This window comes from Hydrotalea sp. AMD, assembly GCF_004100315.1.
Lineage (GTDB): Bacteria > Bacteroidota > Bacteroidia > Chitinophagales > Chitinophagaceae > Hydrotalea > Hydrotalea flava.
In genome coordinates, this window is sequence record NZ_SCKY01000004.1 from 1 (window position 1) to 57,671 (window position 57,671).

At 36.9% G+C, this 57,671-nt stretch carries 52 protein-coding genes, 1 tRNA gene and 1 other RNA gene (1 of these 54 running past the window's edge); 25 read left to right on the forward strand and 29 right to left on the reverse strand.

Features of this window, described 5'->3' with window-relative positions; all coding sequences use genetic code 11:
* Positions 1-64 precede the first annotated feature (64 nt).
* A protein-coding gene (locus EO766_RS02970) for an IS5 family transposase (RefSeq protein WP_143439552.1) occupies positions 65-837 on the forward strand; the annotation gives its coding sequence in 2 pieces (ribosomal slippage) (positions 65-401 and positions 401-837; 774 coding nt in all).
* Here EO766_RS02970 and EO766_RS02975 read toward each other — a convergent pair.
* On the reverse strand, positions 812-2,851 hold the full coding sequence (locus tag EO766_RS02975) for a SusC/RagA family TonB-linked outer membrane protein (protein WP_081301299.1): 2,040 nt from the start codon (positions 2,849-2,851) through the stop codon (positions 812-814). The two genes, EO766_RS02970 and EO766_RS02975, sit on opposite strands and share 26 nt — an antisense overlap.
* A 552-nt stretch (positions 2,852-3,403) precedes the next feature.
* On the opposite strand from EO766_RS02975, the gene EO766_RS02980 reads away from it, so the two are divergent.
* The 3 genes from EO766_RS02980 to aat all read left to right on the forward strand — a co-directional run bounded on the left by EO766_RS02980 (position 3,404) and on the right by aat (position 5,362).
* A complete protein-coding gene (locus tag EO766_RS02980) occupies positions 3,404-4,282 on the forward strand; it encodes an AraC family transcriptional regulator (RefSeq protein ID WP_074420197.1) in 879 nt (292 codons plus the stop codon).
* Between the two features lie 89 nt (positions 4,283-4,371).
* Entirely contained in the window at positions 4,372-4,686 is a 315-nt protein-coding gene (locus tag EO766_RS02985; RefSeq protein ID WP_074420198.1) for an ATP-dependent Clp protease adaptor ClpS, read from the forward strand.
* Positions 4,676-5,362 carry a leucyl/phenylalanyl-tRNA--protein transferase gene (gene aat / locus EO766_RS02990; protein ID WP_287100665.1) on the forward strand — a complete coding sequence of 229 codons (687 nt, stop codon included), beginning with the start codon at positions 4,676-4,678 and terminating at the stop codon, positions 5,360-5,362. The genes EO766_RS02985 and aat overlap by 11 nt, the downstream gene beginning before the upstream one ends.
* Here aat and EO766_RS02995 read toward each other — a convergent pair.
* From EO766_RS02995 to EO766_RS03005, 3 genes are all read right to left on the reverse strand, one after another.
* Positions 5,359-5,970 (reverse strand): DUF4294 domain-containing protein, encoded by a 612-nt coding sequence (locus tag EO766_RS02995; RefSeq protein ID WP_074420200.1) that lies wholly within the window; start codon positions 5,968-5,970, stop codon positions 5,359-5,361. The two genes, aat and EO766_RS02995, sit on opposite strands and share 4 nt — an antisense overlap.
* Positions 5,971-6,032: 62 nt before the next feature.
* A complete protein-coding gene (gene ccsA, locus EO766_RS03000; protein WP_074420201.1) occupies positions 6,033-8,471 on the reverse strand; it encodes a cytochrome c biogenesis protein CcsA in 2,439 nt (812 codons plus the stop codon).
* A gap of 84 nt (positions 8,472-8,555) precedes the next feature.
* Positions 8,556-8,963, reverse strand: a complete 408-nt coding sequence (locus EO766_RS03005) for a cytochrome c maturation protein CcmE domain-containing protein (RefSeq protein WP_074420202.1) — start codon at positions 8,961-8,963, stop codon at positions 8,556-8,558.
* 144 nt (positions 8,964-9,107) lie between these two features.
* Between EO766_RS03005 and EO766_RS03010 the strand changes: the two genes are divergently transcribed.
* The 13 genes from EO766_RS03010 (at position 9,108) to EO766_RS03070 (ending at position 19,959) form a co-directional block, all read left to right on the forward strand.
* A complete protein-coding gene (locus tag EO766_RS03010; RefSeq protein ID WP_074420203.1) occupies positions 9,108-9,704 on the forward strand; it encodes a hypothetical protein in 597 nt (198 codons plus the stop codon).
* Between the two features lie 16 nt (positions 9,705-9,720).
* Positions 9,721-11,028 carry a radical SAM family protein gene (locus tag EO766_RS03015; RefSeq protein WP_074420204.1) on the forward strand — a complete coding sequence of 436 codons (1,308 nt, stop codon included), beginning with the start codon at positions 9,721-9,723 and terminating at the stop codon, positions 11,026-11,028.
* 18 nt (positions 11,029-11,046) lie between these two features.
* Complete coding sequence (locus tag EO766_RS03020; protein ID WP_074420214.1) at positions 11,047-11,958, forward strand: DMT family transporter; 912 nt, start codon at positions 11,047-11,049, stop codon at positions 11,956-11,958.
* Positions 11,959-12,078: 120 nt separating this feature from the next.
* Positions 12,079-12,660, forward strand: coding sequence for a hypothetical protein (locus EO766_RS03025; protein WP_143439408.1), 582 nt, complete (start codon positions 12,079-12,081; stop codon positions 12,658-12,660).
* A 135-nt stretch (positions 12,661-12,795) separates the two neighbouring features.
* The gene (locus tag EO766_RS03030) at positions 12,796-12,930 is read left to right on the forward strand and encodes a hypothetical protein (protein WP_262900152.1); all 135 of its coding nucleotides are present in this window, start codon (positions 12,796-12,798) and stop codon (positions 12,928-12,930) included.
* A gap of 37 nt (positions 12,931-12,967) precedes the next feature.
* Entirely contained in the window at positions 12,968-14,191 is a 1,224-nt protein-coding gene (locus EO766_RS03035; protein WP_074420206.1) for a TCR/Tet family MFS transporter, read from the forward strand.
* Positions 14,192-14,332: 141 nt separating this feature from the next.
* Positions 14,333-15,328 (forward strand): pyruvate dehydrogenase (acetyl-transferring) E1 component subunit alpha, encoded by a 996-nt coding sequence (gene pdhA / locus EO766_RS03040; protein WP_074420207.1) that lies wholly within the window; start codon positions 14,333-14,335, stop codon positions 15,326-15,328.
* A 47-nt stretch (positions 15,329-15,375) separates the two neighbouring features.
* A complete protein-coding gene (locus EO766_RS03045) occupies positions 15,376-16,065 on the forward strand; it encodes a tetratricopeptide repeat protein (protein WP_074420208.1) in 690 nt (229 codons plus the stop codon).
* Positions 16,065-16,574 (forward strand): 6,7-dimethyl-8-ribityllumazine synthase, encoded by a 510-nt coding sequence (gene ribH, locus EO766_RS03050; protein ID WP_081298999.1) that lies wholly within the window; start codon positions 16,065-16,067, stop codon positions 16,572-16,574. Before EO766_RS03045 ends, ribH begins: the two co-directional genes overlap by 1 nt.
* Positions 16,575-16,577: 3 nt before the next feature.
* Entirely contained in the window at positions 16,578-17,297 is a 720-nt protein-coding gene (locus EO766_RS03055) for a (Fe-S)-binding protein (RefSeq protein WP_074420210.1), read from the forward strand.
* A gap of 25 nt (positions 17,298-17,322) precedes the next feature.
* Positions 17,323-17,742 carry an EVE domain-containing protein gene (locus EO766_RS03060; RefSeq protein WP_074417932.1) on the forward strand — a complete coding sequence of 140 codons (420 nt, stop codon included), beginning with the start codon at positions 17,323-17,325 and terminating at the stop codon, positions 17,740-17,742.
* Positions 17,743-17,768: 26 nt separating this feature from the next.
* A complete protein-coding gene (locus EO766_RS03065) occupies positions 17,769-18,467 on the forward strand; it encodes an SIR2 family NAD-dependent protein deacylase (RefSeq protein ID WP_074417926.1) in 699 nt (232 codons plus the stop codon).
* A gap of 166 nt (positions 18,468-18,633) precedes the next feature.
* Positions 18,634-19,959, forward strand: a complete 1,326-nt coding sequence (locus EO766_RS03070) for a hypothetical protein (protein WP_074420211.1) — start codon at positions 18,634-18,636, stop codon at positions 19,957-19,959.
* Between the two features lie 6 nt (positions 19,960-19,965).
* On the opposite strand, the gene EO766_RS03075 is transcribed toward EO766_RS03070, so the two are convergent.
* Positions 19,966-21,198 carry a spore maturation protein gene (locus tag EO766_RS03075; RefSeq protein ID WP_074417924.1) on the reverse strand — a complete coding sequence of 411 codons (1,233 nt, stop codon included), beginning with the start codon at positions 21,196-21,198 and terminating at the stop codon, positions 19,966-19,968.
* Between the two features lie 246 nt (positions 21,199-21,444).
* Here EO766_RS03075 and ychF point away from each other — a divergent pair, with 246 nt between their 5' ends.
* The 3 genes from ychF to EO766_RS03090 all read left to right on the forward strand — a co-directional run bounded on the left by ychF (position 21,445) and on the right by EO766_RS03090 (position 24,692).
* The gene (ychF, locus tag EO766_RS03080) at positions 21,445-22,548 is read left to right on the forward strand and encodes a redox-regulated ATPase YchF (protein ID WP_068241231.1); all 1,104 of its coding nucleotides are present in this window, start codon (positions 21,445-21,447) and stop codon (positions 22,546-22,548) included.
* Positions 22,549-22,630: 82 nt separating this feature from the next.
* Positions 22,631-23,773 carry an NAD(P)/FAD-dependent oxidoreductase gene (locus tag EO766_RS03085; protein WP_074420212.1) on the forward strand — a complete coding sequence of 381 codons (1,143 nt, stop codon included), beginning with the start codon at positions 22,631-22,633 and terminating at the stop codon, positions 23,771-23,773.
* A gap of 94 nt (positions 23,774-23,867) precedes the next feature.
* Positions 23,868-24,692: a glutaminyl-peptide cyclotransferase gene (locus tag EO766_RS03090; RefSeq protein WP_287100668.1), complete on the forward strand. Its 825-nt coding sequence runs from the start codon at positions 23,868-23,870 to the stop codon at positions 24,690-24,692.
* A 7-nt stretch (positions 24,693-24,699) separates the two neighbouring features.
* Here EO766_RS03090 and hisF read toward each other — a convergent pair whose 3' ends face one another.
* From hisF to prfB, 13 genes are all read right to left on the reverse strand, one after another.
* Positions 24,700-25,488: an imidazole glycerol phosphate synthase subunit HisF gene (hisF, locus tag EO766_RS03095; RefSeq protein ID WP_218330377.1), complete on the reverse strand. Its 789-nt coding sequence runs from the start codon at positions 25,486-25,488 to the stop codon at positions 24,700-24,702.
* On the reverse strand, positions 25,488-26,213 hold the full coding sequence (gene hisA / locus EO766_RS03100; protein WP_074417921.1) for a 1-(5-phosphoribosyl)-5-[(5-phosphoribosylamino)methylideneamino]imidazole-4-carboxamide isomerase: 726 nt from the start codon (positions 26,211-26,213) through the stop codon (positions 25,488-25,490). The genes hisF and hisA overlap by 1 nt, the downstream gene beginning before the upstream one ends.
* Before the next feature lie 10 nt (positions 26,214-26,223).
* On the reverse strand, positions 26,224-26,811 hold the full coding sequence (gene hisH, locus EO766_RS03105) for an imidazole glycerol phosphate synthase subunit HisH (protein WP_218330376.1): 588 nt from the start codon (positions 26,809-26,811) through the stop codon (positions 26,224-26,226).
* A 49-nt stretch (positions 26,812-26,860) separates the two neighbouring features.
* Entirely contained in the window at positions 26,861-27,631 is a 771-nt protein-coding gene (trpA, locus tag EO766_RS03110) for a tryptophan synthase subunit alpha (RefSeq protein ID WP_074417919.1), read from the reverse strand.
* Positions 27,628-28,083, reverse strand: a complete 456-nt coding sequence (locus EO766_RS03115) for a GNAT family N-acetyltransferase (protein WP_074417918.1) — start codon at positions 28,081-28,083, stop codon at positions 27,628-27,630. The genes trpA and EO766_RS03115 overlap by 4 nt, the downstream gene beginning before the upstream one ends.
* 20 nt (positions 28,084-28,103) lie before the next feature.
* Positions 28,104-29,318 (reverse strand): tryptophan synthase subunit beta, encoded by a 1,215-nt coding sequence (gene trpB, locus EO766_RS03120; protein WP_074417917.1) that lies wholly within the window; start codon positions 29,316-29,318, stop codon positions 28,104-28,106.
* 15 nt (positions 29,319-29,333) lie between these two features.
* Positions 29,334-29,972, reverse strand: a complete 639-nt coding sequence (locus tag EO766_RS03125; protein ID WP_218330375.1) for a phosphoribosylanthranilate isomerase — start codon at positions 29,970-29,972, stop codon at positions 29,334-29,336.
* Positions 29,963-30,754 (reverse strand): indole-3-glycerol phosphate synthase TrpC, encoded by a 792-nt coding sequence (trpC, locus tag EO766_RS03130; protein WP_218330374.1) that lies wholly within the window; start codon positions 30,752-30,754, stop codon positions 29,963-29,965. The genes EO766_RS03125 and trpC overlap by 10 nt, the downstream gene beginning before the upstream one ends.
* A gap of 45 nt (positions 30,755-30,799) precedes the next feature.
* Entirely contained in the window at positions 30,800-31,795 is a 996-nt protein-coding gene (trpD, locus tag EO766_RS03135; RefSeq protein ID WP_074417914.1) for an anthranilate phosphoribosyltransferase, read from the reverse strand.
* A gap of 60 nt (positions 31,796-31,855) precedes the next feature.
* Positions 31,856-32,506 (reverse strand): anthranilate synthase component II, encoded by a 651-nt coding sequence (locus tag EO766_RS03140; RefSeq protein ID WP_228733071.1) that lies wholly within the window; start codon positions 32,504-32,506, stop codon positions 31,856-31,858.
* A 19-nt stretch (positions 32,507-32,525) separates the two neighbouring features.
* Positions 32,526-33,950 carry an anthranilate synthase component I family protein gene (locus tag EO766_RS03145; RefSeq protein ID WP_074417913.1) on the reverse strand — a complete coding sequence of 475 codons (1,425 nt, stop codon included), beginning with the start codon at positions 33,948-33,950 and terminating at the stop codon, positions 32,526-32,528.
* A 232-nt stretch (positions 33,951-34,182) separates the two neighbouring features.
* Entirely contained in the window at positions 34,183-36,393 is a 2,211-nt protein-coding gene (locus tag EO766_RS03150) for an alpha-N-acetylglucosaminidase (RefSeq protein WP_218330373.1), read from the reverse strand.
* A 111-nt stretch (positions 36,394-36,504) separates the two neighbouring features.
* Positions 36,505-37,594, reverse strand: a protein-coding gene (gene prfB, locus EO766_RS03155) for a peptide chain release factor 2 (RefSeq protein WP_218330372.1) whose coding sequence is annotated in 2 segments (ribosomal slippage) — positions 36,505-37,533 and positions 37,535-37,594 — 1,089 coding nt in all. Because the reading frame shifts where the segments join, the coding sequence is not laid out codon by codon here.
* Between the two features lie 235 nt (positions 37,595-37,829).
* Here prfB and EO766_RS03160 point away from each other — a divergent pair.
* A complete protein-coding gene (locus tag EO766_RS03160; protein ID WP_218330371.1) occupies positions 37,830-38,321 on the forward strand; it encodes a hypothetical protein in 492 nt (163 codons plus the stop codon).
* Here EO766_RS03160 and rnpB read toward each other — a convergent pair.
* The 7 genes from rnpB to EO766_RS03195 all read right to left on the reverse strand — a co-directional run bounded on the left by rnpB (position 38,322) and on the right by EO766_RS03195 (position 47,250).
* Positions 38,322-38,665, reverse strand: an RNA gene (gene rnpB, locus EO766_RS03165) — RNase P RNA component class A.
* Positions 38,666-38,677: 12 nt separating this feature from the next.
* Positions 38,678-39,379, reverse strand: coding sequence for a dienelactone hydrolase family protein (locus EO766_RS03170; protein WP_218330370.1), 702 nt, complete (start codon positions 39,377-39,379; stop codon positions 38,678-38,680).
* 10 nt (positions 39,380-39,389) lie between these two features.
* Positions 39,390-40,424, reverse strand: coding sequence for a Smr/MutS family protein (locus EO766_RS03175; protein WP_218330369.1), 1,035 nt, complete (start codon positions 40,422-40,424; stop codon positions 39,390-39,392).
* Positions 40,425-40,619: 195 nt separating this feature from the next.
* Positions 40,620-44,144: a chromosome segregation protein SMC gene (smc, locus tag EO766_RS03180; RefSeq protein ID WP_218330368.1), complete on the reverse strand. Its 3,525-nt coding sequence runs from the start codon at positions 44,142-44,144 to the stop codon at positions 40,620-40,622.
* A 215-nt stretch (positions 44,145-44,359) separates the two neighbouring features.
* Entirely contained in the window at positions 44,360-44,779 is a 420-nt protein-coding gene (locus EO766_RS03185) for a DUF3276 family protein (RefSeq protein WP_075051828.1), read from the reverse strand.
* A gap of 117 nt (positions 44,780-44,896) precedes the next feature.
* Positions 44,897-46,756 carry an ABC transporter ATP-binding protein gene (locus EO766_RS03190; RefSeq protein WP_218330367.1) on the reverse strand — a complete coding sequence of 620 codons (1,860 nt, stop codon included), beginning with the start codon at positions 46,754-46,756 and terminating at the stop codon, positions 44,897-44,899.
* Positions 46,757-46,812: 56 nt separating this feature from the next.
* Positions 46,813-47,250, reverse strand: a complete 438-nt coding sequence (locus tag EO766_RS03195) for a CBS domain-containing protein (RefSeq protein WP_075051856.1) — start codon at positions 47,248-47,250, stop codon at positions 46,813-46,815.
* A 128-nt stretch (positions 47,251-47,378) separates the two neighbouring features.
* Between EO766_RS03195 and EO766_RS03200 the strand changes: the two genes are divergently transcribed.
* A tRNA-Ser gene (locus EO766_RS03200) sits at positions 47,379-47,463 on the forward strand.
* A gap of 100 nt (positions 47,464-47,563) precedes the next feature.
* On the opposite strand, the gene EO766_RS03205 is transcribed toward EO766_RS03200, so the two are convergent.
* Both EO766_RS03205 and EO766_RS03210 read right to left on the reverse strand, forming a co-directional pair.
* The gene (locus tag EO766_RS03205) at positions 47,564-49,573 is read right to left on the reverse strand and encodes an LTA synthase family protein (RefSeq protein ID WP_287100669.1); all 2,010 of its coding nucleotides are present in this window, start codon (positions 49,571-49,573) and stop codon (positions 47,564-47,566) included.
* 101 nt (positions 49,574-49,674) lie between these two features.
* Positions 49,675-50,382: a C40 family peptidase gene (locus EO766_RS03210; RefSeq protein ID WP_287100670.1), complete on the reverse strand. Its 708-nt coding sequence runs from the start codon at positions 50,380-50,382 to the stop codon at positions 49,675-49,677.
* Between the two features lie 160 nt (positions 50,383-50,542).
* Here EO766_RS03210 and dnaE point away from each other — a divergent pair, with 160 nt between their 5' ends.
* Complete coding sequence (gene dnaE, locus EO766_RS03215; RefSeq protein WP_287100671.1) at positions 50,543-54,220, forward strand: DNA polymerase III subunit alpha; 3,678 nt, start codon at positions 50,543-50,545, stop codon at positions 54,218-54,220.
* A gap of 135 nt (positions 54,221-54,355) precedes the next feature.
* Entirely contained in the window at positions 54,356-54,718 is a 363-nt protein-coding gene (trxA, locus tag EO766_RS03220; RefSeq protein WP_502697226.1) for a thioredoxin, read from the forward strand.
* 60 nt (positions 54,719-54,778) lie between these two features.
* Here trxA and EO766_RS03225 read toward each other — a convergent pair whose 3' ends face one another.
* A complete protein-coding gene (locus tag EO766_RS03225) occupies positions 54,779-56,035 on the reverse strand; it encodes a nucleoside permease (protein ID WP_287100672.1) in 1,257 nt (418 codons plus the stop codon).
* 185 nt (positions 56,036-56,220) lie between these two features.
* On the opposite strand from EO766_RS03225, the gene mqnE reads away from it, so the two are divergent.
* Positions 56,221-57,399 (forward strand): aminofutalosine synthase MqnE, encoded by a 1,179-nt coding sequence (mqnE, locus tag EO766_RS03230; RefSeq protein ID WP_287100673.1) that lies wholly within the window; start codon positions 56,221-56,223, stop codon positions 57,397-57,399.
* A gap of 34 nt (positions 57,400-57,433) precedes the next feature.
* Here mqnE and EO766_RS03235 read toward each other — a convergent pair whose 3' ends face one another.
* Positions 57,434-57,671 carry the final stretch of an L-serine ammonia-lyase gene (locus tag EO766_RS03235; RefSeq protein WP_287100674.1) on the reverse strand. 1,199 nt of this gene lie beyond the right edge of the window, so only the last 238 of its 1,437 coding nucleotides appear in the window; the start codon falls outside the window, past its right edge — the gene reads right to left on this strand; its stop codon occupies positions 57,434-57,436.

Genomic DNA, 57,671 nt, shown 5'->3' on the forward strand with positions numbered 1-57,671 from the left:
TCTCAAAAGTATGTTTTTTGTAATAAATTGAATGAATTTGCCGTTTATAAGAGAAACGACATTTATGGATATCACAAACGAACAATGGGACTTGATCTGTGGGTTGATTGAAAAAAATATTCCGGCCAAAAAGATAGCCGGACGTCCTCGAGTAGATGATAGAGCAATTTTAAATGGGATATTATGGATATGTAGAACCGGGGCACCATGGAAAGACCTGCCAGATCGATATCCACCTTATCAGACCTGTCACCGGCGATTTCAGGAATGGGTAAAGTGTTTGCTATGGGAGCAGATATTAAGTCGCCTGGCGGTGGATTTAAAAACTAGGGGAAAGATTGATTTGGCAGAATGTTATATTGACGGCAGCTTTTCAGCGGCTAAAAAAGGGGCTTTGGAGTTGGGAAAACTAAGCGGGGCAAGGGTACGAAGCTCATGGCAATTGCAGACCGTAATGGTCTTCCTATCGCCATTTCCACACATGAAGCAAGTACCCATGAGATTAAACTCGTTGAAAAAACGATATCAAAACGATTTACGCGAACAAAGCCTAAACGCTTGATTGGGGATATGGCTTATGATAGTGATCCTCTTGATAAAATACTTAAAGGGAACCGCATCAAAATGATCGCTCCACATAAAACCAACCGGGTGAAAAAGGCCACACAGGATAGACGTGAATTACGACGATACAAAAACAGGTGGAAGATCGAAAGAGTCTTTGCCTGGATTCAGCAGTTTCGACGTTGTCAAACAAGATTTGATTACTATGATGCTAATTTTCTCGGATTTGTACAATTAGCTTGTACAATTATATTATTAAGAAACTACTTTTGAGATACGCTCTAATAGAACCGGATGTACCCCATCCTCCTCTCAATTTTAAATCATTAATCCAGCTAACATTTTTCATGAAATTTTCATTGGAAATACGCCATCCTGCAGAAATAGAAGGGAAATTACCATATTGATGGCCGGGAGCAAAAACGGAAGAACCATCTCTTCTTAATGTAGCTGCTAAAATATATTTATCTGCATAACTATAATCAATTCTCCCGAAATAGGAAGATATTGCTAATTGATAAGGTGGATAACCAATATTACTTTGTGAATTTGGAGCACCTGTATTTAATGTCCAATAATTTGGGTCAGTACTATAATATGATCCCCTGCCGGCGCTAATACCTCTGTTGTATTGGTTTTTGGCTTCCTGACCCACTAATACATTTAAGCTATGTTTGCCAAAAGTGTTGCTATACTTAACGGTATTTGTCCATTGCCATAAGCTATTGTAACCAGCTCCTTCCGTAAAGGCATTAGGATTGGTATTGCCTTCTGCATTTTCATAAGCCGTATAGGTAAAATAATAGTAGTAATAATTATCAAAATAACCTCCAAAACTTGTACGGGCTGTAAAATGCTTTAAAAAATCCACTTCAGCAAATACGTTACCGTTTACCTGCCAATCATTACTCCTATTATTGGCAGTCCTTTGTTGATTTGCCACAGGATTTTGTGCATTACTTAAACCCACTGATTTAGTACCGGCATAATTTCCCATGATATCATATATAGGAATAATAGGTGGTTCACGGTAACTCATTGAAATAGCATTACCCTCATTCTGGTTGGTAAAGCCCGGACTTTGTTTGTAAAACACATAGGCATTTTCTCCAACTCTGATATGATTATTTATATTAAAAGTGGTATTCATTCTTGCTGAATAGCGCTTTAAATAGGTATTAATCAAAGTTCCCTGCTGGTTTAAATATCCTACTGAAAACAGGTAAGTTGATTTATCATTACCACCACTGGCTGTTAAAGTATGGCTTTGAAAAATGGCAGGTTTAAAAATTTCATGAAACCAATCTGTGCCAATTTTATTGGCCTTTGTAATTTGATTGGAATTTATATTGTAGGAAGCTGGGTCTGTTCCAGGATCACCCACTTTTGCTCCGGTAGGAGTAATATAATCCGGAATTACAGGCGTATCACCCTGTCCAAACTGTGCATTTCTGCTTCCGGGAGCAATACCACTGTTAATTTCGTATGCTTTCACCACATTGGCATAACCCTGTGTGTTTTCTAAGTTAAAGCCATTTTTCAACGGACGTTGGGTGCCCACAAAAGCATCGTAGCTAATTCTGGCTTTACCCTGACGGCCTCTTTTGGTGGTAACAATAATTACCCCGTTAGAACCCTGTACCCCATAAATAGCAGCAGCTCCGGCATCTTTCAATACCTGAATGGATTCAATATCACTGGGATTGACGTCCTGTAAATTTCCCTGTACACCATCTATCATAACTAATGGCGCTGTACTTCCGGGAGAAGTAATACCTCGAATTTTTACACTGGTACCACCACCAGGTACACCGGAATTAATAACCGTAACACCTGAAGCCTGACCTTGTAACAAAGCGGCAGTATTACCACCTGGTACAGATTTCATATCGTTTACATTTACAACTGAAACAGAACCGGTAATGTCCTTTTTCTTTTGCGATGTATAACCCAATACCACAATTTCATTTAAATCACTAGTGGATTCGGTTAGGGTAACGTCAATTCTTGAACGGCCACTTACAGGCATGGTTACATTGTTGTAACCCACTGAAGAAATTACCAATACACTTTTATCGCCCGGAACTTTAATGGTAAATGTACCATCATCGTTCGTAGCGGTAGCATTGTTGGTACCTTGTACCGTTACCGTAGCGCCGGCAAGGGGTTGATTGTTTTTACCGGTTACTTTACCGGAAACTGTTTTTTGTGCAAAAGCCCCCAATGTGCAAAAAAAGAGGCCGCAAAAAAGCAAAAAACATCGAGATAGATGTGGATTGTTTGGCATAAGCAATGTTTTCGTTAGGTTGTTAAATAATCTTTAACAAATTTAAGTATCGCAAACGATTGTGTTCTTACCTTTTACCATCATGTTTCAGTGATTTTTTAACATACAATTATGTATTTTTTACACATTAATTTAATAAAAGCCGCTCTCGTTCAGTGTTTGACAATACAGCAATTCTACAATTGATATATATCAAAAAATATTTTTTCTACAATAAACGGGTAACATATTACACAAATACACATTCTCACTTACATACCTTTCAATAACGGTATAGCAATGACGAGGTAACAGTGCTCACTTAAACATTGATAGATAAAACATTGAAGCCCATTTTAAAATTGAACCGGGTTAATAATTCTTGTTCAGTAAATTAAACACTGACAAACTATAAACCCATACATTGCACATCTTATTCACAACGGCTATAAATATTTGATACTGTTGCAGCGAAACAAATCATTTTTTTGCCTTGCAGAGGGTGATGGGTGATACCAGCAGCTATATTCTAACCAACTATTTTCAACCTACTGATTGCTTTAACTGCACTGCATGAAAAATCTCAACCAAAAACGATTCTTGCCCATAGAAGAAGCAGATGCTTTTATTGTACTGAGGCATGCTATCAATGATCCTGCCCAAAGATTACATTATCATGATTATTGGGAACTCTTATTATTTCAAAATTCTGAAACAGCTACTTGTATTATTGGTAATAGCATTACTAAAATCAACCACGATACTGCATTGTTCTTATTACCACCCGGTACATTGCACGGCTGGTGTACCGGGCACAATTCCTCTTCTACCGGTCTTGTAAAGCAAGTAATTTTTCAACAAGATTTGTTTGGAGATTGCATGCTTAACAAAAACCAGTTTTTCCACATTAGAAAATTATTTCAAGCCGGAATCAATAGCATTCGTTTTTCAAATAACTCAGCTCAGAATGCACTGGCAGCAATACAACTATTGGAAAAAGAAAATGATTTTAAAGGGTTACTCATTTTACTGAAATTATTATCTACTGTTTCATTGCAAAAGCAATGGGAAATTTTGAATGATAATTCAGAAACAATGATTCAAAATTTGCAAAACAATACTAATCAGGTTAATAAAGTAATGGATTATTTAAACACCCATTTCAAAGAAGAAATCAGCCTGAAAAAAATGTCGTGCATTATGAATATGAGTGAAGCTACATTAGCCCGTTTTTTTAAAATGCAGACAGGTAAATGTTTCACCGATTTATTAATTGAAAAAAGAATATCTTATGCAACCAAGTTACTGATAGAATCAAATGATCCAATTCATGAAATTGCCTACCAGTCAGGTTTTAATCAGGTTACCCACTTTAACCGTTTATTCAAAGCACATACCGGGTTTTCTCCCAAAATGTATAAGCAATTCCTACTTTCTTCCAAAACAGCCTGAATCATTTTTTCAAAACTTTGCTCTTTTCAACAAATGACCATGTAGGGTGTTGTATTTCCTATTTTAACAGAACTACCTATTTTTGCAGTATGATTCAGATTTTAAATCATACGAAAGAAAAAAATTGGGAAGAGGCCTCCATTGATACCATTACAGCATCAGTGCCTACCTGCCATTTAATTGTATGGAATGATGATGTGAATACTTTTGACTGGGTAATTGAAACCCTGATTGAAATTTGTGGCCATACGCAAGAGCAGGCAGAGCAATGTGCCTTATTAATACATATGAAGGGCAAGTGTGTGGTAAAAAATGGAGATTATGAAACCTTAGATCCCATGCGTAGTGCTATTTTAGACAGAGGTATCAACGCCACCATCGAAACCATTCCTATTGGTTCTTAATCATTCATTTCCCGATATTGATTACCACCCTATGCCTCTTTATCAATTAAATGAAACATTTTGGTTTCCGCCGGTTACCGAAAGTATGGAAGATGGCCTTTTGGCAATAGGCGGTGATTTACAAATACCTCGTTTACTCACAGCCTATAAAAAAGGAATATTCCCCTGGTATGAAGGGAATTCACCATTGTGGTGGTGCCCGGATCCCAGATTTGTACTTTTCCCAAATGAACTTAAAATTAGCAAAAGCATGCAGGTATTGCTAAAGAAAAATGCTTTTGAGTTTTCTGTTAACCAGGCATTTCATGCTGTGATTAAACACTGCAAAATAACCAAACGAAATGGGCAAGATGGAACATGGATAACCGATGAAATGCTTGAAGCTTATACCACACTGCATCAATCAGGCTGGGCACATAGCGCTGAAGTCTGGCAAAATGGCCAATTAGTGGGCGGGCTTTATGGCATAAAAATGGGAAATATATTTTTTGGGGAAAGTATGTTTAGCTTGGTGAGCAATGCCAGCAAATTTGCTTTTATACGTTTTGTGCAACAATTAATGGAGGAAGGAATTGTATTAATTGACTGTCAGGTGTATACAGAACATTTAGAAAGTCTGGGTGCACAATTTATCAGTCGGGAAAATTTTACCGAAATTTTGTCGAGAAATATTTAACCCCGCATACCATACATTCTTTCCAGGTCGCGTACAATGGTTTCAATATCCCGGTCATTTCCATTGGGGTCGTAGTTTTGTTTTAAACTGGTACCGAAAAAGAAGGCAACAGTTTGATAAACAGTGGCTGTTAAACTTCCCTTATATTCCTGAATAATTTCATAACAATTATTCCCGGTTTCTCTATAAATCAGTTTCATTAAAATTTTGCCCTGATAAATGGATAATTGCGTTAACTTATCTGTAAATTCTTTTCTTAATTCTTTTTCTCTGGAGCGAATAATTTTTCTTCTTTCGCTTTTATTAGTAACACCTGCCAGGCGGGCATTAATTTCATTCATAATTCTGCCTGCAGCTTTTGCATAAGGATAGGTAACGTACACTGCATTGCGTAGCCTTGTCCATTCAGTCCAATATCTTTTTTGGCGGGCATTTAAGCGGTAAAGAATAGAAACATCCGGTAAATATCCCATGGGAATGGTATCACCTTCCGGTGTAATAAAAGCATGAACGGGAATGGTATCATAAATGCTGTGCTGTGCATGTGATTGCCTGGCAATCAAACACAAACAAACGATTACAATCATATGCAGGATTCGCTTTACCATACACGCTGATATGCTGTAGACATATATTCATTGGTTAATGCTGCCAGCGTAATAAAAGTAACCTATTCTTTTGAAAAAAGTGCCAGACGGATTCGCTGATAAATAGACATAAAAAAGCCAATTACCATTATTACAACCCCCAACCAAAGCATATTAATCAGAGGAAACTCATATACTTTTAATGTTACCAAATCGGTAATGGCGCCACTCTCTCTTACTCCTATTTCTATTTTACCATCCTGCGGGTTACTCACTTTATTAAATTTCACTATCAGACTTTGTGCTTTAACCGTATCCGGATAGTTGATTAAATCGTTATTATCAATAACAATTCCGGGTGTTATGGGATAACGGCGACCATCTTTAGTAATAGCAGTCATATCTAAAAACAATGCGGTTTCACCATTTTTAAATTTATCTTTTTGCGATTCAGGATTTACCTGCACTTTATTCAAGATAAGCATACCATTGCTGTAAAAAGTAGTATCGCCTGGTTTTATGGCAATATTTCTAAAAGTGGCAGTATCTGCCTGATCATTTTGCTGAAAGGATGATATGTATACAAAAATATCTCTGTTCCAATAATGTTTTGAATCCGGATTGGGAGAAAAGCCTTCCATCCCTTTGTTATTTTTAATGATATCAGGATATACTTTGAACTGTTCTTTACCATTTTTGGCCTTAAAATCAATTTCATAATACCGTTTACGGTCTTTGGGGTTTAATGTATCCTGTACATAGGTTACCATGTATTTACCCATATCGGTAGCAACCCCTTTAAACAAAGTAATATTTTCTACAGGATCTTCTTTTTTGTCTTTTTTAAACACTGCAATACCTGTTGTATTCCAACTCAATACTTCTTTTTTACTTGAAGAGATTAATACACCCAATAAAATCATTCCAAATCCAACATGCGCTACAGAAGCACCGGCAACCTTTAATTTTCCTTTTAAAACAATCCATATATAAGCAGCATTGGCAATAATGGAATAAATAGCCGCATAAATTCCCACATAAATGGCTACCAGAAAGCCAATACCTTGTTTGTTATAATGAATATTGCCCCAAATGCATATGGCTGAACCAACCAATAATGCTGCCACTGTTGGCCATAATATTTTTTTACCAAAATATTTTTCAGGCGTGCTTTTGTATTTAAAATACTGCGTTACCGCCGTTAAAATTCCAATGATTATTAAAATAAATATTTGAACCTGATTGAAAGAAAATTCCGGATCTTCAGGTGGAGCTATATTGGTACCAAATAATTTGTTATACACAGGAACGGATGTTTTGGCCGCAATAATAATAGCAGCAAGAAACAGTACCAATGCACCAATAAACATCCAAAATTCTCTGCTGTAAGTATTTTCTTCTTTCTGGATAGCCGGAATTTTTTTATAACGCAAGAAATATAAAACAAGAGCAGGAAATAAAAATACCAGTACAAACAATAACAACTGCACATTCATACCTAAATCGGTGAATGCATGTACAGAAGTATCGCCCAGTATACCACTACGGGTTAAGAAGGTAGAATAAAGCACTAAAATAAAACTAAGAATATAAAAAAGATAGGTAGAACGTAAAGAATAGCCTGTTGATTTATAGATAAGATTCGTATGTAAGCCTACAATCATTACAATCCAGGGTACTAAAGAGGCATTCTCAACCGGATCCCATGCCCAATAGCCGCCAAACGATAAACTTTCGTAAGCCCAGGCAGCGCCCATCATAATTCCGGTACCCAAAACAGCACCTGAAAATGCGGCCCAGGAAAGACTTATTTTTATCCAGCTATGGTCTTTTTTATATAAGCCTGCAATAGCATAGGCAAAAGGCACAATGGTTGAGGCAAAACCTAAAAACAATACCGGCGGATGAATGACCATCCAATAATTTTGTAATAATGTATTTAAATCATTTCCTTCATGAATGCGGGGCAATTGCAAATAATTTGGGTCAGAAAAAATAGGGATATCAGGCATTTGCTGACGCCATAAAATAAATGGATTACTACCTACCTTGTAACCAAAAAAGTAGATGCCAATTAACATAGAGGCTATGCAAAACTGTGCAAAACTTATCACCGTCATCACGCCTGCTTCCCATGTTTTGCTGGTTTTTATTAAAATCCAACCCAGCACACAATGCCAAAAACTCCACAATAAAAAACTACCTTCCGAACCTTCCCAAAAACAACTTAATATATATTTCAATTGCAAACTGCGGGAGGAGTGGTTCCACGCATAAAAATATTCAAAATAATGGTTATAAATAATATAATATAATGAAAAGAAAACACCCAATACAGAAATGGTTTCAATTAAAAATGAAATACGGGCAAGCTTTATCCAGCTCTGTTTGTCTGATTGCAAATCGGGAATACGAGCTGCATTAAAATAAGCAATGGTGGCCACTAATGAAGCCACCAAAGAAAGGATAGAAAAAAAATGACCAATTTGTCCGGGTAAAAGGTGTTCTCCGTTATACTGCATAATGTATCAACTTAATAAAAAGGGTAAATGAGTGGCAAACTAAGCATAAAATGAGGATTGAATGAAAAACCCTGTTGTTTATTGTTAGTCTTGCTTCGCCATAGATTTTTCGGTAGACTGGGGATTATCTTTATATTTTGAAGGGCACTTTAATAAAATATCTTTACATTCAAAATGATCACCATCCATACGGCCTTTTAATACCAACCGGTCGCTTTTTTCCATATCAGTAGGTTTGGTATTATGGTAAACAACTTTTACTGAATTGCCCAAAGTATCAATGGCAGTAAAACTTAAAAAATTGGGGTCTTTCACTGCATCGTACTGAATGGGTTCATTTTTGTCGAGTTTAGCAATTAAATTCACAAATTTTCCCGGCTTTTCTTTTGCTGAAGCAATGGTTTCATAAGTGGTTAAATTACCGGTATAGCTAATTAAAACAGTAATGGCTGCTGCAATGGCTACTAATAATATCAAATGCATCTTCTTCATATCATTCGTATTTTACTGCGCAAAAGTACTTGTAAAATGAATAGATAATACTGATGTTACTCAGCTATTCTTAATTTATTGCCTTTCATTTAACAAAAATATGAGTGGGTGCAGTTTTTAAACCTATTTTTGCGGTTTTGGATTATGATAGCACGCCCTTCAAAAACATACGATTATATTATTGTTTTAAAATACCCTGTTCGTTTTTTTAAAGCAATTGACATCATTAGTCAGTTAATGCTGGCTATTGCAAGTGTGACTTTTATTTTAAGAGGTATTTTATTATATCATGCCGGCATTAGCGGCGGCATATACACCCTTTTTTTTCTGATTCCCATTTTAATCTTCAGCTGGTGGATATGGTGTTACCGGCAACAATCCAGAGGCTATATGCCTTTTTACCGGTTTGCTTTAATGATAGCAGCCTGGGGATGGTATTTGTATCCAAAAGGCCTGTTCTTTGCCATTCTGTATTTAATTGCTGCGGTACTTGAAAAGCCGGCCAAGGTATTGCCGGAAGTTGCTTTCGACAGCAAAGAAATTGTTTTCAACAGTATTCCTTCCAAAAGAATTAGCTGGTTACAGGTAAATAATGTGATACTGAAAGACAATATTTTAACAATTGATTTAAAAAACAATCAATTGATACAAAAAAATGTGGATGCTGAAGTATCGGAAAAAGAAGAAGCTGAATTTAATGCTTTTTGTGCAGCGCAATTACGGGCCGCACAAAAAAATTAATTTATTTTTGAATTGAATGAAATTACACATGTTACAACAATCGCCTTTTTTATTGTATTCAGATGGTAATGGCAATATTTTTGAAGATGAAACCCTTTTTGCAACCGGACGTGCTGGTTGGGATGCATTTCAGGTGCCGGTAGAAGACTGGATAACCTTACCTGAAGGAGGTAACCTGTATGAATTACCACAACGTAGGGGCATTGGCGTTGATATAAAAACCGGTGAAATGCGATTGTGTGAAAAAGGCTGGGCGGTTGCGGCGTTTATTCCACCCGCACATACAGGATTATTTTTGGCTGCCTACGAATCGTTTCCCGATGCGCCCACCCTTCCATTATTCTGCTATACTGCAGCAGGTTGGTATAACAATACCATTTATGTACCTGCTATCAGAATTGAGAAAGATATTCGCCAGGAATGTGCAGGATATGATGAAAAACTGATTCAAACCGGCGCTAATCAATTACTGAAAAATTATCCGAGAAACAGGTTAGTACAACATTTAATGAATAATTGTTGTAATACCTATCACTGCCCCGCTGCCAGAAATTTTGCTTTGGGAAGATGGGAATGCCCTGTGCCTACCTCTCCGGCTTGCAATGCCAATTGCATTGGCTGTATTTCTTTTCAACCGGAAGAAGAAACTATTGTTTCAACCCAGGATCGGCTAACTTTTAAACCTACTGCTGCAGAAATTATTGAATTTACGGTACCCCATTTGCTACAAGCCCCCTATCCTATTGTAAGTTTTGGGCAGGGTTGCGAAGGTGAACCTTTATTGATGTGGGAAACCATTCGTGATGCCATCATTGAAATCAGAAAGCATACCTACAAAGGCAGTATTAATATCAACACAAATGGCTCTAAACCCGATGCAGTGGCCGAATTATGCAAAGCCGGTTTAAACAGTATTCGGGTGAGCACCAACTCTGCACAAAAAAGTATTTATACCAGCTATTATCGACCCAATAATTATGCATTTGAAGATATTATTGAAAGCTTGAAAACAGTTCGCCAATTTGGAGGATGGAGCAGTATTAATTATTTTGTTTTTCCCGGCGTAACTGATACTGTTAAAGAATATGAGGCTTTAAGAAAATTGATCCAAACTACAAAACTCAATATGATACAATGGCGTAATTTTAATATTGATCCCGACTGGTATCTGGGTCAAATTAATATGGTCGAAACAGGCGAAATGCTGGGTATTAAACAATTGCAACAATTAATACATGAAGAATTTCCGGAAGTAAAATTCGGTTATTTCAATCCTCCCATTGAGCGAATAAAAGGCAATTACGAAAAAGATTTTGCCCATTAATGAATGTATGAATCTCAAATGAGTAACAAAAAAGTTCTGGTAGGTTTTTCTGCTGCAATACTTGCAGTGGTATTGTGGTCTGGCAATTTTATTGTTGCAAGAGGATTGGCAAAATCAATTCCACCGGTACAATTAAGTTTACTACGATGGTGTACCGCCTCCATTCTTTTATTACCATTTGCATATACAAAAACCAAACAACAATGGAACCTCATTATTCAATATCGCCGTTATCTTTTGGGTACTGCATTTATTGGAATTAGTTTATTTAATACACTGCTTTATTTTGGTGGTCATTATACACAAGCCATCAATCTTGCCATCATCGGAACTTCGGCATCACCGGTTTTTTCTACTTTTTTAGCCGCTATTTTTTTAAAAGAAAAAATTGGTATAGCCAGAATAGCGGGCATGCTTTTATGTTTATGGGGTGTATTATTTTTAATGGCAAAAGGTAACTGGCAACATTTACAGTTGTTGAAATTTTCAACAGGCGATATTTGGGTTTTCTTAAGCGCACTTTTATTTGCAGTATATACCATTATGGTAAAGAAAAAACCTGCACCCCTTGATGCAACGGTATTTCTTTTCATAATAATAACAGCCGGAACCCTGCTACTAATTCCATTATTATGGATTCAACCATTTTTTTTGCAACAAAAAATGATATGGACTCCAAATACCATTTGGATAATTCTTTATTTGGGCTTAGGCGCATCTGTTCTGGCTTATTTAAGCTGGAATAAAGCGATACCCTTGTTGGGTGCGGCAAGAACGGCCTTATTGGGCAATTTAATTCCGGTACTAAGTACTGTTGAAGCCGTTATTTTTTTGGGGGAAGCCTTCAGTAACATTCACTTGATAAGCAGTATCATTATTATTGCAGGCATAATTATTGCCAATTTACCAAGACTCAAAAAAGAAATTTAAATAAGCGTGAATGCACAACTGCTATTGATGAATTTTTAACAAATTTTCTCAATCATGGGCTAAACCTTTATGTACAAAAACAGTCTTTACAGGCACGTTTTCATTGCAAAAAAATTTATTATGCTTTATAAAAAAATATTCAATACTATTTTAATAGCCATTTTATTTGCTGCCTGTTCTACCCCTAAAACATATTTTACTGCTGCCATCCGCTCTCAATTAGCAGCTAATCATCAACCACTTGATAAAATTCAATTTTATAATGACAGGAATATTGTGTTAAGAAGAGATGTAAAAACCGGTGAAGCTAAAGTAAATGATGGTAAAGTAGTTTTGGAAAATGGCCGTAATGTAAATATTATTACATTAAAGAAAAATACGCCTGGTGTTTGTGTATTACAACGGAACAATATTGTAGGCATTGCATTTGAACAAGACAACAATAATTTTATCACTTTTGGCAAAACCAAACAGGCTCGGCCCAACGATCCCTATCGTATTTTAGCCAATGAGTGGATTAATGAATATGGTGTAATTAATTATGATGGCCAACCATACCACATTGAGCCCGCAGGTACCGAAGCGAGTATTATGATAAAATCGAAAATTTTGCGTAAACTCAATATCAGTCAACGCGAAATGAAAGGAAGAAAAGTAAATGATAATGATATGAGTAATCATACAGCAACTGAAAATAAATAAGCTGTGTAATTTCTTGCATTCTTATATAAACTACACCCTGAATGCAGTTTAACCTGCTATTTAAATTTGTTTTATTCCGACCAACTAACTTACCGGGAGGATTTCAGATGGCTCAAAAAAAACAACAAATCGGATATGATTTTATATCTGCAAGCTTTTGCTGCATTGCTTGAAGAAAAATTAACCGAGTATACCAATATTTCGGATGTATTGCAGGCATCAGCAAAACAAGCCTATTCCAATCTATTAAAAAAGATTGATTCAGGATAGATAATTTACTGTTATTTTGCTGCCACATTTTCACTTCATGGCAAAAGACAAAAAGCAGGCGGCATTGGGTTTTATTTTTATTACATTATTAATAGATGTTACCGGTTTTGGCATCATTATTCCCGTATTGCCCAAGCTCATTGAGCAACTTATTCATGGTAATTTAAGCCAGGCATCGAATTACGGTGGCTGGTTATTGTTTGTATATGCTGTGATGCAATTCATTTTTGCCCCCATTCTAGGCAATTTAAGTGACAGATATGGCAGGCGTCGTATTTTATTATTTTCTCTTTTTGGTTTTGGAATGGATTATTTGTTACAAGGCTTTGCACCCAATATATTCTGGTTATTTGTGGGCAGGTTTATTGCAGGCATAACCGGGGGTAGTTTTACCACAGCATCTGCTTATATTGCCGATATCAGTACTCCTGAAAAAAGAGCGCAAAACTTTGGAATGATTGGTGCAGCATTTGGCTTAGGTTTTATCATAGGACCTGTTTTAGGTGGTATTTTAGGTCATTACGGACCAAGAGTACCTTTTTTCGCAGCAGCTGTTCTGGCTTTTGTTAACTGGCTATATGGCTATTTTATTCTTCCTGAATCATTGCCTGCCGAAAACCGCCGAAAATTTGAATGGAAACGCGCCAATCCTTTGGGTTCACTGGTTCAATTAAAAAAATATCCGGTTATTTCCGGTTTGGTTTTCTCCATTACATTGTTGTACATTGCCGGCCATGCTGTACAAAGTTGCTGGAGCTATTATACTATGAGTAAGTTTGGCTGGGATGAACAAATGGTTGGCTATTCTCTCGGTTTCATCGGGTTAATTGTTGGCATTGTGCAGGGTGTTTTAATACGTTCCATTATACCCAGATTAGGTCAGGAGAAAAGCATATACATTGGATTAAGTTTATATGCAGTAGGTTTTCTTTTGTTTGCATTTGCCTCAACTACCTGGATGATGTTTGTATTTATGATACCCTATGCGCTGGGTGGTATAGCCGGCCCATCTATACAAGGTATCATCTCAAACCATGTTCCACCCAACGAGCAAGGCGAATTGCAGGGAGCATTAACCAGTTTAATGAGCGCCACTTCCATCATTGGCCCATTAATGATGACACACATCTTCGCTTATTTCACTTCCTCAAAAGCACCGGTGCATTTTCCGGGAGCAGCCATGTTATTGGGCGCCTTACTTACTTTTATCAGTACAGCGTTCGCTTATCGAACACTTAAAGCGGAAAAAACAGACCAATAAAATATTTGTGCTCTCACGGTAACAAATACATTTCTAAAATTTAGATAGAGCGACTCTTTCATTCACTGAAATTCACTTAAAATATTGCCCTCTGTAATTTACATTCTAAGTACTATATTTGCCCCTCAAAATTAAGTAGCAGTGGCAACAAAATTTACGAAAGAAACATACCTATACTGGTACGAATTAATGCAATTGATTCGCCAGTTTGAGTTGAAAGCAGAAGAAATGTATAAAATGGCCGGAAAAATCAGAGGTTTTTTTCATGCCTATGTAGGCCAAGAAGCTATTGCAGCCGGCTGTATGACAGCAACTACGCCCGATGATCCATTCATTACCGGATACAGAGACCATGGCTGGGCATTAGCAAAAGGAGTATCACCCAATGCCTGTATGGCGGAATTATATGGAAAAGCTACCGGTTGTTCTAAAGGAAAAGGTGGCAGTATGCACTTTTTTAGTGTTGAACATAAATTTTATGGCGGTCATGGCATTGTAGGTGCACAAATTGCTACCGGTGCAGGTCTAGCCTTTGCTGAACAATACCGTGGCACCAATAATGTTGCCTTATGTTTTTTTGGCGATGGTGCTGCCCGTCAGGGAATTTTACATGAAACATTTAATCTGGCTATGCTGTGGAAATTGCCTGTTATTTTTATTTGTGAAAACAACAACTATGCAATGGGCACTTCTGTTCAACGCACATCAAATGTTGTTGACATTTATAAATTAGCAGATAGTTATGATATGCCCGGCGATAAAGTAGATGGTATGATTCCGGAAGATGTACACGAAGCCGTAGCCCGTGCCGTAAAACGTGCCCGTGAAGGCGGTGGCCCTACTTTGTTAGAAATGAAAACATATCGATACAAAGGTCATTCTATTTCTGACCCCCAGAAATACCGTACCAAAGAAGAAGTAGATGAATACAAAAATCAGGACCCCATTCACAAGGTTTTACAAACCATCTTAACCAATAAATTTGCTACACAGGAAGAGATTGATGCCATTGATGCTAAAATTGCCCAGGTTGTTGAAGCCTCCGTACAATTTGCCGAAGAAAGTCCATTCCCCGATGATAGTGAAGTTTACAAAGATGTATATGCAAACGACAATTATGTTTTTGATATTGATTAATTAAAACAATAACACAATACAACTTAACACTTAAACCCACTATTGTAATGAGTGAACATACACACCAACACGTTGAAAAAGACCCATTATTAAAAGCTGAATATTTTTGGAATAAATATTCAAAACAAATTACCATTGCCGTTATTGCAATTATTGTTGTGGCGGGTGGATGGTATGGATACAATCAATACATTGTTAAACCCAAAGAAGAAAAAGCAGCAGAAGCTATTTATAAAGCACAGGAATATTTTGCTCAGGATTCTTCTAATCTGGTATTAAACGGTGACGGATTTAACAAAGGTGTTCTTTATATCATTAAAAACTATGATGGTACAAAATCAGCCAATTTAGCTAAATATTATGCAGGTATCAGTTACCTTAAATTAGGCAATTTTGCAAATGCTGTAAAATACCTGAAAGAATTTTCAACCGATGCCCTGCAAATTCAGATGTCTGCCTATGGCGCATTGGCTGATGCTGAAGCTGAATTAGGAAAAAATGATGATGCCATTCAAGATTATAAAAAAGCCGGAACCACTTTCCCTAAAGATGCGTTCTCCTCTTCTGAATACCTGTTCCGCGCAGGTTTATTAAGCGAAACATTAGGTAAAACGAAAGATGCCATTGAATTCTATAAAGAAATCAAATCAAAATACCCGCAAACCGATAAAGGCCTTCAGGCCGATAAATACATTTATAGATTAAGCATCGAAAAAAATGATTTAAGCGTAAAATAATGACTGCAAAAGGAAATACAACATTACATAAAGGCATCCCCGTAATAAAGGATGCCTTTGTATTATTGGTTAAAACCGAATGGAATGCACCTATTGTTGATGCATTGGAAAAAGGTTGTATCAAAATTTTAAAAGCCAATCATATTGGTTATAAAGTGATGACGGTACCTGGCGCCATTGAAATCCCATTTGCTATTCAACAACACTTCGACTTTACTGTTAATATACCCGATGCTTATATTGCATTGGGAACGGTAATAAGAGGCGATACACCACACTTCGATTATGTTTGCAAGTATGTAACCGAAGGTATATTACAACTGAATTTGAGTTTAGCAAAACCGGTAATTTTCGGTGTACTAACAGTTGAAAATGAACAACAGGCCAAAGAAAGAATTGGCGGAATACATGGCCACAAAGGAGAAGAAGCGGCCATTACAGCCATTAAAATGATTGATTTAAACAGAAAGATTCAGGCCCAGCAGTTTGAGTTTGATATAAAGTATTAGGAAATGAATGTGCAATTGTTTATACCATGTTTTATTGACCAGTTGTATCCGCAGGTTGGTTTCAATATGGTAAAAGTACTGCAAAAAGCAGGATGCACGGTTCATTACAATACCAACCAAACCTGTTGCGGCCAACCGGCTTTTAATGCCGGATTTTGGGGCGAATCAAAAGAAGTTTGTTCAAAATTTATCAAAGATTTTTCAGGAGATGAATTTGTTGTTGCACCCAGCGCCAGTTGTATAGGTTTTGTAAAAAATTACTATCCCAAACTATTTGAAAACACTTCTATGCACAACGAGGTAAAATCATTAACTGAAAAAGTGTATGAGTTTAGTGATTTTTTGGTAAATATTGTAAAGATAGAATCTTTTGGTGCCAGTTTTCCTGCAAAAGCAACGTATCACGACAGTTGTGCAGCCCTTCGGGAATGTGGATTGAAACAGGAACCCAGAAAATTATTGCAGCAGGTAGCCAGATTAGAATTGGTTGAAATGAAGGATGTAGAAACCTGTTGCGGATTTGGCGGAACCTTTGCCGTAAAATTTGAACCCATCAGCGCAGCTATGGGCGATCAAAAAATAAGCAATGCACTTGCTACAGAAGCTGAATACATTATTAGCACCGATATGAGTTGCCTAATGCACCTACAGGGCATAATTAACTATCAGCAAAAACCCATTCAGGTAATGCATTTGGCCGATGTGCTGGCAAGCGGTTGGTAAACTTAGTCAGTTAAAAAATGATATTATGCAATACTGGTTAGTAAAATCAGAACCTTTTAAATACAGTTGGGAACAATTTGAAAAAGATGGACAAACCTTTTGGGACGGCGTGCGTAATTATGGCGCCCGTAACAATTTAAAAGCCATGAAAAAAGGTGATTTAGTGCTTTGGTACCATAGTAATGAAGGCTTGGAAATTGTAGGAATTGCACAGGTAATTAAAGAATATTATCAGGACCCCACTACTGCTGAACCTGCATGGGTAGTGGTTGATTTGAAACCTTTTCAAAAACTTAAAAAACCGGTTTCACTTGCACAGGTAAAAGCAGATGAACGTTTAACAAATATGGATTTGGTTCGCTTGGGTAGACTTTCCGTTCAAACCGTAAAACCGGAAGAATGGAAGGTCATTATGCAATTAAGTGAAACCAAACTAAAAAAATAACGGTATCGCATTTACATTTATTCATAATGCTTAAACCTAATATTGTTGTACTAACCGGAGCCGGTGTTAGTGCCGAAAGTGGATTAAAAACCTTCAGAGATGCTGATGGGCTTTGGAATGGTTATGATATCAACGAAGTAGCCACACCACAGGGGTTTGCAAAAAATCCAGCGCTTGTGCTCAATTTTTATAACCAGCGAAGAAAAGATGTGGCCAATGCACAACCCAATGCTGCACACTATTTCCTTGCATCGTTGCAAGAACAATATTCCGTTCAGATTATTACGCAAAATATTGATGATTTACACGAACGAGCCGGAAGTAAAAATGTATTACACCTGCATGGCGAAATTTTTAAAATGCGTAGCATTGCCAACCCCTTCCTAACCTACCCCATTCATGGTGATATTCATTTGGGTGATCTTGCACCAGATGGAACACAACTCAGGCCATTTATTGTTTGGTTTAATGAAGAAGTACCCTTACTGGGAAAAGCGGCAGAATGGGTTGCCGCAGCAGATATATTGATCATTATTGGCACTTCCTTACAAGTATACCCGGCAGCAGGATTAATCAACTTTGTTTTGACCGGTACACCTATTGTAATTATTGATAAAAATATACCCCCTTTCCCTTCAAAAAAGAATATCATTACAATTGAGCAGCCTGCTACCAAAGGTGTTGAAAGTTTGCCGGCCGTACTTGAGGCGCTTAGCGATTCCTAAGTATGTTTTGCCAGGTTAAATTGTTAAAAACTGTTGGTAACAGTATACAAACATAAAATTGATTGTAACATTGCATATAACATCCGGCCGATATCAATTTTTTATTTGAACAATTCTGAAGAATACATTATCAATAATAACATTCTGATTATCTAAGGCATCATCCATGAAAAAAATCATTCTCAGCATCATACTGTTTGTATTTGTTACCGGAAATCTGCTTGCACAAAGAAAAGCAACAGCATCTTTACTGGAGTTAGAACACTTTATTCAGCAAAATAAACAATTGGTAACAGATACAACCAACCCATTTTTATCGATGTTAGAAAAAGGACGCATCCAATATTTTAAACCATTATACAAAGCTTTTGTACTAAAAAATGAATTAATTGACACGCATGGTTTACCGGCCTATAACGAAGATGTAGCGCAGGCTTTGGCATTTGCAGGTGATTATCAGTCAGCTTTGTATTATCAGGAACAAGCTTCTGAACCACTGCCCGACAGCTATATTAACACGGTTACAAAAAAGGTGGAAGCATTGAACAATCTTCAAATGGTTCCCGCCATTCCATTTATTTTAAAGCAAGCAGGAAATCGTTCCATTGTTTTAATAAATGAATCGCATAGCAAACCACAGCACAGAGCTTTTGCCATTGTGTTGTTAGAAGGATTGTATCAGCAGGGTTTTAGATACTTAGCTATGGAAACTTTAAATCCTTATAAAAATGCATCTTTAAAACAACTTACCGTACAAACAGGATATTATACTTCCGAGCCGGTTTGTGGTGAATTGGTGAGAAAAGCATTGCAAATGGGATTTACATTATTGCCTTATGAAGATGAGAATGCCAACCGGCTCAGCAACAATCAGCGTGATTCAATGCAGGCCGTTCATTTAGCTCAATTTATGAAAAAACATCCATCTGAAAAAATTGTCGTGTTGGCCGGGTATGAACACACAGCTCAATTGGCATGGGATCGTGAAAGTATTCCCATGGCAGTGTATTTGCGCTATTTATCCGGTATAAAACCTTTGAGTATTGACCAGACTGAAATGACCGAGGGTAGTAATTCTGATTATGGCCGCTTGTATTATGCTGCATTCGTTCATCAACACAATATTAAACAAACGGTAATTCCTTTGCGTAACAATATACCGGTACAATTGTTAGATTCGGGAGTGTATGATATGTATGTTGTACACCCACCTACCAAATACCAGGATGGCAGACCTGCCTGGTATAATTTTAATAACACCAGAAAAGAGATACCTGTTTCACCCGCATACAAAACACTCTTCTTTGTTCAGGCATTTTATAAAAACGAATGGGGCGAAAAAGAAGAGGGAATTTATATACCTGCAGACCAAACTTTTGTAAATGCAGAAAATGGTTTTTACTACCTGTATTTATATCCGGGAAAATACCAAATTGTATACCGCGATAAAGCCTACGCAATATTGGGTACCAAAGAAATTACAGTACAGTAGTGATAATTATCTAAAAAAGATATATCCAATAATAATGGCTGCTATAACACCAATAAAATCAGCCAGCATGCCGGCCCAAATTGCATAACGTACTTTTTTAATACCCACACTTCCAAAATACAGGGCTATTATGTAAAAAGTAGTATCTGCTGATCCCTGAAAGGTAGATGCCATTCTGCCCACAAAAGAATCAGCACCATGCGTTTGCATTACATCCAACATTAATCCACGTGCACCACTGCCGCTAAATGGCTTCATAATGGCAACGGGCAAAGCAGGTGTAAAATCGGCATTAATGCCCAATAATTGAATGCCGTGTGTTAACACATCTACCAAATAACCTAAGGCACCACTATCTCTAAATACCCGTATTGCAACCAACATACCAACTAAATATGGAATAATTTTCAACACCACATCAAATCCATTTTTTGCGCCATCAATAAAAGCATCAAATACATTTATTTTTTTCCATAAGCCTCCAATAATAATCAGTACAACAATCAGCATTAACAATAAATTACCCGATACCTTACTAAAAACGGCTTTATCGGGCGCAGATAATCCATTTACCCAAAACAATAATGCACCCATTATGGCCAGCAGGCAAGCCAGCCACGTTACCAAAACCATATCCCATTTTAGTTTTTGCCAAAACCCAACAATAATAATAGACGCCATTGTTGCAACAACTGTAGCCAATACACAAGGTATAAATACACTGGCCGGTTCATGCGAACCTGCCGCCAAACGATAGGTAAGAATAGATAAAGGAATAATGGTTAATCCGCTGGTATGCAGCACTAAAAACATAATTTGTGCATTGGTGGCTTTTTCTTTTACCGGGTTTAGCGTTTGCAAACTTTCCATTGCTTTTAACCCAAAAGGAGTTGCAGCATTATCTAACCCCAACATATTGGCAGAAAAATTCATCACCATCTCACCCATTGCCGGGTGCCCATCCGGCACTCCGGGAAATAAGCGCTTCATAAAAGGATTTAATATTTTCGATACAAATCGGATAGCACCTGCCCTTTCTGCAATATTCATCAATCCTAAAAAAAACACCATGGTTCCTGCCAGAGGAAATGCCACATCAATTACAGAACCTTTGGCAGTATCAAACATTCCATCCACCAATGTTTTAAAAATTTCGGTATCATGTAAAAAAATAAATCTATACAATGCAATTACAAATGCAATCAGAAAAAAAGCAATCCATACAATATTCAACGCCATTTTATAAAGGTTTTAATACAATCAATGAATGTAAAGCCTGATTTTACAGTTAAACTGTGCTATTATCCCAACTTTTTATCAAAATTTCAAATACTTGTTTAAAATAGGCTCTTCCAAATTTTCATTGAAAATAAGCATTCTGTAAATATGAATAAGACCTTACTTTTGCGGCTTAATAGAACAAATTACTTTGCTGTAATTAAACCTGTTCGGGAGCTAGTTACAGTTATACTAAAACAAAAAACAATGGCTTTACAAGCAGGAATTGTAGGATTACCCAACGTAGGAAAATCAACTTTATTTAATGCCGTTACCAACAGTGCCAAGGCGCAGGCCAGTAATTATAGGTTTTGCACCATTGAACCCAATGTAGGTTTGGTAGATGTACCCGATGAACGTTTACAACATTTGGCCGCTTTAGTAAATCCCAATAGAATTGTACCCACACAGGTAGAAATAGTAGATATTGCAGGTTTGGTAAAAGGTGCCAGTAAAGGAGAAGGCCTGGGCAATAAATTTTTAGGCAATATTCGCGAAGTAGATGCGATTATACACGTTATCCGTTGTTTTGAAGATGAAAATGTTTTGAGAGAAGAAGGCGCCATTAATCCTGTTTCAGATAAAGAAATTATAGATACAGAACTACAATTAAAAGATTTAGAAAGTGTAGAGAAAAAAATTCAGAAAACGGAAAAGTTGGCTCGTGTAGGTTCCGAAACCAAAGCGCAGGCAGAGTTAAAAACGCTTTTACAATGTAAAGCACATTTGGAACAAGGAAAAAGCATACGTTCATTACAACTTTCAAAAGAAGAAAAAACAGCTATTGATGATTTGTTTTTGCTAACCGACAAACCAGTTTTATATGTAGCAAATGTAGACGAGGCCAGTATGCATACCGGCAATAAATATTCTGATATTTTACTGAAAGCCGCCAATGAAGAGGGTGCTCAGATGATTATTATGAATAATGCCATTGAAGCAGATATTGCAGCGATGGAATCGGCAGATGACCGCCAATTATTTATGGAAGAATACCACATGAAAGAACCGGCGCTAAACCGATTAATTCAAAGTGTATATAAACTTTTGAATCTGGAAACTTATTTCACGGTTGGCGTTCAGGAAGTAAGAGCATGGACCATACATGTGGGCTGGAAAGCACCGCAAGCTGCCGGTGTTATACACAGTGATTTTGAAAAAGGCTTTATTAAAGCGGAAGTAATTGCTTATGAAGATTTCATAAAATATGGTAGTGAGGCCGCCTGCCGCGATAATGGCAAACTAAGAATTGAAGGAAAAGAATACATTGTTAAAGATGGCGATATTATGCACTTCAGGTTTAATGTTTAACGCTTAGAAATAGCATCAATTCAACTTCTAAATGCTTTCTTAAAATGTAAGTATTTGATGTGATGTTTTGTACATTTGATAAATGCAAGCAAATATTTCAATTTGGGAAAAAGAAAGTTTTTTTGCACCTCAGGATGTAATTATTGTGGGCGGTGGATTAATGGGTTTATGGACCGCCATTGCATTGATAGAAAATGCACGTACTTTACGCGTTACCATACTTGAAAAAAATATTACCCCACTAGGTGCTTCTACCCGAAATGCCGGTTTTGCCTGCTTTGGCAGCCCAACAGAATTACTGCATGATGCACAAAAACTGGGAGAATCGGCCATGTTAACTATAACAGAAAAGCGATTTAGAGGGATAGAAAAAATCACACATTATATTCCTAAAAATCAAATTGAATACGATCCCTGTGGTGGTTATGAATGTATTACTAATGATCAATTAAAATTAGATACGATTGCAGATAGCATTGCCTATCTCAATAAATTACTGGCGCCCATTACAGGAACGAAACGCACATTCATTAGAAATGATGCTGCACTCTCCACTTTAGGCTTACAACATTTTGATGCGCTGATTCAAAATAAAATGGAGGCCGGATTACATAGCGGTAAATTAGTACAGGCATTACAAACAGAAGCAATAAGCTTGGGTGTACAAATATTAAGTGGTATTGAAGTAACTGAATGTTTGCAACACAACAATGGGGTACAGTTACATACCCGTCAAAATTTGGTATTTACCGCTGAAAAAGTGGTGTTATGTACTAATGCATTTTCAAATAACATTTTTACCGGGCAAACCATTCCCGTAACACCCGGAAAGGGTCAAATTATTCTCACGTCGCCCATCGAAAATTTGCCATTACACGGCACATTTCATTTTGATGCAGGTTTTTACTATTGGCGCAATTTGGGCAACCGTATTTTGCTGGGAGGTGCCAGAAACAAAGCGTTTGAAGAAGAAACCACTACCTCACTTACTACTTCTGCTACCATACAAACTGCATTGGAAGATTTTTTGAAAACACATTTGCACCCTTCCATTCATTATACCATTGAACAAAGATGGAGTGGTATTATGGGCTTTACCGACAACCATTTACCCTACATTCATTTTATAGAACCCAATATTTTAGCTGCCATTGCCTGCAATGGTATGGGAGTTGCTTTAACACCCATCATTGCCGAAGAGGTTGCTGATAGATTAATACAATGAAACTAATCCATTCAACATACTTTTCTATTCAAAAAACGAAACCATTACAATGAACATTTCAGAAAAAATTTTTTTTAAAAAAAAAATTCGGTTGATGCGCCCAATCAATATTGTATTGTTTAGTATTTTGCTGTTTTTTACAGCATGCCATAATAACAACGAGAAAGAAAATACCTATCCCACTACTCCTTCCATTCCATCGCTTTCTTATAAAATCATTAGCGTATTGCCGCATGATACTACTTCCTTTACCGAAGGATTAGAGTTTCACAAAGGCTATTTGTACGAAAGTACCGGCGACCCTGATTATGCAGGAAGAAGTAAATTGGCAAAAATAAATACTACAACAGGCATGGATGAACAAAAAATTATTTTAGCACCCGCCTATTTTGGAGAAGGCATTACATTATTGAATAGAAAAATTTATCAACTTACCTATAAAGAACAAAAATGTTTTGTATATGACGCCGCTACTTTTAAAAAATTAAAAGAATTTACTTATCAGGGTGAAGGCTGGGGTATGACCAATGATGGAAAATATTTAATTATGGATAATGGCAGTAATGAGTTGATTTATCGCGATCCGGAAACTTTTAATATTGTAAAAACCGTGCCTGTTACCGGTGTCCCAAAAGATTATAACGGACATGATGTTTTCATTAATGAGTTGGAATATGTAGATGGTTTTATTTATGCCAATTTATATACCATGGATTTTGACCAATTGGTAAAAATTGATCCTGCAACCGGTAAGGTAATGGGTATTTTGAATTTAAACGGATTGTTGGAACGTTATGCCCCACCTGCCGAAACCTCAAAACGTGATGTACTGAATGGCATTGCATACGATAATGCCAATAAAACATTTTATATAACAGGAAAATACTGGCCAAAATTATTTGCCATCCAAATTCAATAACATTATACTACGATCGAATTGGGATATTGCAGCTTTTTAAATATTTTTTTAAATCGGGTATCCCCATTTCTTTGAAATGAAAAATACTGGCGGCCAGCGCAGCATCTGCATGTGCATGGTTGAACACTGCTTCAAAATGTTCCATGGTGCCACCACCGCCACTGGCAATTACCGGTATAGGTAATGCAGTACTGAGCTGTTTGGTAATATCCAAAGCAAAACCTTTTTTAGTGCCGTCGTTATTCATAGAGGTTAATAAAATTTCGCCGGCACCGGCATTATATGCCTGCTGAGCCCATTCCATACAAAGCATTGCTGTTTTAGTTCGGCCACCATTCAAATAAACATACCATTGTCCATCAGCCTCCTGCTTTGTATCAATTGCCAGCACCACAAACTGACTACCAAATTCATTGGCTAATTGTGTAATTAAATCAGGTTGTTTAAATGCAGCTGTATTTACTGAAACCTTATCAGCACCATTGTGCAGTAATATGGATGCATCATTAATAGAACTTACTCCACCGCCCACTGTAAATGGTATATTGATATGCTGTGCAATTCGGTTGGCTAATTCTTTAAACGTTTTGCGTTTTTCAACAGTTGCCGTAATGTCTAAAAAAACCAATTCATCAGCTCCCTGTTGTGCATAAAAAGCACCAAGCTCAACAGGATCTCCGGCATCACGAATCTGCTCAAAATGAATTCCCTTTACGGTGCGGCCATCTTTAATATCTAAACAGGGAATAATACGTTTGGTTAAGCCGGACAATATGGGTTTATTTTTTGTTTCCATTACAATGATGCATTAAAATGAACCAAATCGTTCAATGATATTTTATTTTCATAAATAGCTTTACCTACAATGGCACCGCTGCAACCTATTGCTTTTAAATCAACCAAATCCTGCAATTGGCTGACACCACCACTGGCAATTAAGTGCAAATCAGGCAACGATTCAATCAGATTTGTATACAATTCAATGGAAGGACCTTCCATTCTGCCATCCTTACTTACATCGGTACAAAAAATTTGCTGTACACCCAAGGCAAGATAGGTGGCCATAAAATCTTTTACGGGTAGATCGGTGGTTTCCATCCATCCATGAATGGCAATACATCCGTTTTTTACATCTGCCCCCAATAAAAATTTAGTAACGCCAAATTGCTGTAACCATTCTACAAACAATTCCTTGTTCTTCACTGCTATACTTCCTACAGTAACCAATGCAGCTCCTGATTCTAAAACCACTTGTACATCGTGTGTGGATTTAACACCACCGCCAAAATCAATTATTAAACCGGTTTCGGTAGCTATGGTTTCCAGCACTTTCCAGTTGGAAACTTTACCCATTTTTGCACCATCCAAGTCAACCAGATGTAATCGTTGAATACCGGAAGCTTCAAACATTTTGGCAACCTCTAAAGGGTTTTCATTATAAATTTTTTTCTGATCATAATCGCCTTCCGTTAATCGGACGCATTTTCCATCTATAATATCAATGGCGGGAATAATTTGCATAGAATAACTTTTATAATGCGATGAAATTTTTTAAAATCTTTTCTCCAATCTGTGCACTTTTTTCAGCATGAAACTGTACACCATAAAAATTATTTTTATGGATAGCTGAAGCATAAGGTTGTATGTAATTGGTTATAGCAATGGCATACTGATTATGTGGAACATAATAGCTGTGTACAAAATAACAATAACTTTCTTCAGGTACATCTTGCATAAGCGGTGATGATAAATGATAAATGGTATTCCATCCCACCTGTGGTATTTTAAGCATTGCACCACTTTCAAATTTTTTTACCGGTTCATCAAAAACCCCTAAACATGTTGTATTATTCTCTTCCGAATATTTACAAAGCAATTGCATACCCACACATATACCCAATACAGGTTGTTTCAATTTGGGAATTAGAAGATGCAAATTATTTTGCTGCAAACTTTTCATGGCACTGCTTGCCTCTCCTACTCCGGGGAAAATAATTTTATCTGCACTCAGTATGGTTGCATGATCATTAGAGAGTATGGTTTTAATACCAATTCTTTCCAACGCATACCGCACACTTTGAATATTGCCTGCATTGTATTCTATAATTACAACTTTCATGAATGCTAACTATTTATGGTATAAAAAACAATTTTCACGCTCAAAAAAACTATTTGATAATGTTTTGTAAAAAGTTTTTTGTGCCGGTTTCAATATCAACTGAACTCGACAAAGCCTTAATATAAGCACTACCTATAATGGCGCCATTGCTGTACTTACAAGCAGCAGTAAATGTTGCATGGTCTTTTATGCCAAATCCAACCATAATTGGATTTTTTAAATGCATTTGCTGTAAGTTTTGCAAATATTTTTCTACTTCTGCAAAATTTTTATCATTTCCTGTGGTTGCAGATGAACTAACTGCATATAAAAATCCTGAACTTAATGCATCTAATTTTTTGATTCTTGTTTCAGAGGTTTCAGGGGTTATTAAAAAAATAAAATCTAAACCATATTTTTTTATCATGGCTCCGTACATGGTTTCAAATTCGTATTCCGGTAAATCGGGGAGAATTAATCCATCTACACCCACTTCCACAGCTTTTTGGCAAAAAGCTTCAAAGCCATATTGCAAAATCGGATTCATATAACCCATTAAAATAATGGGCACATGAATGGTGTTTCGGCAATCCTTCAATTGTTCAAATAATACCTGAATGGTCATGCCATTTTGAAGTGCAATACTGCTGCTTTCCTGAATAATAGGGCCATCTGCTAAAGGATCACTGTAAGGCATACCCAATTCAATTAAATCTGCACCGTGGTTTTGTAATGCCTGCATTACTGTTAAAGTACTATTTAATTCAGGATAGCCGGCCGTACAATACACATTGAGTACATTGTTTGATTTTTTTAAGAATACCTCTGTTATTCTACTCATATAGAAAAATATTTTTGCATGTATAATTTTATTGGATCGTTTGTGGGAAAAATCATAAAACCTAATTGCTGATACAATTTTTGTGCTCCGGTATTTAAATGCAATACTTCTAATGCTACTTTCTTTTTAAGCGCTGTTGCTTTAATACACTGTTGATTAATTAAGGTTGTACCAATTTTTTTATTCTGAAATAAGGGATGAATGTATAAACTACTGATGAAAATTTTTTCTGTATCTTCTGCAATTTCTATGGTACCAATGGATTGATTTTGCCATTCAATGATCTGTGTTTGTTCGGGAAGAAAATTATCCCGATGAAACTGCTGTTGAATGACTTCATCCCATCCCCATATTGCATGTACATAATCATACAGCACTGTTTTTTTTAATTCATAAAAGAAAGCACTGTCGTTGATTGTTGCCTGCCTCAGATTCAATTGATGAACATCCATCCTTTTAATTCTTTAAAAAATTAAGCATTTATTTCCATTGCCTGCATGTAAGTAGATAAATCTTTATCCCCTCTCCCACTTAAACAAATCACAATAACATCGGTGGGTTTAAAATGCAATTGATGTAGTGCGGCAAAAGCATGTGCTGTTTCCAATGCGGGGATAATACCTTCCAATTTACTTACTTCAAATGCCGCTTTTAAAGCTTCTTCATCTGTTGCACTTAAAAATGTAGCTCTTCCGGTTTTAAATAAATGAGCATGTAAAGGACCTATTCCAGGATAATCTAATCCGGCTGAAATGCTATGTGGCTCTACCACTTGTCCGTCAATGGTTTGCATCACTAAACTTTTACTGCCATGCAAGATACCCGGTTTACCCAATTGTGTGGTAGCAGCACTCATGCCACTGTTAATACCATGCCCTGCAGCTTCTACAGCAATTAACTGTACAGCAGTATCTTCCAGAAAATGATAAAATGCACCCGCTGCATTACTGCCACCTCCTACACAGGCAATAACATGCGTTGGTAATTCGCTTCCGGCTTTTTCTTTTAACTGCCATCTTGTTTCTTCACTGATAATGCTTTGGAAACGAGCCACCATGTCAGGGTAAGGATGCGGACCAACAACACTGCCAATTACATAATGGGTATCGTTTGGATGATTAATCCAATCGCGAATGGCTTCATTGGTTGCATCTTTTAATGTTTGGCTGCCACTGGTGGCCGGAACCACTTTTGCACCCAGCATTTGCATACGGGCAACGTTAGGGGCCTGACGTTCAATATCTTTTACACCCATATACACAATGCATTCCAACCCTTTTAAAGCACAAACAGTTGCTGTGGCAACACCATGCTGACCGGCGCCCGTTTCGGCAATAATTCGTTTTTTACCCAAACGTTGTGCCAATAAAACCTGCCCTATAGCATTGTTAATTTTATGAGCACCGGTATGGTTTAAATCTTCTCTCTTAAAATAGATATTTGTGTTGAATTGTGCACTGAGGCGTTCTGCTAAAAATAGCGGTGAGGGCCTTCCTACATAATCGTGTAGCAATTGGTTAAATTCTTCAACAAAAGTTTTTTCCTGCATAATTTCCAAATACCTGCTACGCAATTCTTCCACATTTCTGTGTAACATTTCCGGAATATATGCACCGCCAAACATCCCAAAATAACCATTGGCATCGGGATGAGTGAATGATTGATTTTGTTTTTTTTCAGCTATCATAAAAAAAATTTAGAATTAAATATTTGTAACACTGTTTACAAATTCCTGTACCAAAGCTAAGTTTTTTATACCCGGGGCTATTTCAAAACGGCTGTTAATGTCTACCGCAAACAAATCTTTTGCAACGGTATCCTGCATAAAAGCGGCTAAATGATGTACATCTTCAGGCTGAATTCCACCGCTTAAAAAAAATGGTTTTCGAATAGATAAGCCTTTGAGCATATTCCAATTAAATTTTTTGCCGGTACCCCCGTATCCAACACCTTCCGTATCGAATAAAAACATATCCACCACATCTTGATAATCTTTAATTTTCCAAAGAATATTATCCTGCTCGCTGATTCTAAATGCTTTAACCGTAGTAACATAGTTTGAGAGATTTTCGCAGGTACGCGGACTCTCATCGCCGTGCAATTGAACCAGATACAAACCACATTCATCTACCATTTTTAAAACGGTATCTTCTTTTTCATTCACAAAAACGCCCACTTTATTAATATTCCCTTTTATTTTTTTAATTGTATCGGTTGTATTGGTATTCAACACGTAGCGTGGGCTTTTTGGATAGAAAATAAAGCCACAAAAATGCACCCCCAGATCGTTCAATTGACGCACCTGATTCATATCTGTCATACCACAAACTTTTACCCGCATAATTCAGAGTTTAGCTGATGAACAAATTGTGTAAATGCAATTTCCGGAGATGCATGTTTCATAAAATTTTCTCCCATTAAAAATCCTTTAAAACCTGCTAATTTTAATTGTTGAATACTTTCAATACTTGAAATACCACTCTCGGTAATTGCAATTTTATCATCAGGTATTTTGGCAATTAAATGGAGAGATGTTTGAATGTTTACTTCAAATGTTTTTAAATTTCTGTTGTTTACGCCCACTAAATCAACTTCATTACAAATATGTTGCAGCTCATCTGCTCCATGTATTTCTAATAACACTTCTAAGCCTAATTGTTTAGCAACGGTTGCCAATTCTTTTACCTGTTGTGGTGTTAAACAGGCAGCAATCAGCAAAATAACATCGGCACCAATGGCTTTGGCTTCATAAATCTGATAAGCATCTATCATAAAATCTTTTCTTAAAATAGGAACAGGTTGGATGCGTGCCTGTTGCAAATCTTTGAACGAGCCACCAAAAAAAGATGCATCTGTTAATACAGATATGCCGGCTGCATATTTTGCATAAGCACTTGTAACTGTTACTACATCGGCCGTAACATTGATGATTCCTTTTGAGGGTGATTTACGTTTAAACTCTGCTATTATACCACTTGTATTGCCTTTCTGTAAAATTGATTTCAATGAAATAGTATTGCGCCTGAAAAAAGGCATTTGCCGTAAATCATTAATAGATGTTTGCTGCTTTGCCAATGTAACCTCAGCTTGTTTTTTTGCTACAATTGTTTCTAAAATATTCATTGTAAATTTTATTGTTCAACTAATAAAACCAGCGGTTGATGAATGTTATGCTTGCAAACGAATGAGTTGCTGTAAAGTTTGATAGGCCTTACCACTTTCTAAACTCTCAATCGCTGCAAGATATGCATCATCATAACTGTTAAAAGCTTTTGTGGCATGAAGTGCCATTGCGGCATTGGATAGCACCACTGCATTTTGTGCCCAGGTGCCCTCCCCTTTCAAAATATTTAAAAATATTTTAGCTGCCTCTTCAACAGAGTTGCCGCCATAAATATCCTGCGGCTGTACCATTCTTTTACCCAAATTTTCAGGTGTTAAAATTTGTTCACCATTATTGGTAATTACTTTTGTATCGCCGGTTAAAGAAATTTCATCATAACCATCTAAAGAATGTATAATGGTAAACGATTTGTTGGTTTGTTGTAACAGATAATTGTAAATTCTGGCCATTTCTAAATTATAAACCCCTACTAATTGGTAGGCAGGAGAAGCAGGGTTGACCATGGGACCTAACATGTTAAAAAATGTTCTTACGCCAATGCTCTTCCGTAATGGGCCAACCACTTTTAAAGCCGGATGAAATAAAGGTGCATGCAGAAAACAAATATGAACGGTATCTAATTCTTTTTGCAAAGTGGCCACATCATTTTTAAAACGATAACCTAATTGCTCCATAACATTAGATGCGCCACTAATAGAAGTTGCACCATAATTGCCGTGTTTGGCAACTTTTTGGCCAGCACCTGCTGCAATAAAACAACTAATGGTAGAAATATTGAATGTATTTTTTCCATCGCCTCCGGTTCCTACAATATCCAATGTTTGATAATCTTCAAACGGAAGTTGCACACAAAGTTCCAGTAAAGCATCGCCAAAACCCTGTAATTCTTCTATGGTGATGGTACGCATTAAATAAACCGTTACAAATGATGTAATTTCATATTCATTGTACATGCCTTTACTGATGTTCAATAATACTTCTTTTGCTTTTTCCCTGCTGAACGACTTGTATTCAAACAAGTATTGTAAAATCTTCTTCATATTGTATATTTTCAAAAAATAAGATCTGATTAAAAATCAAGGCAGTTAGTTCTATTGGTTTCATGAATGGATTAACCAATTACGGAGAATCTCCTCACCTAAAGGCGTTAGAATACTTTCCGGATGAAACTGAACACCTTGTATATCATATATTTTATGTTGCATAGCCATAATATTTCCTGCATCATCGGTTGCAGTTATCTCCAGCTCTTCCGGTAAGGTTGCCTTATTAATAATCCAACTATGATACCTGCCTGCTTCAATGGTGCGTGGCAAATTTTTAAACCAGCTATTCGGCTTTTGCGTAGCCTGATTGGCAATATGAACCTGCGTAGCTACACCATGAAACACTTTGGTTAAGTTGGTAAGTTTTGCGCCAAATGCTTCACCAATAGCCTGATGGCCTAAACATACTCCTAAAATTGATTTTGTTGCAGCATACTTTTGAATTAAGGGCAATAATAAACCTGCCTCCTCCGGTATGCCGGGACCCGGCGATAAAATGATTTTATCAAATTGTGCTATGGCATCCAATTCAATTTCATCATTTCTACATACGGTTACTTCCTGTTGCAATAGGAATGAAACCATGTGCACTAAATTATAGGTAAACGAATCGTAATTATCAAACACCAATAATTTAGTAGGCTTTATATCTCCTTTCTGCATGGTGCCGGAGCTGTGAAATGGTTGTGCAATTTCAGTATTCATCAATTCAAATAAATTTTAGTTAATGGATGTTGATGTTAGTGGCATATTCAACGGCTTTTTTCAATGCCCCAAGCTTGTTGTTTACTTCCAGTAATTCGCTTTCCGGATTACTTGCGGCAACAACGCCGGCACCTGCCTGATAAAACAGTGTATTGTTTTTACTTAAAAAGGTTCTAATCATAATGGCATGATTGCAACTGCCATCAAACCCTATAAAACCAAGTGCACCACCGTAGTAGCTACGAGATGTTGTTTCCAAACCATCAATTAACTCCATTGCTTTAAATTTTGGTGCACCGCTGAGGGTTCCTGCTGGAAAGGTTTTGGCCAGTAATATAAATGGATTTGCACCTTCGGCAATTTTTCCGGTTACTTCACTCACCAAATGAATAACATGACTGTAATAATGTATTTGACGAAAATGGCTTACCGTTACATCGGTACACAATCTGCTTAAATCATTCCGAGCCAAATCAACCAGCATTACATGTTCTGCATTTTCCTTGGCATCGAGTAATAATTTTTCGGCAGCAATGGCATCTACTGCATCATTCCCTGTTCGCTTAAAAGTTCCTGCAATGGGATGTACAACTGCTTTCCCATCTTTAATAATCAATTGTGCCTCGGGTGATGAACCCATTAATTTATAATCACCATAATCAAAGAAAAATAAATAGGGAGAAGGATTAATGCTGCGTAATGCCCGATATACATTAAACTCATCGCCAATAAAAGTTTGCTGAAACCTTCTGCTTAAAACAATTTGAAATACATCGCCTCTTAAACAATGCTGAATGCCGGATTTTACCATGGCAATATATGCTTCATCTGAAATGTTGGATGTTTCATTGCCTTTAACAGCAAATGGGAAAACCGGTATGTCTTTACTTTGAAGTAAACTTTCAACACGTTCTACTTCCGACTCAATACCTTGTATTTTATTTTCACACAAAAACAATTCATCATTGAAATGATTGATGATGATAATATATTGATAAAAACGATACCGCATTAATGGTATAGCGGGTTGGGTTGTGGCTTCTTTTTTAAATTTGATGGTATCAAAAAAAGGAATAGTATCATAGGACGTATATCCGAAAAAGCCCTGTGCACTTTTTACCGTTTTATTGTCAGCAGGTGCCACTTCAAATCTTTGCATAAAATTCCAAACCACCTCCTGAACCGATGTATTATTATTTAAAGGAATTTTTTCAGGTTGTTCGCCTGGCAACTTAAATTCTATTTGCTGATTAGATGAGATTTCAATACCCGCAAGTGCATTAATGCAAATAAAACTAAAACTATTTTCTGCAACATGATGATCGGTACTTTCCAATAAAATTGTATCTCTGAATTTATCTCTGAATCTTAAATAAATACCAACCGGTGTGTACACATCGGCTAGTAATTTTTTCTCTTCTGTTGTTACCAAAATTTTTTTCATAAAAAATATCTATTTTATATTAAAGCATTTCAATACTGTTTTCTCTGCATGATTCTATTACCTGATTTCAAAAAAAAACCCCAACACAATTGTCGGGGCTTGTATAAATGTACATATGCAATGTGCAAGGCATTATAATCCCCGAAAGAGATTTGAATGCCACCACCACATATTGTTGATTGTATTTTTCATTGCTTTGCGAAGATGATACAGAAATTTGAAACCAACAAAATTATTTTACAGCCATAATTGCAGACGCATATTTTGAATATAACCGTTTGCTTACCTGCATTGTATTACCAATGGGCTGATCCGGAAAATGGAGTTTATTTTCAACCCAGCCCGATTCAAATTCCATGAGTGCCTGATTGAACTTATCCTGATCAAAATTGGTATTATCCTGCATATTTTTTTCAACTGCATCAATAAACATTTTCCATCTTTCACGGTAATAGGTTTGCATTAATCCTGCCCAGGCTCTGTTAGCATAGTCGGTTAAATGTTTACCGGGCTCGCCCCAAACCGTTAAAATTCTTTTTGCATCTTGGGCATAATATTGTTTTTCCTGAGAAGTGGCCGCCATTTTTTCTGCATCTGCAATCCAGCTACCCAACAAAAAATTTTGATTGGTTGCCAGAAGTGTATCCATATCACTCAATAATGCTAACATTTGCTTGCCATACTGTTGAACGGCATCGGTATTGTGTTCGTTATAACTTTTGGTAAAACCATCACGAAGCACAGCAAAATAATTTCCGAGTACCTGCCGGCCGGTATTTACTACATCGTATAAATAAACCGGAGGTATATGTGCATCAACAGGTGCCTGCAATAATAAATGCCAGGCCTCTAATAAGTTTTTGTTATTATATTTAATTTGGGGATCAGTTGTCCAGGTATTGTGTCCAGTAAAAGCCGGACGGGCATTGGTTAAAGTAGCACGCCCTAAACCGGCCCTTTCAGCGTATGTAGTATGTAATAAAATATTCCAGGCTTTTTTTACAAATTCGTTGTTGGATCCATACCGGCTTTTAGCCCAGTTATTTACCCAATTGGCAACATTTACAGGGCCTGAGCTCCAGGCCTTGTCGAATACATATTGATACATGATGGGGTTAACACCAAACCCTTCTAAAGTTGAGCCCAAACCTTTCATATTTGCACCTCCCTTCTGAAAAGTATTTTCCATTCTTTCCTCTATTTCCTCAAGGTTGCCCGACATCATGGTATTGCCGCCAAAATTGCCAAGATAGCACCAGATATAGGGTTGGCCATAAAAGGCATCGGTAAATTTCCATATTTCGGTATTATCACAGTAATAATCTAACAATGTCATTTTACCTTGCGGAACAGCCGTTAAAAAGGCTTTAATACGTTCATCTGTCCATTGTTTACGCTGGTAATAAAAAATCCAGCTCATTTGTAACCACTCTGCTTTGGGATCGGTTTGCAGCATAGATTCATAGATGGTTTTGGCTACTGAAGCCAGATAATTAGGTTCCCAACTGGGAGGAGTTACTTCATTAAATGGATCGGCACCATAAATATGACTGGTGCCCAATAATTTGGTTTGTTCTTCTAAATAAGCTTTTTGTATGGGTTTAAATAAGGAATCAAATGGATCTAAAAAATAACTTTCATATTGTTTACTAAACTCGCCCCACTCACCCAATGAATGAATTTTTGCTTTAGGATAAATGGTGGCAAGTGCCTCAGGAACATGGCCTGCAAATGCAGGTAAAACAGGCTTCATACCCAATTCTTTTTCACGTTGCACAATTTTTTTCTGTAAGACTAATTGTGTGTTGATCCAATGCATGGGCAATGGCCCTTCCCATCTGTCAATATTGGCCATTCTGTGCCAGGGCAAATAGGCGGGGCCGGTAAAAAAACTTCTGATTTGTTGATCTGTTAACCCAAATTTTTTCCATACTTTATACCAAATGGCTTCCTGGCCGGTTATGGCCAAAGGCATATTAATGCCATTTAATGCCATCCAGTCAATAAACCATTGCCAATCTTGCCAACCCCACCAGGGCATGGTATAACCAAATGTGCAGTAATTTAGAAAAAAACGCTCATTACAACGAGCTTTTAGCCCAATGGCTTTATCTAAAACAGGCATTTTTTGCGGCACGGTTACCCCTTCATTTCTGTACCACGAAACATTGGCTAAGCAGGTATTTTTCAAGTAATAGTTTAACCCAGCGGCCATAGCATTGACGTTACTGCCTTTAACAATGAGTTGATTATTTTGCCAATTGATAAAAAAAGAATCAATGGCGCAATGTTCAATTTTTTGAAATTGTATAGCAGCGGCATATTGGGGTACTACTCGTTTAGCCAGTGCCTGTGCAGCAATTATATCAGGCGTGCTTTTGTTTTGCTGTGCATGTACCTGTAAAAAACAACAGATCAATAATAATGAGAACAACCGTTTCATATGTTTCCTTTTTAGAAGTGACTAAAAAATAACACCCAAACTTATAATGGCATGGCTGTGAAACACAAGCAGATAATTTTTTTTCAATAATGAAAAAAGCAGATGTATATTTTACAAGCCTTCTTTTTCCAACATTAAGTAAGCTTTAATAAATCCATCTAAATCGCCATCCATCACCGGCCCCACATTGCCCACTTCATAATTGGTGCGATGATCTTTAATCATTTTATAGGGATGAAATACATAACTCCTGATTTGACTTCCCCATTCAATTTTCTTTTTAGTTGCATTGGTAGCATTCACTGCTTCTTGCCTTTTACGTAATTCCTCTTCATACAACCTGCTTTTCAGCATCTTCATGGACATTTCTCTATTTTCGCCCTGTGTACGTGCCTGCTGACATTCTACAATGATGCCTGAAGGTATATGCTTCAATCGCACAGCGGTTTCAACCTTATTTACATTTTGGCCACCTTTACCACCGCTTCGGTAAAATTCCCATTCTACATCGGCCGGGTTTACGGTTATTTCAATGGTATCATCAATTAACGGATACACAAATACCGATGCAAATGAAGTATGCCTTCTTGCATTGCTATCAAAGGGCGAAATTCTTACCAAGCGGTGCACACCACTTTCTGCTTTTAAAAAACCATAAGCAAATGTTCCGTCAAATTGCAAAGTAACACTCTTAATACCGGCTCCATCACCTTCCTGCAAATCCACCTCCGTTATTTTCCAGCCCTGCTTTTCGCCATACATAATATACATGCGCATCAGCATTTCTGCCCAATCCTGACTTTCAGTACCACCTGCACCGGGATTAATTTGCATCATAGCAGGCAATTCATCTTCCGGTTTATTTAATGTGCTTTTAAATTCAGCATCTTCAATAACGGAAAGCGCATGTTCATAAGCTGCTTTAGTTTCTTCGTCCGTAGCATCCCCGGCCTTCCAAAATTCAAACAGCACTGCAAAATCTTCAACAGCGGTATCTACCTGTTTAAATATATTTATCCAATATTCATGAATCTTAATAGATTTCATGATGGCTGTTGCCCGCTGATTATCATCCCAAAATCCGGGAGAAAGTGATAACTGTCGATCGGTTTCTAATTTTTGCAAACGATTATCCACGTCAAAGAAACCTCCTCAGGACAAGCACTCTGTCCCTCATATTCTTAATTTGTTCCTGTGTCATATACTTACAAAAATAAGGAATTGAAAAGTTTTGGCAGTAACGAAATAGGAATGAATGATAAGGAGTATTGTATTTCCTTACATTGTTTGATTTTATTCGAATTTTAATTATCCCGCACGGAGCTTATTCATTGAATATTTTTATCTTTAATTTCTTGAAATGTGCAACCATTGATACAATATCTAAATGCCCTGCTGTGTAGTAATTGATTATTCAAATCATTAAAAAAGACACCTTGAAAAAGTTACTGATTTATTGCTTACCATTGATAATGATATCCTGTTCTAATCATTCATCAGACTCTCAGGCAATGCAGGCAAAAATTGACAGTCTTCAAAAGCAAGTGAATAAAAGTTACAAACCGGGGTTGGGTGAATTTATGTCGGCCATTCAGGTACATCACGCCAAATTATGGTTTGCCGGCACCAATCAAAACTGGGAATTAGCCAATTTTGAAATTCATGAAATAATGGAAGCCATAGATGATATTCAGCAATATTGCACAGACAGGCAGGAATCGAAAGAAGTGGTGATGTTACAACCTGCAATAGATAGTCTAAATAAAACCATTGCGTCAAAAAACAAATTGGCTTTTAAAAGCAGTTTTATTTTTTTAACACAAACCTGCAATAATTGTCATAAAGAAGTACATTATAATTTTAATGAAGTGGTTATTCCTACCACGCCACCCTTTAGCAATCAGTTATTCACCATGCCTAAACCATAAAAAGCTACAAACCTCATAAGCCGGATTCTGTTTCTACACTATCATTTATCTGCGATAAACATTACTGTTTACCTGTTGCTGCCTACCCTGAGCCTTGAACGAGCAGCTCTCAAAACGGCTCTATATGTGGCATTGCAGCACCCAAGGTTTACCCGTTGCTACCGTTACCGATAACAACCGTGAGCTCTTACCTCACATTTTCACCTTTACCCCGTCAATGCAGGGCAGTTATTTTCTGTGGCACTTTCTCTCACCAATTGGTGGCCGGCTGTTCACCGGTGGGTTGCTCTGTGCTGTCCGGACTTTCCTCCCTGTTAAAACAAGGCGATAGCGCGGGTTTGTAGCCAACTGTAAAGTTATTGTAAATTATTTTGTAAGAAAGCTAAACTTAATGCCCATGCTTCTTTTGCCGCTTTTGGATGATAACTTGCCTGTTCATTACAATGAAATCCGTGATCGGCATAAGAAAAAATAACTTTCGCATAATCTTTATTGGCGGTTATTAAGGCCTGCTCCACTTCGTTTCTATGTGCTTCTGTAATATGCTGATCTTTACCACCATAAAAAAAGAGTTGTGGCCCATGTAGCTCATTTACTCTATTGGCAAGTGCATGCATGCCACCGCCATAAAAAGAAATGCCTGCTGACAATGGTGCAACCATATTGGCCAATAATGCAACTCTACCACCGAGACAAAAGCCTATGGATGCAATTTTATTGATTTGAACATTTTGTTCATTTTGTAACCAATGGTAGGCAGCTAGAATATCGACCGATAATTGTTCGGTGGTTAAAGCCTGAAAATGCGGTGCAATAACACTAAAATCATCATAGCCGGTTGCAAAACCAGGTGCGGTTCTATGGTATAATTCCGGAGCAATTACCACATAACCTTCATTAGCCAATCGTTGTGCTACATCTTTAATATGATGGTTTACACCAAATGCTTCCTGAAACAATAGTATACCGGGTAAACTTTTATTGGTTTCAGGATGTGCAATAAATGCATTCATTTGTGATCCATCGCTAACAGGCAATATAATGGTGTCTGTATACATGTTTCTTAATTTAATATTGAAAATAAATTTCTGTTGCACCATAACCATAACGCGGATGGTATTGATTTACAAAAGTTTTTACCTCTTTTCTTGTTTTTAAAATAGCATGAATTTCATCGCGTAATTTTCCACTGCCAACACCATGTATAACAATGAGTGAAGGTTGCCTGTGGGTAATAGCCAAATCATACCATTTTTCAAATTCTTTTAGTTGATACATTAAAATATCAAAATTGTTCATATCCTTCCAATTATCTAACAACTTTTCCATGTGCAAGTCAACCTCTGAACGTGGAGCTGCCAAATGCTCTTTTATTTTTTTGGCTTCATATATTTTGTAGCCTTGCGCTGCAAGCCCGGTTAATTCAAATTTTTCAGCTTCCGGTGCATTATCAGGATATGTTTCAAATAACAAATATTCAATTACAGATTGATTTTTACTTTTCAATTCTTCTATTTTCAAAAACAATTGTTTTGATTTTATTTTGATTGCAGTTTCAAAATGAGGAGCTTTATTTTTTTGCGGATTGTGTAAACTAAAAGTAAAATGAAAAGATGGCGCATCATTTACTGAAGCAAAATCAATGTCGTGCAGATAAAAATCATGAAAAGGCAATATAGAATTATTTAATTCGAAGGATGCTGTACCAAAAAAGTGTTGGCTATACTCAAATTGGTAAGCCACTGCTGTTCTGTTGCGTAAATAAATTTTAAATTTTTCAACTACCTCATCATTAAACTCATCAAACATAAATACAGGTAACAATGACAGCCATACACCATCAGCAACTTTTGCTTTATTGGGTATAGGTTTTTCTTTTGGAATTTGATCAATATATTTTTTGGGTACTTCTTTGGGAGCAGCCTGCTCTTTTTTTTGCTTACTGAACCGATAAAAATAAGGAAAATCAATCTGATCCATATATGCCGGAAATTGAACCCCACGCACCTCTACCAGCACCATTTTATCATTAATAATTTCTACCACCTTGCCCGATTCATGGTTATGCAGAATGATAATCTCATCACCTACCTGATATTTCATTTATATAATTTAAAAGTGAATGGAAAAAGCATTTCGCATTTAGTTGATGCAAAATATTGTTCAATGTTATTTTAACTATTGTTAACACACTGTAAACACAGTTTGCAAATTTACAAATTCTATGTTGCAAGGTTTTGATAAAAAAACCGCCTCGTGTTAAGAAAGCGGTTTCAAATACTTTTGTTGAAGGTAAAATTAATTCAGGCTTCTAAAATCAACCGGAACCAATTTACTGACACCGGGTTCCTGCATGGTTACACCATAAATTACATCCACCGCACTCATAGTTTGTTTATTATGGGTAATTAAAATGAATTGAGAGTTTTCACTAAACTTTTTAATCATTTGCGTAAACTTGGTAACGTTGGCATCATCTAGTGGTGCATCTACTTCATCCATAATACAAAATGGTGCCGGCTTAATCAAATAAATGGCAAACAGCAAAGCTGTTGCGGTTAGGGTTTTCTCACCACCGCTCAACTGGGTAATGGAGGATGGACGTTTCCCTTTGGGTTTAGCCATAATTTCAATACCGGTTTCAGCTAAATTTTCTGGATTTTCCAATACCATATCACAGGTATCTTCTTCTGAAAACAGTGCTTTAAATACTTTTTGAAAGTTATCGCGAACCTTATTAAAAGTATCTAAAAATTGTTGATTGGCGGTAGCCTCTACCTCCTGAATGGTTTGTAATAAACTTTCTTTTGCCTGAACTAGGTCATTTTTTTGTTCCACAATAAACTCATATCGTTTTTTCATTTCCTGATACGCTTCAATTGCTGTGGGATTGACTTCACCAATGTTTTCCATCCGCTTCCGCATCTTGTCGCTGGTGGCCTGTAACTCTTCCAGCGGCATTTCTGTGGTACGGGATTGCTCTAAAATTTCTTCCAACGAAATTTTAAATTCCACATTCAATCTTTCCTTCATGCCTGCCAATTGCAACTTCAATTCATTCAATTTATCTTTTATTTCAGCCAGCAGATGTTCTGCCATTTCACGTTGCTTATTTTTCTGGCGTACATCATTTTCTTTTTCCTGCAATATATTGCGCAAATTGTAATAGGCCTGATCTGCCTCATTCAATTGCTTTTCTTCTGTTTCCTTTTGCTTCATTAGCAGTATTAGCTCTTCTTCAATGATTTCAACTGTCAGTTTCCCATCTTCAATTTGTGTAGCGGCTTCTGCCAATTGCCGGGTATTATTTTCTATTTGCTTTTGCAGATCGTTCAACTGATTTTTTTTGAACTGCAATTCCTGTTGAATGGCATTGATTTTACTTTGCTGACGGGTAAGCTGCAGATTAAATTCATTGAACTGAATATTAGTAAGATTATAATCCTGCTCTGCCAACTGATAGTCCTGTTCAATCATGGCCATTTCATTGCCCAACGCTTTCAACTGTTCATTCAGTTGCGCAAGGGTTAGCCTGGTTTCAGCAATGCTATCCTGCTCATCCTGCATACGTTGTTCAATTTCTTCTATCCGTAGCTGGGTTTGTTGCTGAGAAGCAGTGATGTTTTCAATTTTATTTTTAGCAGCAAAAACCTGATTAATTAACTGATTAATTTCATTTTCAGTGGCACGTATGGTTTGTTCTTTCAACTGTTCATTAAACCCCACAACTTTTTGATGGTTGTGCTGAATATCTGCTTTCAGTAAATTTACAACTGCTTCCTGCTCCTGAATTTTTTCTTCTAATTTTTCCAAATTTTTTGCACGCCCAATTTTCTTTCCTTCAAACAAGCCAACGCTACCGCCGGTTAACGTGTATTTACCCTTTACAATTTTGCCCGATTTTTCCAAAATAATGGCATCAGAAAATATATCCTGTTCCATTAGAACTTCTGATTCTGCAATAAATACATGGCCAAGTAAATAAGCAGCTAATGGCCGGTATTGATCATCTACTTCAATAATGTCCATGGCCGCAATGGTTTGTGCAGGCTGTGCTATGCCGGTAGAATAATGTTGAAATTTATCCAACATAAAAAAGTTGGCTTTCCCTTTTTGGTGTTTATCTAATAAACGTACTGCCTGCAAACCTTCTTCTAAATTATTTACCACAAAATAGTTGAGATAAGGCTCCAACACATTTTCTACTGCGGCCCGATAAGCTTCTTTTACATAAATAATGTCTGATAAAATGGGGGCCTGATTATCCCATTCCGGATTTTTATGCAAAAATTTAATGCTTTCAGGGTAACCTTCCATTGAATCGATTAAACTCTTTAAAAGGTTGTATTCATTTTTGCGTGCATCTAACTTGCGGCTTTCATCTGCTAACTGATTGCGTAAAACTTCCAGCTCTTGTTGTGTTTCCAGAATTTGCTGTTTGGTTTTTTCATGTTGTTCCTGCATTTGTTGCAAATGTGTACGCTTTTCAGCCAGGGTTTGTTCTTTTTGGGTTAACTCAATGGTTAATTGTTGCAATTGTGCTTCCCTATTTTTTTGTTCGGTAGTTAATTGCATTTGCGAACGCTGCAAATTTTGTATAGAAGTATCGGCAATGGCTACTTTTTTTTCTGCGTCAAACTGTGACCGTTGTAATTGCTGATATTGCTGGCGTAGTTGATCAACGCCGGCTCTTTTTTCATCAAATATTTGCCTTTTCAGTTCCACCTCATATTTTAGGTTTTCTAAATTGGCATGCATATCTGCCAACTTATTTTCTTCATCCTTTATTTGTACTTTACTGAAAGCAAGAGATTCATCAATTCCTTTTAACTGGCCTTCCGCATTTTGAAGAAAATGCTTCAAATTGGTTTCTTTTTCTTTTAAAAAAACTAATTTTTGTGAGGCGAGATTTTTATCATTTTCTTTGGTACGCAACTGTTGCACCAGTTCATTAAACTGGTATTGCATGCTTTGCAATGCCCTTTCTTTTTCTATAAACCCAATTTTTTCCTGCTCTAATACTGCTTCCTGATTGGCTATTTCAGCCTCTAAGCGTATTTTTTTATCGGTTTCAAGTTCCTGCTGTTCCTGTAAATTTTTATAGGTTAAATTAAATCCTTCCAGCGAAGCCTTGGCCAATTCAACGGCTATGATTTTATATTCTTTTTTTATTTCATAGTATTTTTCAGCTTTTTTAGCCTGGCTTTCTAAGGATTTTAGCTGGTTATGAATTTCAAAAAGTAAATCTTCAATTCTGGCTAAATCCTGTTCGGTAGCATCTAATTTTGATTTTGCTTCCTTTTTTCTGGTTTTATAAATGGTAATACCGGCCGCTTGTTCCAACATTCTTCTGCGGCTGTTATCTTTGTCTTTAATAATATCATCTACCATTCCTAGTTCAATAATAGCATAACTGTCATTACTAACACCGGTATCTAAAAACAGATTATGAATGTCTTTTAAACGGCATGCTACGTCGTTTAAACGGTATTCACTATCTCCATTTTTATAAAACCTTCTGGTAACGGTAACGGTGCTAAATTCGGTAGGTAATAAATTTCTGGTATTTTCGAAAGTGAGGCTTACTTCAGCCAAACCGCTGGGGCTGCGGGTTTTAGAGCCATTGAACACCAATGCATCCAGATTTTCACTACGCAATGAGGAAATTTTCTGTTCACCAATTACCCAACGGATACTATCAATAATATTGCTTTTACCACAACCATTGGGCCCGATAATGCCGGTAATTCCTTCATCGAAATTAACGATGGTTTTATCGGCAAAACTTTTGAAACCTTTTATTTCTAATGACTTTAATCGCACAGTTCTACAGTTTTTTAGTACCTGCGAACATAGCTAAAAACCTTTAAAATTGTATGCTTTGGAATATTTTGTGGAGAACTGGGGTTAAAATGAGGAAAAATAAAAAGATATGCTTCTAAAATGCAGTTCTGTAACAGATTTTGCACAAAAAAACCTTACTTTTTGCGTTGAATGCTCGAAGTAAGGTTAAAGCTATTTTAGTATAATGTTCTATTTTACCACTTGTCAACTTCTTCTGTACCGGTATTATTTACCTCAGATATTGTCGTTTCAACTGAAGTAGTTGCTATTTCAATAGGGGCAACTTGTTCTTCTTCTACAACTGAAACAACAACATTTTGTTCTGCCGGTTCATATCCTTCTGATTCGGAATATTCGTGATTAAAAGCATCAAAATCAAAATCGGGCATTAAATCTGTTTTAACAAAATCAACCGCTTCGCCCAATGCTTTAATAAATTTATTAAAGTCTTCTTTATACAAGAATATTTTATGCCTGTCGTAGCCATTATCATCAAACCTTTTTCTGCTTTCGGTAATCGTTAAATAATAATCGTTGCCTTTTGTAGCTCTTACATCAAAAAAATAGGTTCTTCTTTTTCCTGCCCTGATACGTTTACTATAAACGCTTTCCATTTTTTTTTCGTTATTCTCGTACGCCACAGTTGTAAAGATTTTGGTTACTGAATTATTTGTGCTTGGCAAATATAGTATTGTTTATGAATTACCAAAACTTTATACCTGAAAGCTTTTTTAAGCTTCAAAAGCAGTTGCATTTTTTTCCAATACCTGTATGCGGTACAATTCTGCGTAATAACCATTTAATTGCATTAGGCTTTCATGGGTGCCTTCTTCGGTAATTTCACCATCTTCTAACACTACAATTTTATCGAATCTGAATGTTGAGAAAATACGATGGGTAATAATAATGCCGGTTTTATCTTTTAAAAAATTATACAGATTGGTTACAATTTCGTTTTCGGTTTTTGCATCAACGGCACTTAAACAGTCGTCAAATACAATTACTTCGGGCTGTTTTATTAAGGCTCTGGCAATGGATATTCGTTGCTTTTGGCCACCGCTTAAAGTAACGCCCCGCTCTCCTACCAGTGTTTCATAATGTTTATCAAAACTCATAATTTCATTGTGTATGCTGGCGTTTTTTGCTGCCTGCTCAACCTGGGCTTTATCAACAGGCCATTGCTGACCGAATGCAATATTATTGGCAATGGTATCACTAAACAGAAATACATCCTGCGGAATATAACTGATTTCTTTTCTAAGAATTCTCAGTGGAATATTCTGAATATCGTGCCCACCAATGGTAATATTGCCTTTATCGGGGTTATAAAAATGCAATAATAATTGTGCAACGGTTGATTTTCCGCTACCGGTTCGTCCCAATAACAATACTTTTTGGCCGGCCTGTACGGTTAAATTAAAATTAGATAATGCCTGTATGCCTGTGTTGGGATATGTAAAACTGATTTGATTGAAATGAATATCACCCGAAACATGCACCGGTTTTAAATTCGGTTTATCTTGTATTTCCGGTGTAGTGTTTAAAAACTCATTGATTCTTTTTTGTGAAGCAGCAGCCCGTTGAATCATACTGGCCGTCCAGCCAATTGCACTTACCGGAAACGTAAGCATGTTAATATAAATTACAAACTCTAAAATGGTTCCTGCACTTACATTATATTGTTGATGAATGAGATACCATCCGCCAATGGCAATGGTTAATAAAGTACTGATGCCAATTAACAGCGTCATGGATGGGAAATAGATGGCTTCTACCTTCGCCAGACCAATGGCATTTTTTTTGTATTCCTCGCTGTTTTTATCAAAAAAATGCAACATCGATTTTTCCTGAACAAATGATTTAATAACCCGAATACCGGAATACGATTCCTGCGCAGCGGTAGTTAAATCGGATAATAGTGCCTGAATTTTTTCGCTTTTCCGGTTAATGATGGTATTTACATAATAAATGGTAATAGCCAAAATGGGCAATGGCGATAATACATATAATGTTAAATGCCAATTGGTTTGAAACATAAAGAACAGGCAGAAACCAATGGTAGCGGCCAAATTAATAAAATACATCACTGCCGGGCCAGCATACATTCTTACCCTGCTTACATCTTCAGTAATACGGTTCATTAAATCGCCGGTACTATGCGTTTTATAAAAAGCAGCGTCTAATTGCTGATAATGGGTAAATATTTCATTTTTTTGATCAAACTCTATATGGCGGCTCATTACTATAATGGTTTGCCGCATTAAAAACATAAAGAAACCACCTATTAATGCCAGTAAAAACAAAACCACTGCACTGATGAAGATATTGGTTGAAAAACTGTTGTTTTCTGCCTGAATAACTTTAATAAAATGTTGCACCAAAAAATCGTAATTGGCAATCCGTTTATTTTCATGTATAGTATTAGCTGCAATTTGGTGTTGAATCAGATGCTCAGCCTGATCTACCACATAACCGGAAACCTGAGGAGCCAGGATTCGAAAATAGTTAGACAGAATAATGAAAAGTATACCTAACAGAAATCTGGTTTTATATTTCCAGAAATATTTATTTATTACGGATAATTGTTTCATGAACCGCAAAGATAAGAAAAGCGGTTTGTATCAATTTTTTCTGTGGAACCCCTTTTTTAAGTGGATTGTATGTAACTGTGCAGTTGTTCGATGGTTTCTTTTTGGTCGTGAATGGTTTCATAAATTACATCATTAATAGAAACAATACCACATAAACTATCTATTTGATCGAACACCGGCAAATAGCGGATATTGTTATCACTCATGATGTGCATACAACTTTCAATAGAAGTTTCGGGGGTAATATGCGGCAATCCTGTACTCATAATTTCTGCAACGGTGGTTTGTTCAGAATGTTTACCGGCTAAAATTACTTTACGGGCATAATCACGTTCGGTAAGTAAGCCAATGTATGGTTTTTGTTCATTTTGAACTACTACAGAGCCAATGTTTTTGTCGGCCATTAATTTTAAAGCATCAAAAACCAATGTGTTAGCAGGTACGCCTATCACAGCAGTACCTTTTCTGTTTAAAATATCTTTTACTTTTTTCATATTTAGAAGCAGTTTAGCAGTTACAAAAGCCAATGGAAAATACAATTTAAAAAGGATATTACAAAATAAGAAGCAGATAAAGTATAATTTTTTTGGAAGATAAACAGCCGCACCTTTATTTTGCACCCGGAGAGATGGCAGAGCGGTTTAATGCGGCGGTCTTGAAAACCGTTGACTGTAACAGGTCCGGGGGTTCGAATCCCTCTCTCTCCGCTCTCAATAAAAAAACTCCTGAATTTTCAGGAGTTTTTTTATGATATATATTCAAGCAAATGCTAACCATTACTACCTAACACCAACAAGGGTAAAACATTTATTTATTGCTGTTTTTTTTATTATGATGGGTAATATACCTGGTGGTTTCATAAATAGCCTGCATCCATAACTGCATATCTTTTTGAATAGAATCAGTTAGGGCATTTTTAGGAACCGGGGCATTATTTTCCATTGAAAATATTTTTATTTTATCGGGCTTGCCAATTGGCTGAGTTACAAAATATTGGTGTTTCAATAATCCTAATTGTTGTTGTTCTCCTTCAAAAATAAATGCCATGTTTTGGGTAGTATCTTTTACATGCAATATGTCTCTGCCCATTCCGGTATTGGTGTAGGGTATGTTGGCAATGCCTGCTAATACAGGCAATACATCTACCTGCGAAGCAATCATGCTATGCTTTGCAGGTTGTACTAATTTTGGAGCGTATATAATAAAAGGAACATGATTTTTGGTTAGCCCCTGTGCTGTATATGCTTTGGGAAATAAAGCATCTGCATTTCCAACCAATCCATGATCGCCAACAAATGCAATAATGGTATTATTAAAATAAGGTTCCTTTTGTATGGTTTCAATAAAATGCTGCACGTTGTAATCGAAATAACGAAATGCGTTGAGTTCATCGTTCGATGTAAAGCCATATTTCAATAAAGTATCATTGGGTACAGTTACTTTTTTAAAAGTATTCAAATCTTCGGCTGCAATTGAATAAGGCCTGTGGTTATCGGCCGTTTGTATTACGGCAAAAAATGGGCGATTCTGTTTTGCCAGCACTTTATTGGCTTCTGTAAACAAATTATGATCGCTAATACCCCAAACATCTAACCGTGGTGCGGTATAATTTTTCTCTTCATAAATATGCAAACTATCTATATTATTTTCCAACAAGCCTTTTATATTGGCCCAACTGGTACTGCCACCAATAAAATAATAATGGCCGTAATTTTTAAATGAATTAATGATGGTTTGCTGATCAACAATTTGCGGATTACGACTGGCCGTTTTATTTTGTTCAACATCGGTTAATCCGGTAATAGTGGTCCAAACACCACGTGCCGTTCCGAAACCAGGTGTAAACATATGATCAAAGAAAATACTTTTGGTTGCTAATTGATCAATAAAGGGCGTACTGTTTAACGGGTTGCCAAACAACGAACTTTTATAAGCACTAAAACTTTCTGAAATAACTAAAATAATATTGGGATATGTGGTTGCAGACAAACTGGAATCGGGTACAATATGCCTAGTATAATTTAAATGATTGGCATCCGGATGGGTAATGCCTAAATAGTTGGCCATTAAAGAATAATATTTCTTTGCCTTTTCCACATCATAAGTAGATTGCCGAAAAGCCAGCGTACTGAAAAAACTTTGAAATGGATTTAAAGCGGCCTGCGCATTAAAATCGCTGTTCAACGAAAATGCATCACTCCAACGCAGTGGAAACTGATCAAATTTCCCAAAAATTCCAAAGCCAAATAGTAGAAAATACAGGATGGAAAATAAACCTCTCCGTTTTCTGTAAGGCTCCTGCATATCAGCAGACTGTGCAATGAGCCTATGAGTATATTTTACCAAAAAAAAACTGAGCCAGATAAAAAGAATCATTCCCAATAAAACCCAAATAACATGATAGGTTTCCCACAACATGCCGAGTGAAATGCGTGTATTATGTAAAAAATCGAGTGCCTGTGCATTTAAGCGCACATCTAAATAAGCAAAATGTCCATAATCAAATGCATAAAACAAGGTAAACAGCACAATAGCTACGAACCATAAAATATAGGCAACTGTTTTCCCCAATTTTTTTCGGAAAGGATGCAAGGGCTTAATGGCACCCAATATTAACATCAGTATGGCCATAATACCTACATCCCTGGCATCAAACCGAAAACCCATCCACAATACAGACAAAAAAGATTTCCATGAAAAAGCACCTGTATTGAATAAGCAGAAAGTAAAAATTCGGGCAATACTCATCAGCAGGAAGAAAGTAGCAGACAATATGAGTATCCAGCGCTGCAGGCGCGACAGTAGATTTTTTTGCATAGTAAGAGGCGTACAGTTAAAAAAAGAAAAACAAGCTGTAAAAATAATGTATTTCAATAAAAGCGAAGGTTATGATTGAACGCAATGGACAAATTGCAGGCTTAACGAACCCTGCCGGCACCACGGTAGGCTCTTTTCCAATAAGGATCATTCAAATCGCTGATGGTAACACCACTGCTTGTAGAAGCATTGGCAAATTTTTGATTGGCTATATAAACACCTACATGTGAAATGGCCCTGCTTCTTCTACCACCGGTATGAAAAAATACCAAATCACCTTCCTGCAGCGAATCATCGGGTATTTTAGAACAGCTATTATATTGTTCCTGCGCTGTACGGGGTAAATTCACTCCATAAACATCCCGCATTACAATATAGGTAAAAGCAGAACAATCAATACATGCTTTTGTACTGCCGCCTAAGCAATAATTGGTGCCCCACCATTCATCAATTTTTTGAAGCAAAAGAATATCGGTTAGCTTTTCAACCGTTACATCCATTATAATGGCATATTTCATTTGCAGCCAGCTGGCTTTTTCGATACTTACCCAGCTATTGGGATTATTTTCATTGGCAGCAGCACGATTCAAGGTGTTAATTTTTGTAGTAGCTGTTTTATGGCGGGAATTTACAACTGAACCGGGGGCAATTTCTATTCCATCAATAAATTCAGGGTTTCCTGATTTTACCGATTTGGAAGTAATGGTTAATGAATTATCGTGGGCTGTAATTTTCCGCAAAGTTTTACAACCGGTTACAGCTAAAACTATTCCCGCAATAAAAAAAACTGTTATACAACGCTTTGCCATAGCTTGCAAAATAAGCAACCCTTTTTTAAGCTGCCCAAACCTGCACAACTTTTATCCATTCAACTTTATAACACCGGAATTGTGGATAAATTTTTCAACTTCATTTGCCTGCCGAAAGCAGTACATTTGACTTTTGAATGGTTTCAAATTTTCAACAGTCATGCCTAAATTTTCACATCTACATGTTCACTCGCAATATTCCTTACTCGATGGGGCAGCTTCCATCGGTTCACTTTACAAAAAAGCGGCCGCTAATAACATGCCGGCTGTGGCTTTAACTGACCATGGAAATATGTTTGGCGTATTTGATTTTGTGAATCAGGCCTGGAAAAACACAAAAGTAGTTGGTAAAGATACCAATGGTAAAGATATATTAGAACCTGTTATTAAGCCTATTGTGGGTTGCGAATTTTATGTGGTAGAAAACAGGCATATTAAAACTTTCACTAAAGAATTAAAAGACCACCGCTACCATCAGGTATTGCTGGCTAAAAATAAACAAGGCTACCAAAACCTCATTAAATTAACCTCATTGGGATTTATTGAAGGCATGTATAGCAAGTATCCCAGAATTGACAAAGAATTAATTCTGCAATACCATGCAGGCCTCATTGCCACCACCTGCTGCATTGGCGCTTATGTGCCACAAACCATTTTAAAAGGCGATACTGCCAAAGCTGAACAGGAATTTAAATGGTGGTTAGATATTTTTGGCGAGGATTATTATATTGAATTACAACGCCACAACATTAAAGAACAGGAAATCATCAACCATACCCTTTTACAGTTTTCCAAAAAATACAATGTTCCGGTAATAGCTACAAACGACAGCCACTATACTGAACGTGACGACTACAATGCACATGATATTTTATTGTGCGTAAATACCGGTGAAAAACAATCTACACCGGGTTTTGATGATTTTGTAAATGATGAAGTGCAGATCAAAAACCGGCGTTTTAAATTTCCGAACGATCAGTTTTATTTTAAAACACCGGAAGAAATGGCTACCCTGTTTGCCGACATTCCGGAAGCCATTGACAATACCAATGCCATTGTAGATAAAATTGAAGTACTGAATTTAAAAAAAGATATTTTACTGCCGGCCTTCCCTATTCCGGCTTCTTTTAAAATTCATGATGATGATAATTTGAACCAGTGGGAATATTTAAAACACCTTACTTATGAAGGAGCCAAACAACGTTATGGCGAAATAAATGCCACAACCCAAGAACGTATTGACTTTGAATTGTTTACCATTAAAACCATGGGCTTTGCAGGCTACTTTTTAATTGTAAGCGATTTTATTAAGGCAGGCAGAGACATGAAAGTGTTTGTAGGCCCGGGCCGCGGTTCTGCCGCCGGTTCGGTAGTGGCTTATTGTATTGGCATTACCAATATTGACCCCATTAAATACAATTTATTGTTCGAGCGGTTTTTAAACCCCGATCGTAAATCAATGCCCGATATTGATACCGACTTTGATGATGATGGCCGTCAGAAAGTAATTGATTATGTGGTTGAGAAATATGGAAAAAATCAAGTGGCACAAATTATTACCTATGGTACCATGGCTGCCAAAAGCAGCATTAAAGATGTTGCCCGGGTAATGGATTTGCCGCTGGCCGAAGCCAATATGCTGGCTAAATTGGTGCCCGATAAACCCGGAACCGAATTAAGAAGAGTTTTACATGCACCCATCACCGCCAAAGAGGGCGAAAAATCATTAGAAGAAAAAGAAGGATATACTCAGGAAGATATTGAGAACATTAAAAAACTCAGGGAAATTTATGCCGGAGATGATATTCGTGCCCAGGTTTTAAAAGAAGCTGACAGACTTGAAGGCAGCATCCGCAATACCGGTGTACATGCTGCAGGCATCATCATTGCCCCAAAAGATTTAACGGAACTGATTCCTGTTGCTACTGCAAAAGACTCTTCTTTATGGTTAACACAAATTGAAGGCAGTAGTATTGAAGAGGCCGGTGTGATTAAAATGGACTTTCTGGGCTTAAAAACGCTTTCAATTCTTAAAACCGCACTTGAATTAATCAAACAAAATCATCAAATAGAAATTGATTTAGATACCATTCCATTAGATGATGAAAAAACTTTTCAATTATATCAGAAAGGTGAAACCAATGGCACATTCCAGTTTGAAAGTGTTGGTATGCAAAAATACCTGCGTGAATTAAAGCCCGATCAGTTTGATGATTTAATTGCCATGAACGCATTATACCGCCCAGGCCCTATTGCTTATATTCCAAGCTTTATTGCCCGTAAACAAGGACGGGAACAAGTGGTATACGATATTCCGGAAGCAGAACTATACCTGAAAGATACTTATGGCATTACCGTTTATCAGGAACAGGTTATGTTATTGAGCCAGAGTTTGGCAGGTTTTAGCAAAGGCGATGCCGATGTGTTGCGAAAAGCAATGGGTAAAAAACAAAAAAGTGTGCTTGATAAAATGAAAGCGCAGTTTATTGAGGGCGGTAAAGCCAAAGGACATTCAGCAGATGCTTTGGAAAAAATATGGACTGACTGGGAGGCCTTTGCTCAGTATGCTTTCAATAAATCGCACAGTACCTGTTATGCTTTTGTGTCGTATCAAACTGCCTATTTAAAGGCACATTATCCGAGAGAATACATGTCGGCTGTTCTAAACCATGCAGGAAGTATTGATAAAATTACTTTTTTTATGGAAGAGTGTAAGCGAATGGGTATCAAAGTTTTGGGGCCGGATATTAACGAATCGTTGAAAGGCTTTGCCGTGAATAAAAAAGGAGAAATTCGTTTTGGATTGGGTGGCATTAAAGGCGTAGGTGATGCCGCTATTGAAAACATTATTGAAGAGCGCAATAAAAACGGGCAGTTTAAAGATATTTTTGATTTTATTAGAAGGGTCAATCAACGTTCTGTCAATAAAAAATCGATGGAAAGTTTGGCATATAGCGGTGCGTTCGACTGTTTTCCACAAATGAATCGGGCACAATTTTTTGCCAAAGGCGATGGAGATAAAATTAGCAATCTGGAAAAAATTATTAATTATGGTGCTGCCAGTGTACAAATAAAAAGTGGTACTGCCAATACTTTGTTTGGAGAACTGCCTGTTGCCATGGAAATTCCGGTACCCAAAATAGCTGAATGTGAAGAGTGGCCTTTAACAGAAAAATTAAACTATGAAAAAGAAGTAACGGGTATGTTCATGAGTGGGCATCCATTAGATCATTACCGGTTTGAATTGCAACATTATCAAATTATTGAAATTGCAGAGTTTAATGAAGTAAAAATGGATACCAACCTCATAAAACAAGCTGCCAATTTAACGGTACGCATAGCAGGTTTAATTGTAGATGTACAACACAGGGTAACCAAAACCGGCAAAAATTTTGGCTCATTTATCATTGAAGATTTTTCAGGAAAAACAGAATTCACCCTTTGGAGTGAAGATTATGTGAAATTTCAAAACTATTTGGAAAAGGGCCAAAAAGTATTTCTCTCAGGCAATTTCAGGCAACGTTATAAAAGTGAGGAAAATTTTGAATTTAAAATTAACCAGCTCTATCTGTTAGAAACCCTGAAAGAACGAACTACCCGTATGCTCGAAATCAATATGGAGCCAGTTGACCTAACAAAAGAATGGATTGATTTTTTAGCCGAAAATGTGAAAGCATATCCGGGAAGAACACTTTTAAAATTTAACATAATTGATAATGCTGAAAACCTGAAAATTAGTTTATACAACAATGAAGTAAGTATTTTACTGAATGATGATTTAATTCAGTTTGTACAAAACCATCCGGAAGTACAGGTAAATGTGCATTTGCAAAATTAATGGCAGAATCAGCAACTGACGATTTGCCTCATATTAGGGCAAAATGGCTGAAAACAAACGTTTCAGTCATCACAAAGTCATAATTAACAGTGGTGTATAACTGGTTTCAAACATATTGTAAGTTTGGATTTATTTTTGCGACAAATTAAGAAATTATTCATAACCATAAAAAATTGTACAATGGCTTTAGAAATTACAGATGCGAACTTTCAAACAGAAGTTTTGGCAAACGATAAATTAACTATGATTGATTTTTGGGCAGAATGGTGTGGCCCTTGTCGCGCTATTGGTCCGGTTGTAGAAGAGCTGGCAAAAGAGTATGAAGGTGTGGTTAAAGTGGGCAAATTAAATGTTGACCATAATCCGCAAGTAAGTTTAAACTATGGCATTACCAGCATCCCTGCTATCCTGTTTATTAAAAATGGAGAAGTAGTTGATAAATTAGTGGGCGCACAACCCAAAGCCAATTTTGTGAAAAAAATTGAAGCGCATAAATAAAATAGATTGACTCAATTTCAATGAGGCCGTCCCAACAGTAATGAAGGCGGCCTCATTCTTTTAATGTTGCATTTGCAATACTTCTTCCGGCCTGTGTTTATGCCGAAACAGCAGCAAAAATAATACTGCAATAATAATGGCATATACAGAAAACGACATCCAGATACCATACCAATCAAGGCTTTTATCGCTATGGGTAAAAAATTTGGAGATGGCATAGCCACTGATACGACTTCCCAATAAAGCACCTACTCCATTAGTCATCATCATAAAAATTCCCTGTGCGCTGGCACGTATTTGTGGTTTTATCTGCGTATCTACAAACAAAGAACCGGTTATATTGAAAAAATCGAAAGCCATTCCATAAACAATGCAGGAAAGAATAATCATCCACAATCCATTACTAGGATTGCCATATGCAAACAAACCAAAACGCAATACCCAGGCTAACATACTCAACAACATCACTATCTTAATTCCAAACTTTCTAAGAAAAAAAGGAATGGCCAAAATAAACAAGGTTTCAGAAATTTGAGAAATAGACATAATAATAGCCGGAAATTTTACGGCGATGGTATTTTTGTAGGCATTAATCTTTGCAAAATCATGCAGAAAAGTATCACCGTAAGCATTCGTTAATTGCTGGGCAGCACCCAAAAGCATAGCAAAAATAAAAAACAGTGCCATTTTGTATTGTCCAAACAGAGAAAAGGCCTTTAACCCCATCATGTCGGCAAATGATTTTTTCTCACCGGTTTTTGCCTGCGGCGGACATTTGGGTAAAGTAAATGCATATACACCAAACAATAATGATGCGATAGCAGCCACATAAAATTGACTGGCAGAAGTTTCAATATGCAATAAACTTACAATCCACATGGCTACAATAAAACCAATGGTACCCCATACTCTGATGGGAGGAAAATCTTTAATAATATTTTTCCCGTTTTTAATTAATGCAGTATATGAAACCGTATTGGCCAATGCTAAAGTTGGCATATAAAAAATCATATACAATAACAGTACCCAGAAAAAAGTATCGGGATCATTTACCGCAGGTAAATAAAACAATATTGCAGCACCTGCTAAATGACAAAAAGCCAACAATTTTTCGGCATTTATATATCTGTCGGCAATAATTCCCATAATAGCCGGCATAAAAATGGCAGACATGCCCATAGTTGAAAAAATTTTACCAAAATCCTCTCCCGTCCATTGTTTGTTTTGAAACCAATAAGCACCCACAGTAATTAACCAGGAACCCCAAATAAAAAACTCTAAAAAACTAAGCAAAATCAATCTAAACTTAATATTCATTGCATTTGTTTTTCTTCTTGCATAAAATAGATGGCAGTATTTTAAAACGCCAGGCAACTCCATTCAGAGCAAGCAAGGTTAATAATAATTTAAACCGGAAGATAGTAATTTTTGGTTATCGCTTAACATTCCCTTCATGTAAACAATTATAATGGTAGTTTTGCCTGTTAAAAAAAAGATAGAAGATGAAAGCAACTGTATATAACTCCTCGGATATGCTGATTCAAACAGCAGATAAAAATTTACAACCCATTGCCGAAAAAATATTTGCCAATCAGCGTATCAGTTTTGAAGAAGGTGTACAATTATTTGAAAAAGGCTCTTTACCATTTTTAGGTGCATTGGCCAACTTTGTACGAGAACAAAAGCATGGTGATAAAACTTATTTCAATCGTAATTTTCATATCGAGCCTACCAATGTTTGTGTGTTCAGTTGTAAATTCTGTGCCTATTCCCGTTTATATGCACACCGCGAAGAAGGCTGGGAACTGAGCATTGAACAAATGCTGGATATTGTGAAAAGCTATGATGGTAAACCGGTTACTGAAGTGCATATTGTGGGGGGTGTTCATCCTAAAATGGATTTACAGTTTTTTACCACGCTGTTGAAGGCCATTAAAGCACATCGCCCCGATTTACACATTAAAGCATTTACTCCCGTTGAGTTGGATTATATGTTTAGAAAAGCCAAAGTTTCTGTTGAAGAAGGCATGCGCATAGCACATGAAGCAGGTTTAGACTCATTACCCGGTGGCGGTGCAGAAATTTTTCATCCGGAAATACGTACCCAAATTTGTGCAGACAAAGTAGATGCAGATGGCTGGTTACACATTCATAAAGCGGCGCATCAATTAGGCATGCATACCAATGCCACCATGTTGTATGGCCATATTGAAAAATACTGGCACCGGATTGACCACATGGAACGTTTGCGTCAATTGCAGGATGAAACCGGCGGGTTTAACACATTTATTCCTTTAAAATTCAGGAATAAAGACAATGACATGAGCCATGTGCCGGAATCAACCATTGTGGAAGATTTAAAAATGTATGCAGTAGCAAGGCTGTATTTAGATAATTTCCCGCATATTAAAGCCTATTGGCCTATGTTGGGCAGAAAGAATGCACAACTTACACTTCAGTTTGGTGTGAATGATATTGACGGCACCATTGATGATTCTACCAAAATTTATTCAATGGCGGGAAGTGAAGAACAAAATCCAAGCATGTCAACCGCCGATTTAGTTACCCTGATTAAACAGGTAAACCGCCAACCTGTAGAAAGAGATACACTGTACCATGAAATAAGAGATTACAGCAATTTAAGTTACGATGCTATTGTTGCCAATCCATTATTGAATTAATCTAATCTATTCAGTTCAATCATGTGTTAGCACATCAACATTCGCTTAAACCCAATGGAATATTTACAGCAAGACCACCATCGGAGGTTTCTTTGTATTTGCTGTTCATATCTAAAGCCGTATCCCACATGGTTTTAATTACTTTGTCTAAACTTACTTTGGCAAAATCTGGCGCACTTTGTAAAGCCAGTTGCGATGCGGTAATGGCCTTAATGGCACCCATGGTATTGCGTTCAATACAGGGTATTTGTACCAACCCGCCAATGGGGTCG

Excerpts from the sequence above, each read along its gene's own strand:
- mqnE (WP_287100673.1), top strand. The coding sequence starts at position 56,221 with ATGAAAGCAACTGTATATAACTCCTCGGATATGCTGATTCAAACAGCA.
- EO766_RS03060 (WP_074417932.1), top strand. The coding sequence starts at position 17,323 with ATGCAATACTGGTTAGTAAAATCAGAACCTTTTAAATACAGTTGGGAA.
- EO766_RS03210 (WP_287100670.1), bottom strand. The coding sequence starts at position 50,382 with ATGGCAAAGCGTTGTATAACAGTTTTTTTTATTGCGGGAATAGTTTTA.
- trpA (WP_074417919.1), bottom strand. The coding sequence starts at position 27,631 with ATGAGTAGAATAACAGAGGTATTCTTAAAAAAATCAAACAATGTACTC.
- EO766_RS03150 (WP_218330373.1), bottom strand. The coding sequence starts at position 36,393 with ATGAAACGGTTGTTCTCATTATTATTGATCTGTTGTTTTTTACAGGTA.
- EO766_RS03005 (WP_074420202.1), bottom strand. The coding sequence starts at position 8,963 with ATGAAGAAGATGCATTTGATATTATTAGTAGCCATTGCAGCAGCCATT.
- hisF (WP_218330377.1), bottom strand. The coding sequence starts at position 25,488 with ATGGAAACAAAAAATAAACCCATATTGTCCGGCTTAACCAAACGTATT.
- trpD (WP_074417914.1), bottom strand. The coding sequence starts at position 31,795 with ATGAAGAAGATTTTACAATACTTGTTTGAATACAAGTCGTTCAGCAGG.
- dnaE (WP_287100671.1), top strand. The coding sequence starts at position 50,543 with ATGCCTAAATTTTCACATCTACATGTTCACTCGCAATATTCCTTACTC.
- EO766_RS03025 (WP_143439408.1), top strand. The coding sequence starts at position 12,079 with ATGCTTTATAAAAAAATATTCAATACTATTTTAATAGCCATTTTATTT.
- hisA (WP_074417921.1), bottom strand. The coding sequence starts at position 26,213 with ATGCAAATTATTCCCGCCATTGATATTATAGATGGAAAATGCGTCCGA.
- EO766_RS03090 (WP_287100668.1), top strand. The coding sequence starts at position 23,868 with ATGCGCCCAATCAATATTGTATTGTTTAGTATTTTGCTGTTTTTTACA.
- EO766_RS03065 (WP_074417926.1), top strand. The coding sequence starts at position 17,769 with ATGCTTAAACCTAATATTGTTGTACTAACCGGAGCCGGTGTTAGTGCC.
- ccsA (WP_074420201.1), bottom strand. The coding sequence starts at position 8,471 with ATGCAGTATAACGGAGAACACCTTTTACCCGGACAAATTGGTCATTTT.
- EO766_RS03175 (WP_218330369.1), bottom strand. The coding sequence starts at position 40,424 with ATGAAATATCAGGTAGGTGATGAGATTATCATTCTGCATAACCATGAA.
- EO766_RS03075 (WP_074417924.1), bottom strand. The coding sequence starts at position 21,198 with ATGGCGTTGAATATTGTATGGATTGCTTTTTTTCTGATTGCATTTGTA.
- EO766_RS03020 (WP_074420214.1), top strand. The coding sequence starts at position 11,047 with ATGAGTAACAAAAAAGTTCTGGTAGGTTTTTCTGCTGCAATACTTGCA.
- EO766_RS03070 (WP_074420211.1), top strand. The coding sequence starts at position 18,634 with ATGAAAAAAATCATTCTCAGCATCATACTGTTTGTATTTGTTACCGGA.
- EO766_RS03045 (WP_074420208.1), top strand. The coding sequence starts at position 15,376 with ATGAGTGAACATACACACCAACACGTTGAAAAAGACCCATTATTAAAA.
- EO766_RS03140 (WP_228733071.1), bottom strand. The coding sequence starts at position 32,506 with ATGAATACTGAAATTGCACAACCATTTCACAGCTCCGGCACCATGCAG.
- EO766_RS03190 (WP_218330367.1), bottom strand. The coding sequence starts at position 46,756 with ATGAAACAATTATCCGTAATAAATAAATATTTCTGGAAATATAAAACC.
- EO766_RS03010 (WP_074420203.1), top strand. The coding sequence starts at position 9,108 with ATGATAGCACGCCCTTCAAAAACATACGATTATATTATTGTTTTAAAA.
- EO766_RS02980 (WP_074420197.1), top strand. The coding sequence starts at position 3,404 with ATGAAAAATCTCAACCAAAAACGATTCTTGCCCATAGAAGAAGCAGAT.
- EO766_RS03185 (WP_075051828.1), bottom strand. The coding sequence starts at position 44,779 with ATGGAAAGCGTTTATAGTAAACGTATCAGGGCAGGAAAAAGAAGAACC.
- EO766_RS03015 (WP_074420204.1), top strand. The coding sequence starts at position 9,721 with ATGAAATTACACATGTTACAACAATCGCCTTTTTTATTGTATTCAGAT.
- EO766_RS03115 (WP_074417918.1), bottom strand. The coding sequence starts at position 28,083 with ATGGATGTTCATCAATTGAATCTGAGGCAGGCAACAATCAACGACAGT.
- trpB (WP_074417917.1), bottom strand. The coding sequence starts at position 29,318 with ATGATAGCTGAAAAAAAACAAAATCAATCATTCACTCATCCCGATGCC.
- EO766_RS03035 (WP_074420206.1), top strand. The coding sequence starts at position 12,968 with ATGGCAAAAGACAAAAAGCAGGCGGCATTGGGTTTTATTTTTATTACA.
- EO766_RS03125 (WP_218330375.1), bottom strand. The coding sequence starts at position 29,972 with ATGCGGGTAAAAGTTTGTGGTATGACAGATATGAATCAGGTGCGTCAA.
- EO766_RS03145 (WP_074417913.1), bottom strand. The coding sequence starts at position 33,950 with ATGAAAAAAATTTTGGTAACAACAGAAGAGAAAAAATTACTAGCCGAT.
- EO766_RS02975 (WP_081301299.1), bottom strand. The coding sequence starts at position 2,851 with ATGCCAAACAATCCACATCTATCTCGATGTTTTTTGCTTTTTTGCGGC.
- EO766_RS02985 (WP_074420198.1), top strand. The coding sequence starts at position 4,372 with ATGATTCAGATTTTAAATCATACGAAAGAAAAAAATTGGGAAGAGGCC.
- EO766_RS03170 (WP_218330370.1), bottom strand. The coding sequence starts at position 39,379 with ATGTATACAGACACCATTATATTGCCTGTTAGCGATGGATCACAAATG.
- EO766_RS03195 (WP_075051856.1), bottom strand. The coding sequence starts at position 47,250 with ATGAAAAAAGTAAAAGATATTTTAAACAGAAAAGGTACTGCTGTGATA.
- EO766_RS03055 (WP_074420210.1), top strand. The coding sequence starts at position 16,578 with ATGAATGTGCAATTGTTTATACCATGTTTTATTGACCAGTTGTATCCG.
- EO766_RS03030 (WP_262900152.1), top strand. The coding sequence starts at position 12,796 with ATGATTTTATATCTGCAAGCTTTTGCTGCATTGCTTGAAGAAAAATTA.
- EO766_RS02995 (WP_074420200.1), bottom strand. The coding sequence starts at position 5,970 with ATGGTAAAGCGAATCCTGCATATGATTGTAATCGTTTGTTTGTGTTTG.
- ribH (WP_081298999.1), top strand. The coding sequence starts at position 16,065 with ATGACTGCAAAAGGAAATACAACATTACATAAAGGCATCCCCGTAATA.
- ychF (WP_068241231.1), top strand. The coding sequence starts at position 21,445 with ATGGCTTTACAAGCAGGAATTGTAGGATTACCCAACGTAGGAAAATCA.
- hisH (WP_218330376.1), bottom strand. The coding sequence starts at position 26,811 with ATGAAAGTTGTAATTATAGAATACAATGCAGGCAATATTCAAAGTGTG.
- trpC (WP_218330374.1), bottom strand. The coding sequence starts at position 30,754 with ATGAATATTTTAGAAACAATTGTAGCAAAAAAACAAGCTGAGGTTACA.
- EO766_RS03225 (WP_287100672.1), bottom strand. The coding sequence starts at position 56,035 with ATGAATATTAAGTTTAGATTGATTTTGCTTAGTTTTTTAGAGTTTTTT.
- EO766_RS03205 (WP_287100669.1), bottom strand. The coding sequence starts at position 49,573 with ATGCAAAAAAATCTACTGTCGCGCCTGCAGCGCTGGATACTCATATTG.
- EO766_RS03085 (WP_074420212.1), top strand. The coding sequence starts at position 22,631 with ATGCAAGCAAATATTTCAATTTGGGAAAAAGAAAGTTTTTTTGCACCT.